Origin of the sequence: Bradyrhizobium sp. UFLA03-84 (genome assembly GCF_002289535.1) — a bacterium.
Lineage (GTDB): Bacteria > Pseudomonadota > Alphaproteobacteria > Rhizobiales > Xanthobacteraceae > Bradyrhizobium > Bradyrhizobium viridifuturi.
Map to the genome: position 1 here is coordinate 677,486 of NZ_NSJY01000005.1, position 57,671 is coordinate 735,156.

At 64.9% G+C, this 57,671-nt stretch carries 43 protein-coding genes (1 of these 43 cut by a window edge); 20 read left to right on the forward strand and 23 right to left on the reverse strand.

The features are described 5' to 3' along the window. The first annotated feature begins 205 nt into the window (after positions 1-205). From CK489_RS05995 to CK489_RS06010, 4 genes are all read left to right on the forward strand, one after another. A complete protein-coding gene (locus CK489_RS05995; protein WP_095731616.1) occupies positions 206-1,273 on the forward strand; it encodes an acyl-CoA dehydrogenase family protein in 1,068 nt (355 codons plus the stop codon). A 30-nt stretch (positions 1,274-1,303) separates the two neighbouring features. After that, on the forward strand, positions 1,304-2,464 hold the full coding sequence (locus CK489_RS06000) for an acyl-CoA dehydrogenase family protein (RefSeq protein WP_095731617.1): 1,161 nt from the start codon (positions 1,304-1,306) through the stop codon (positions 2,462-2,464). 17 nt (positions 2,465-2,481) lie between these two features. Next, positions 2,482-3,282: an enoyl-CoA hydratase/isomerase family protein gene (locus tag CK489_RS06005; protein ID WP_024582673.1), complete on the forward strand. Its 801-nt coding sequence runs from the start codon at positions 2,482-2,484 to the stop codon at positions 3,280-3,282. Between the two features lie 441 nt (positions 3,283-3,723). Next, entirely contained in the window at positions 3,724-5,220 is a 1,497-nt protein-coding gene (locus CK489_RS06010) for a peroxidase family protein (protein ID WP_095731618.1), read from the forward strand. 110 nt (positions 5,221-5,330) lie between these two features. On the opposite strand, the gene CK489_RS06015 is transcribed toward CK489_RS06010, so the two are convergent. The 5 genes from CK489_RS06015 to CK489_RS42590 all read right to left on the reverse strand — a co-directional run bounded on the left by CK489_RS06015 (position 5,331) and on the right by CK489_RS42590 (position 18,178). Further along, positions 5,331-7,439, reverse strand: a complete 2,109-nt coding sequence (locus CK489_RS06015; protein ID WP_095731933.1) for an acetate--CoA ligase family protein — start codon at positions 7,437-7,439, stop codon at positions 5,331-5,333. A gap of 158 nt (positions 7,440-7,597) precedes the next feature. Then, the gene (locus CK489_RS06020; RefSeq protein ID WP_095731619.1) at positions 7,598-8,353 is read right to left on the reverse strand and encodes a VOC family protein; all 756 of its coding nucleotides are present in this window, start codon (positions 8,351-8,353) and stop codon (positions 7,598-7,600) included. Positions 8,354-8,368: 15 nt separating this feature from the next. Continuing rightward, the gene (locus CK489_RS06025) at positions 8,369-9,163 is read right to left on the reverse strand and encodes an enoyl-CoA hydratase (RefSeq protein WP_095731620.1); all 795 of its coding nucleotides are present in this window, start codon (positions 9,161-9,163) and stop codon (positions 8,369-8,371) included. A gap of 138 nt (positions 9,164-9,301) precedes the next feature. Continuing rightward, complete coding sequence (locus tag CK489_RS06030; protein WP_095731621.1) at positions 9,302-10,507, reverse strand: ABC transporter substrate-binding protein; 1,206 nt, start codon at positions 10,505-10,507, stop codon at positions 9,302-9,304. 165 nt (positions 10,508-10,672) lie between these two features. Further along, a complete protein-coding gene (locus CK489_RS42590; RefSeq protein WP_198960843.1) occupies positions 10,673-18,178 on the reverse strand; it encodes an Ig-like domain-containing protein in 7,506 nt (2,501 codons plus the stop codon). A gap of 488 nt (positions 18,179-18,666) precedes the next feature. Between CK489_RS42590 and CK489_RS06050 the strand changes: the two genes are divergently transcribed. Next, complete coding sequence (locus tag CK489_RS06050; protein WP_095731624.1) at positions 18,667-19,410, forward strand: thermonuclease family protein; 744 nt, start codon at positions 18,667-18,669, stop codon at positions 19,408-19,410. A 53-nt stretch (positions 19,411-19,463) separates the two neighbouring features. Then, positions 19,464-20,957 (forward strand): M48 family metalloprotease, encoded by a 1,494-nt coding sequence (locus tag CK489_RS06055; RefSeq protein ID WP_050631687.1) that lies wholly within the window; start codon positions 19,464-19,466, stop codon positions 20,955-20,957. Between the two features lie 153 nt (positions 20,958-21,110). Here CK489_RS06055 and CK489_RS06060 read toward each other — a convergent pair whose 3' ends face one another. Beyond that, positions 21,111-21,512, reverse strand: coding sequence for a c-type cytochrome (locus CK489_RS06060; RefSeq protein WP_095731625.1), 402 nt, complete (start codon positions 21,510-21,512; stop codon positions 21,111-21,113). A 270-nt stretch (positions 21,513-21,782) separates the two neighbouring features. Here CK489_RS06060 and CK489_RS06065 point away from each other — a divergent pair, with 270 nt between their 5' ends. Further along, positions 21,783-22,547 carry a transporter gene (locus tag CK489_RS06065; protein WP_245350267.1) on the forward strand — a complete coding sequence of 255 codons (765 nt, stop codon included), beginning with the start codon at positions 21,783-21,785 and terminating at the stop codon, positions 22,545-22,547. A gap of 1 nt (position 22,548) precedes the next feature. On the opposite strand, the gene CK489_RS06070 is transcribed toward CK489_RS06065, so the two are convergent. Next, positions 22,549-23,838, reverse strand: a complete 1,290-nt coding sequence (locus CK489_RS06070; RefSeq protein ID WP_095731627.1) for an MFS transporter — start codon at positions 23,836-23,838, stop codon at positions 22,549-22,551. 243 nt (positions 23,839-24,081) lie between these two features. On the opposite strand from CK489_RS06070, the gene cyoA reads away from it, so the two are divergent. The 7 genes from cyoA to CK489_RS06105 are packed head-to-tail and all read left to right on the forward strand — an operon-like array spanning position 24,082 to position 31,008. Continuing rightward, the gene (cyoA, locus tag CK489_RS06075; protein ID WP_198960844.1) at positions 24,082-25,248 is read left to right on the forward strand and encodes a ubiquinol oxidase subunit II; all 1,167 of its coding nucleotides are present in this window, start codon (positions 24,082-24,084) and stop codon (positions 25,246-25,248) included. A gap of 10 nt (positions 25,249-25,258) precedes the next feature. Then, positions 25,259-27,262: a cytochrome o ubiquinol oxidase subunit I gene (cyoB, locus tag CK489_RS06080; RefSeq protein WP_095731628.1), complete on the forward strand. Its 2,004-nt coding sequence runs from the start codon at positions 25,259-25,261 to the stop codon at positions 27,260-27,262. Then, positions 27,259-27,894 (forward strand): cytochrome o ubiquinol oxidase subunit III, encoded by a 636-nt coding sequence (gene cyoC / locus CK489_RS06085; RefSeq protein WP_095731629.1) that lies wholly within the window; start codon positions 27,259-27,261, stop codon positions 27,892-27,894. Before cyoB ends, cyoC begins: the two co-directional genes overlap by 4 nt. Beyond that, complete coding sequence (gene cyoD, locus CK489_RS06090; protein WP_050631684.1) at positions 27,891-28,295, forward strand: cytochrome o ubiquinol oxidase subunit IV; 405 nt, start codon at positions 27,891-27,893, stop codon at positions 28,293-28,295. The genes cyoC and cyoD overlap by 4 nt, the downstream gene beginning before the upstream one ends. 44 nt (positions 28,296-28,339) lie before the next feature. After that, the gene (locus CK489_RS06095; protein WP_167350192.1) at positions 28,340-29,125 is read left to right on the forward strand and encodes an SURF1 family protein; all 786 of its coding nucleotides are present in this window, start codon (positions 28,340-28,342) and stop codon (positions 29,123-29,125) included. 25 nt (positions 29,126-29,150) lie between these two features. After that, a complete protein-coding gene (locus CK489_RS06100) occupies positions 29,151-30,482 on the forward strand; it encodes an ATP-binding protein (protein ID WP_245350286.1) in 1,332 nt (443 codons plus the stop codon). After that, positions 30,472-31,008: a response regulator transcription factor gene (locus CK489_RS06105; protein WP_050631682.1), complete on the forward strand. Its 537-nt coding sequence runs from the start codon at positions 30,472-30,474 to the stop codon at positions 31,006-31,008. Before CK489_RS06100 ends, CK489_RS06105 begins: the two co-directional genes overlap by 11 nt. 73 nt (positions 31,009-31,081) lie before the next feature. Here the strand turns inward: CK489_RS06105 and CK489_RS06110 are convergent, their stop codons facing one another. The 9 genes from CK489_RS06110 to CK489_RS06150 form a co-directional block, all read right to left on the reverse strand. Next, complete coding sequence (locus tag CK489_RS06110) at positions 31,082-31,480, reverse strand: nuclear transport factor 2 family protein (protein ID WP_158226411.1); 399 nt, start codon at positions 31,478-31,480, stop codon at positions 31,082-31,084. Positions 31,481-31,661: 181 nt separating this feature from the next. Continuing rightward, positions 31,662-31,877: a hypothetical protein gene (locus tag CK489_RS06115; protein WP_050631680.1), complete on the reverse strand. Its 216-nt coding sequence runs from the start codon at positions 31,875-31,877 to the stop codon at positions 31,662-31,664. A gap of 80 nt (positions 31,878-31,957) precedes the next feature. After that, positions 31,958-32,518 carry a hypothetical protein gene (locus CK489_RS40610; RefSeq protein WP_158226412.1) on the reverse strand — a complete coding sequence of 187 codons (561 nt, stop codon included), beginning with the start codon at positions 32,516-32,518 and terminating at the stop codon, positions 31,958-31,960. Between the two features lie 147 nt (positions 32,519-32,665). Further along, complete coding sequence (locus CK489_RS06125) at positions 32,666-33,916, reverse strand: MFS transporter (protein ID WP_095731935.1); 1,251 nt, start codon at positions 33,914-33,916, stop codon at positions 32,666-32,668. A 247-nt stretch (positions 33,917-34,163) separates the two neighbouring features. Continuing rightward, positions 34,164-34,955, reverse strand: a complete 792-nt coding sequence (locus CK489_RS06130; protein ID WP_162240543.1) for a CarD family transcriptional regulator — start codon at positions 34,953-34,955, stop codon at positions 34,164-34,166. Positions 34,956-35,377: 422 nt separating this feature from the next. Beyond that, positions 35,378-35,716 carry a ferredoxin FdxA gene (gene fdxA, locus CK489_RS06135; RefSeq protein ID WP_016844914.1) on the reverse strand — a complete coding sequence of 113 codons (339 nt, stop codon included), beginning with the start codon at positions 35,714-35,716 and terminating at the stop codon, positions 35,378-35,380. Between the two features lie 196 nt (positions 35,717-35,912). Next, positions 35,913-36,197 (reverse strand): S4 domain-containing protein, encoded by a 285-nt coding sequence (locus tag CK489_RS06140; protein WP_095731633.1) that lies wholly within the window; start codon positions 36,195-36,197, stop codon positions 35,913-35,915. A 20-nt stretch (positions 36,198-36,217) separates the two neighbouring features. Further along, entirely contained in the window at positions 36,218-39,772 is a 3,555-nt protein-coding gene (locus tag CK489_RS06145) for a helicase-related protein (protein ID WP_095731634.1), read from the reverse strand. 636 nt (positions 39,773-40,408) lie between these two features. Next, positions 40,409-41,239, reverse strand: a complete 831-nt coding sequence (locus CK489_RS06150; RefSeq protein WP_050631676.1) for a DUF3108 domain-containing protein — start codon at positions 41,237-41,239, stop codon at positions 40,409-40,411. Positions 41,240-41,662: 423 nt separating this feature from the next. On the opposite strand from CK489_RS06150, the gene rpmB reads away from it, so the two are divergent. Further along, on the forward strand, positions 41,663-41,971 hold the full coding sequence (rpmB, locus tag CK489_RS06155; protein ID WP_095731635.1) for a 50S ribosomal protein L28: 309 nt from the start codon (positions 41,663-41,665) through the stop codon (positions 41,969-41,971). A gap of 365 nt (positions 41,972-42,336) precedes the next feature. Here rpmB and CK489_RS06160 read toward each other — a convergent pair whose 3' ends face one another. Further along, complete coding sequence (locus CK489_RS06160; protein ID WP_095731636.1) at positions 42,337-42,765, reverse strand: HD domain-containing protein; 429 nt, start codon at positions 42,763-42,765, stop codon at positions 42,337-42,339. A gap of 1,267 nt (positions 42,766-44,032) precedes the next feature. Between CK489_RS06160 and CK489_RS06170 the strand changes: the two genes are divergently transcribed. Together CK489_RS06170 and CK489_RS06175 are read left to right on the forward strand one after the other, a co-directional pair. Next, positions 44,033-44,257, forward strand: a complete 225-nt coding sequence (locus CK489_RS06170; RefSeq protein WP_095731638.1) for a hypothetical protein — start codon at positions 44,033-44,035, stop codon at positions 44,255-44,257. 270 nt (positions 44,258-44,527) lie between these two features. Further along, complete coding sequence (locus tag CK489_RS06175; protein ID WP_095731639.1) at positions 44,528-45,733, forward strand: ABC transporter substrate-binding protein; 1,206 nt, start codon at positions 44,528-44,530, stop codon at positions 45,731-45,733. Between the two features lie 331 nt (positions 45,734-46,064). Here the strand turns inward: CK489_RS06175 and CK489_RS06180 are convergent, their stop codons facing one another. From CK489_RS06180 to CK489_RS06195, 4 genes are all read right to left on the reverse strand, one after another. After that, positions 46,065-47,027, reverse strand: a complete 963-nt coding sequence (locus CK489_RS06180) for an alpha/beta hydrolase (protein ID WP_095731640.1) — start codon at positions 47,025-47,027, stop codon at positions 46,065-46,067. A 9-nt stretch (positions 47,028-47,036) separates the two neighbouring features. Next, a complete protein-coding gene (locus tag CK489_RS06185) occupies positions 47,037-48,821 on the reverse strand; it encodes a flavin-containing monooxygenase (RefSeq protein ID WP_095731641.1) in 1,785 nt (594 codons plus the stop codon). A gap of 75 nt (positions 48,822-48,896) precedes the next feature. Further along, entirely contained in the window at positions 48,897-52,364 is a 3,468-nt protein-coding gene (locus tag CK489_RS06190) for an acyl-[ACP]--phospholipid O-acyltransferase (protein WP_095731642.1), read from the reverse strand. Between the two features lie 287 nt (positions 52,365-52,651). Continuing rightward, positions 52,652-52,897, reverse strand: a complete 246-nt coding sequence (locus tag CK489_RS06195; RefSeq protein ID WP_095731643.1) for a hypothetical protein — start codon at positions 52,895-52,897, stop codon at positions 52,652-52,654. Positions 52,898-52,949: 52 nt separating this feature from the next. Between CK489_RS06195 and CK489_RS06200 the strand changes: the two genes are divergently transcribed. After that, positions 52,950-53,570, forward strand: coding sequence for a TetR/AcrR family transcriptional regulator (locus CK489_RS06200; protein WP_198960867.1), 621 nt, complete (start codon positions 52,950-52,952; stop codon positions 53,568-53,570). 44 nt (positions 53,571-53,614) lie between these two features. On the opposite strand, the gene CK489_RS06205 is transcribed toward CK489_RS06200, so the two are convergent. Continuing rightward, the gene (locus CK489_RS06205) at positions 53,615-54,613 is read right to left on the reverse strand and encodes a winged helix-turn-helix domain-containing protein (protein ID WP_095731644.1); all 999 of its coding nucleotides are present in this window, start codon (positions 54,611-54,613) and stop codon (positions 53,615-53,617) included. A gap of 151 nt (positions 54,614-54,764) precedes the next feature. On the opposite strand from CK489_RS06205, the gene CK489_RS06210 reads away from it, so the two are divergent. Next, positions 54,765-55,943 (forward strand): ABC transporter substrate-binding protein, encoded by a 1,179-nt coding sequence (locus CK489_RS06210; protein ID WP_095731645.1) that lies wholly within the window; start codon positions 54,765-54,767, stop codon positions 55,941-55,943. A gap of 35 nt (positions 55,944-55,978) precedes the next feature. On the opposite strand, the gene CK489_RS06215 is transcribed toward CK489_RS06210, so the two are convergent. Beyond that, positions 55,979-56,398, reverse strand: a complete 420-nt coding sequence (locus CK489_RS06215; RefSeq protein WP_095731646.1) for a hypothetical protein — start codon at positions 56,396-56,398, stop codon at positions 55,979-55,981. 222 nt (positions 56,399-56,620) lie between these two features. Between CK489_RS06215 and CK489_RS06220 the strand changes: the two genes are divergently transcribed. Then, on the forward strand, positions 56,621-57,671 hold the 5' end (the start) of the coding sequence (locus CK489_RS06220) for a T6SS phospholipase effector Tle1-like catalytic domain-containing protein (RefSeq protein ID WP_095731647.1). 1,217 nt of this gene lie beyond the right edge of the window; 1,051 of the gene's 2,268 nt are visible here — the first part of the coding sequence; its start codon is at positions 56,621-56,623; its stop codon lies off the right edge, out of view.

Below are 57,671 nucleotides of genomic sequence, written 5' to 3' on the forward strand. Positions count from 1 at the left end.
AACCGCTTGGCATACAAACCGAAGCGCCCGAAAGTTCACTCTGCGGAATTCATGCGGTCGGTCCGGCTTCATGCCATCTGCGCAAGTGGCCCTGCGGGCAACGCTTGTCACGGCTATGGCTTTTCCGCATCATTGAGCGCAAGACAACACCGCAAGCAGGGCCTGCCTGACAGCGGGACCCAAGCCAATCAACACGAGGAACGCTGTGGCGGAGAGTGAAAACATCGTCGCCGAGACCGCGGAAAAGATTTTCGCCGATCTCGCGGATGCCCAGACCATCAATCACGACAAGAAGGGCGCATGGAAGGCGCCGCTGTGGCAGGCGTTGACCGAAGCCGGCCTTCCGCTGTCCTGGGTGCCCGACGATCTCGGCGGTTCCGGCGCCAGCCTCGCCGAAGGATTCAGCGTCCTCAACGTTGCCGGTCGGCATGCGATCGCTGTTCCGCTGGCCGAAACAATGCTGGCCGGCTGGCTGCTGACGCAGGGCAAGATCGCCTCGCCGGAGGGCGAGATGACGATTGTCCCTGCGAGCCCGAAGGACCGCGTCACGCTCAACGCCGACGGCTCGCTCACCGGCCGCGCCCGCGGCGTGCCGTTCGCAAAGGATGCGAAGCATTTTGCAGTGCTTGCAAGCGGCAAGGACGGCATCTCGATCGCGCTGGTCGATGCCGCGAAGTGTCGGATCGAATCCGGCATCGGGCTTGGCGGCGATCACAACGACACCGTCACGCTCGACAAGGTGCAGCCCGTCACCACCAAGCCGGCGCCGAAGGGCTTTGACCAGACCACGCTGATGCTGATGGGCGGCGTGGTGCGCAGCCTGCAGATCGCGGGCGCGCTGGAAGCGATGCTCGACATCTCCGTGCGCTATTCCAATGAGCGCGTCGCCTTCGAGAAGAAGATCTCCAAGTTCCAGGCCGTGCAGCACAACCTCGCCCGCCTCGCCGGCGAGAACGCCGCGGCGCTGGCTGCCGCGACCTCCGCGGCCGACACCATCGTCAACGCCAAGTCGCTGGACAATGACGCGGTATTCCTCGAGGCCGCGGCAGCAAAAATCCGCTGTTCGGAAGCGGCCGAGAAGGGCAGCGGCATCGCCCACCAGGTGCACGGCGCGATCGGCTTCACCATCGAGCACATCCTGCATCGCTATTCGCTGCGCGCGCTGGCATGGCGCGACGATTTCGGCTCGGAGAGCCACTGGGCGGTCGAGCTCGGCAAGCTCGTCGCCGACCGTGGCGCCGATGAATTGTGGCCGCTGGTGGCTTCGCGCTGAGATCAGGCAGAACAATCAGGACTGGACATCATGACTGCAGCCCTTCGTTTCGATCCGATCCGCCTTCCGGAAAAGTGCGAGCAGCTCCGTAAGGAAGTGCGCGCCTTCCTCGCCGAGGAAATCGCCGCCGGCACCTTCGATCCCCACGCGCCGAACCGCGAGGACAACGACGCGCCGGAATTCTCCCGCCGCGTCGGCGCCAAGGGCTGGCTCGGCATGACCTGGCCGAAGAAATATGGCGGCCAGGAGCGCTCATTCCTCGAGCGCTACGTGGTCACCGAGGAGATGCGGGTCGCGAACGCGCCGACCCGCCGCTTCTTCGTCGCCGACCGCCAGAGCGGGCCGGTGCTTTTGAAATACGCGCCCGAGCACATCAAGATGGACATCCTGCCGCGGATCTGCCGCGGCGAGGTCTGCTTTGCGATCGGCATGAGCGAGCCGAACTCCGGCTCCGATCTGTTCGCGGCGAAGACCCGCGCCACCAAGACCGACGGCGGCTATCTGATCAACGGCACCAAGATCTGGACCTCGTCGGCGCACATCGCCGACTACATGATCGCGATCTTCCGCACCTCGGCCCCGACCAAGGAAAACCGCCGCCACGGCCTGACCCAGTTCCTGGTCAAGATGAAGCAGCCGGGCATCCAGGTGAATCCGATCGGCCAGATCACCGGCCAGTTCGAGTTCAACGAGGTCGTATTCACCGACTACTTCGTGCCCGACGATCACGTGCTGGGCGAGGTCGACGGCGCCTGGAAGCAGGCGACGTCAGAGCTCGCCTATGAGCGCAGCGGCCCCGAGCGCTTCCTCGAGACCTACTACGTGCTCACCGAGCTGGTGCGCGCGGTCGGCAAGAATCCGGACACCCGCAGCGCCGAGGGCATCGGCCGCCTGGTGGCGCAGGTGCACACCATGCGCCGCATGTCGGTGTCGGTCGCCGGCATGCTGCAGGCCGGCAAGGAGCCGGTGGTGGAGGCCTCCATCGTCAAGGACATCGGCACGGTGTGGGAGCAGCAGCTGCCGCATCGCGTGCGTGATCTCGCGGCCTTCGTCGAAGAGACCGCGACCAACCGCGAGACGCTGGAAAAGCAGCTCGATTTTGCCATCAAGACCGCACCCAAGCTGACGATCCAGGGCGGCACCACCGAGGTGCTGCGCGGCATCATCGCCCGCGGGCTCGGTTTGCGCTAATTCAACGAGGACAGAACATGACCAAATACACTGATATCGGCGTCGAGACCCACGGCCATGTCGGCCTGATCGAGATCCGCAAGCCGCCGCTGAACTTCTTCGACGTCGCGCTAATCAACCAGATCGCCGACGCGCTGGAGGAGTTCGACAACAATATCGAGATCCGCGCCTCGGTGCTGGCCGCGCAGGGCAAGGCGTTCTGCGCCGGCGCCAATTTCGGCGACCCGGCTCGCCAGGAGCAGGAGGAGCGCGCCAAGAGCGATCCGGCCTCAAACCTGCCGATCAACCATCTCTACGTTCAGGCGGTCCGCATCTTCCGCAACAAGAAGCCGATCGTCGCGGCGATCCATGGCGCCGCGATCGGCGGCGGTCTCGGCCTTGCGGTCTCGGCCGACTTCCGCGTCGCCTGCCCCGAAGCCCGCTTCGCCGCGAACTTCACCAAGCTCGGCTTCCATCCGGGCTTCGGCCTGACCACGACGCTGCCGGAGCTGATCGGCAAGAACAATGCCGAGCTGATGTTCTACACCAGCCGCCGCGTCACCGGCGAAGAGGCCTATCGCTGGGGTCTCGCCAACGTGCTGGTGCCGCAGGACCAGGTGCGTGCGGAAGCGATGAAGCTCGCGCAGGAGATCGCCGAATGCTCGCCGCTCGGCCTGGTCTCGACCCGCGCCACCATGCGCGCCGGCCTCGCCGACCGCGTGCTCGCCGCGACCAACCACGAGTTGGAGGAGCAGACCAAGCTGCGCGCGACCGAGGACTTCAAGGAAGGCGTCAAGGCCACCGCCGAGCGCCGCGTCGCCAACTTCAAGGGGCGGTGAGACCGCTCTGCGCAGGGTGGGCAAAGCGAAGCTTGGCCACCATCACACGCACGAAGCAATGGTGGGCACGGCGCTACGTGTCTTTGCCCACCCTACATTCTCGCCATTGTTAGCACGGCTCTCTCAACACGTCGTCCCGGCGAAAGCCGGGACCCATAACCACTGAACTGGGTTGTGAGGGAAGCCGACGCCGCGTGTGCCCATTCCGCGGGCCGCGGCGTATGGGTCTGGGCTTTCGCCGGGACGACCCCGAGTTTATTTCAGCACCACCAGCGCATCGACGATCGTCGCGCTGACCAACCTGACCCAATTCGCTACACCCTCACGGGTGGTATTATGCATTCATACGACTCTTGAGAGATACTTCACATTCGAAGACCGCCACCGGTCATACACTCCGTCATTGGGCGCTCCGTATTCATCACAGCATGGAGCAACGCAATGACTGCCAAGCATTCCGTTCCCGTTCGCGGGCTGTCCACAACGGCCAGTTCGCCGCTTTTCCAGGGTCGCTTCGGTCGCATGTTCCGCATGGAGCCGGCGACCTTCGGAAAGACCGACACCGACGCGCAGAACGCGCTTGCCAAGCTTGCGAAAGCCATGACCTCGTCCGCCGACGATCCGAAAGACGGCCGCGACGACGAGGAGAGCGGGATTCCCGCGCTCTATACTTATTTCGGTCAGTTCATCGACCACGATCTGACATTCGACCCCAACAGCTCACTGCAAAAGCGCAACGACCCGGATGCGTTGACCGACTACCGGACGCCGGCATTCGACCTCGACTGCATCTACGGCCGCGGTCCGGACGACCAGCCCTATCTGTATGATGGCGGCAACGGCTTCCTGCTCGGCAATCCGATACACGGCGCCGACGACCCGGACGCCCATGACCTCCCGAGGAACGGAGCGTCAGTGAAACGGGCTCTGATCGGCGATCCACGCAACGACGAGAATTCGATCGTCTCGCAGTTGCAGGGTCTGTTCCATCGCTTTCACAATGCGATGCTGAAACGGCACCCCGATGCCGAATTCTCCGACCTCCAGCGGATCGTGCGGCACTACTATCAGTACATCGTGCTGTACGATTTCCTGCCGCGAATCGTCGACCATGGAGTGCTCGACCAGCTCAAGACCGGCGGACGGTATGACCAGTCGAAGCTGAAATTCTTCCACTGGAAGAACGAGCCCTTCATGCCGGTGGAGTTCTCCGTTGCGGCCTATCGGCTCGGCCATTCGATGATCCGGCCGGGATACCGTCTGAATGACAGCATCCTGCTTCCGATCTTTCCGAACGGCCAGAACAGGGAGGGGTTGACCGGCTTCCGCGAGATGAACCCGGCCTGGGCCATCGACTGGGGTCGCTTCATCGACATCGACACACGCGAGTATGACGGCGACGACGCCGTCAAGGCCAAGCGTCTGCAGTTCGCTTATCGAATCGATACTGCGCTGGTCAACCCGCTGGCGAACCTGCCGCCCGCGGTCGCCTCCAACCCGTCGGTGCTTGCGGAGCGCAATCTGCTGCGTGGCTGGCGGCTCGGCCTACCGTCGGGCCAGGACATCGCATACGCGATGGGCGTTCAGCCGCTCAACGACGAGGATATCCTGATCGGTCAGGGCGTGGACAAGCCCGACTCTCCGCTGCCCAGCATCCTCTCGGTGGCACCGGTATTCCGCAAGAATTGCCCGTTGTGGACTTACATTCTCGCCGAAGCAATGCACCACACAGTGAAGGTGAAAATTCCGGTCAAGTCGGATGTCGAGGTGACCACGCCGCGGCTCGGACCGGTCGGCGGACGTATCGTCGCAGAAGTCTTCGTCGGGCTGATGTTCGGTGACAACAGCTCGATCCTCAACATGAACAAGAACTGGTTCCCAGGATCCGGCCCCAATTTCGCGCTGAAAGACCTCGTCCGGATCGCTCTCGGAAAATAGCTCCGATTGCCGGGCAAGCCTGTTCGCAATCCTCCAGCCGCCGCGCATGCTGCGCGGCGGCATCGATGTTTCGCGCTGCCCAAGACTCTGATCGGCAGCGTCGTCTCTCGCTATTTCGGCACCACCAGCGCGTCGACGATCGTCACGCCCTGCCCCTCGGGATGCACCAGCACCGGATTGACCTCGATCTCGGCGATCTCGCTTCGGTGCTGCGCGGCCAGCACTGATATCTGCGAAATCAACCGCGCGAGCGTTGCGACATCCGCCTTTGGCGCGCCGCGGAAGCCATGCAGCAGCGGCGCGGCCTTCAGCGTCTCCAGCATCGTGGTTGCTTCCGCCGCGCTGACCGGCGCCGGACGGTAGATCACGTCCTTGAACAGTTCGGTCGTGATGCCGCCGAGCCCCACCATCACCATCGGTCCGAACGTCGCATCCGTCATGGTGCCGACGATGATCTCGACGCCCTTCCTTGCCATCGGCCCGATCAGCACGCCCTGGATCGCGGCGTCCGGCCGCGCCTTCTGCACGGTCTCCAGCATGTCGCGATAGGCGGTGAACGCGGCGCCCTTGGCTGCGATGTTGATACGGACACCGCCGACCTCGCTCTTATGCGCGATGTCAGGCGACTGGATTTTCATGACAAGTGGAAATCCGGCGCGCTCGATCGCCGCATCGAGCCCGTCGCGATCGGTCACCAGCACTTCTTCCGGCAACGCGATGCCGGCCGCGCGCAGCAGCGACTTGCTGTCATATTCGGAGAGCGTCTTCGCCTTCAGCTGCGCCGAGAGATCGTGCGCCGGTGACGTTGCCGCTATCTCCGGCGCTGACTTGAAGCCCGCATAGTCCGCCAGCCGCCGCATCGCGACGCCGACATGGGTGAGCCCCGACAGCACCACCACGCCAGACTTCGCCAGCTCCTGCCGTGCGAAGTGCGACGGCAACGTGTAGGAATAGAACACCACCGGCTTGCGCTGCGCCGAGATCATCGGCTTCAGCTCGGCCTCCTTGAACGGCATCCGCGTCTCGCTCGACAGCGACAGCACGACCAGCGTCGCGTCTACTTCATCTGACGCGTCGAACAGCTCGATGCTCTTCTGCAGGCCGCCGGAGGAGACGCCCTGCGCGGTCACGTCGACCGGATTGCCCGCCGCGCCATAGGACGGCATCCATTGCTTGATCTGGCTCTGGATTGTGGCCGAAAGCTCCGGCACGCGCAGGCCCTGCATCGACACCGTGTCGGCGCCCCAGATGCCGGCGCCGCCCGACACCGTCAGCACCGCGACGCGATCACCCTTCGGCAGCGGATTGGTTGCGAGAACGGCAGCTATCGTGACCGCCTCGTCGAGATCGTTGGAGACGATGAAACCGTATTTCGCGAACACCGCGTCATAGGCCGCCGACCAGCCGGCCATGCTCGCGGTGTGCGACGCCGCCGCTCGCTCTCCGGCGCCGGAGCGGCCGACCTTGGTGACGATGACCGGTTTCCTGAGCTCCGCCGCGCGCTTCGCCGCCGCGAGGAACTTGTCGACGTCGCGAATGCCCTCGATGAACAGCAGGATCACGTCGGTCGAGGCATCCTGCACCATGTAGTCGAGGAATTCGCCGGCGCCGAGATCGCTTTCATTGCCGGCGCTGACGACATAGCTCAGCGCGACGCCGAGCGCCTTGGCGCGATGATAGATCGCAAAGCCGATGCCGCCGCTCTGCGCGACGATGCCGATCCGCCGCCGGCTCGCGACCAGAACGGGCGCATCCGGCTTGACGTCGACGGTCGGGCTGAAGGTCGCGGCGACCTTCTGCATCTGGCTGTAGAATCCTTCCGCGTTCGGGCCACTGACCCGCATCCCGGTCCGCTTCGCCAGCGCCACGATCGCATCCTGCATCGCTGCGCTGTCGCCGCCTTCCTCGGCAAAGCCTGAGGAGATGATGACCGCATTCTTGACGCCGGCCGCGGCGCATTGCTCCAGCGCCGGCAGCACCGCGCGGGCGGGAATGACGATGACGGCAAGATCGATCGGCGCGCCGATCTCGGAGATCGACTTGAAGCATTTCAAGCCGTCGATCTCGTCATAGTTCGGATTGATCGGGTAGAGCGCGCCCGGAAAATCGTTCTTGCGCAGCATCGCGAGCAGCCGCCCGGGAATCTTCTCGTGGTCGCGCGAGGCGCCGATCAGCGCGATGCTCTTTGGGGCAAAGAAGGTATCGAGCGGATGCGGCATGGGGGGCGCCTCATTGTTGTTATTGCGCTCGACGATATTGGATGACAGCGGTCGGCTCAACCCGTCTCCTCGTCATTGCGAGCAAAGCGAAGCAATCCACCTCTCCGCTCGGGGGGCGATGGATTGCTTCGTCGCTTCGCTCCTCGCAATGACGATAGTTACGCCACCAGCTTGAACGTCACGCCGCAAAGCTGGAACTGATCGCCATCAACCGCGCAGCCCCTCGCCTTCGCGGCCTCCAGCACCTTGGCCTTGTCGGCGACCTTGAACGTCAAGCCGTTCATGATCTCGCTGCTGCCCTTGACGAAGCGGAAGGTGCTGTTCGGCAGCTTCACCACGATACCGTCGGCGGCAATGCCGACGATCTTTCCCCAATGCGCCGCCAACGCCTCGGGATCGGGGCTCTGCATCTCGACCTCGGTCAGCGCCAAAGTCGTGTCCTTGCGGATCGACTTCTGCCAGTCCGGGCCGGCCGGCGGATACGGCCCCAGGATGTCGTCGCTGCCATCGGTGTGGTTGAACTCGATGAAGGCCGCGCGGCAGTCGCGCGGATGCAGCTGCACGCCGTGATACGGCGCGTGCGTGATCACGTTCGCGGTCCGCACGCCCATCGCATTGGCTTTCGCGCCGCGCGCGTCGGGATCCTCGCAGCAGAAGATCGCCATGTAGCCGCCGCGACCGCCGGTCTTCTCGATGAAGCGACCGGCCGCGGTGCCCGGTCCCGGCTGGAACGGCGCGACCACTTCCAGCAGGATGGTATCGACCGGCAGTAGCGCGTTCTCCAGGCCGTATTTGGCGACATTACCGTCGCGGTAGCAGACGTCGAGGCCCATGATCGCGGAGATATCAGCGATCACGGGCTTCAGCTGCGGCGCCACCAGGCAGATCTGCCGCAGCCGCATGTATTCGGCCATGTGATTGGTCACGGCTTACTGACCCTGGAAGGTGGGCTTGCGCTTCTCGACGAAGGCCTTGGCCGCTTCCTTGTGGTCGGTGGTCTCGCCGGCGCGGGTGTGATGGATCGCCTCGCCGTCGAAGCAGGCCTCCAGCGTCATGGTCTCGGCATTGTTGATGTTGCGCTTGATGTAGCCGAGCGCCACCGACGGCCCCTGCGCCAGCGAACGTGCAAGCTCCAGCGTCTCGGCCTCGACGTCGGCATCGGGCACCACCTTGGAGACCATGCCGAGGTTATAGGCTTCCTGCGCCGACAGCACCGGCGACATCATATAGAGCTCGCGGGCCTTGGCGCTGCCGAGCATCTTGGTCAGAAAATACGTTCCGCCGTAGTCGCCGGAGAAGCCGACCTTGGCGAAGGCGGTCGTGATCTTGCAGGAGGCGCTGGCGACGCGGAGGTCACAGGACAGCGCGATCGAGAGCCCGGCGCCGGCCGCTGCGCCGTCAAGCTGCGCCACCACGGGCTTCGGCATCGTGTGCAGAATGCGCGAGACCTCCATGCCGCGGCGCAGGTTCGCCATCTTGGCCTCGAAAGGCAGCGGCGCGCGGCCTTCGGCCATCGACTTGACGTCGCCGCCGACGCAGAACGTGCCGCCGGCGCCCCGGATCAGCACCGCGCGCACCTCGGTATCGTCCTGCGCCCGCCGCGCCGCCTCGACAAGGCCGCGCGTCATGTCGGGATTGAGCGCATTGCGCCGATCCGGGCGATTCATGGTGATGGTAAGCAGGCCCTTGTCGAGGGATTGAAGAACCATCTGATTGTCGCTCATGGCGTTTTGCCTTTCGTTGTTATTGGTTGTTGCTCCGTCGTTCCGGGATGGTGCGCGAGCACCAGACCCGGAACCTCGAGATCCCGGGTTCGGCGCTGACGCATCGCCCCGGGATGACTGCATGACTTCGTCACTCCGTCACTTCTTCACCAGCGGGCAGCGCGACTCCGAGAGCGGCTGGAACGCCTGGTCGCCCGGCACGGTCGCGAGCAGCTTGTAGTCGTCCCAGCGTCCCTTCGATTCCGAGGGCTTCTTGACCTCGAACAGATACATGTCGTGCACCATGCGGCCGTCCTCGCGAATCCGGCCGTTCTTGGCGAACATGTCGTTGATCGGGGTCTCCTTCATCACCTTCATGACCGCGGCGGCATCCGTGGTGCCCGCGGCCTTCACCGCCTGCAGATAATGCATCACTGAGGAGTAGACGCCGGCCTGCGCCGAGGTCGGCACCCGCTTGGTGCGTTCCATGAAGCGTTTTGAGAACGCGCGGGTGTCGTCATTGAGGTCCCAGTAGAACGCCTCAGCGAGCAGAAGCCCCTGTGCGGTCTCGAGCCCGACGCTGTCGATGTCGGTCACGAAAGCGAGCAGCGGCGAAATCTTCTGGCCGCCCTTGGTGATGCCGAACTCGGCGCCCTGCTTGATCGCGTTGATGGTGTCGCCGCCGGCATTGGCGAGCCCGATCACCTTGGCCTTCGAGGCCTGCGCCTGTAGCAGGAAGGAGGAGAAGTCCGAGGTGTTGATCGGATGCCGCACGCTGCCGAGCACCTTGCCGCCCGACTTCACCACGACATTGCTGGTGTCCTTCTCCAGGTCCTGACCGAACGCATAGTCCGCGGTCAGGAAGAACCAAGTGTCGAGACCGGATTTCACCGCGGCAAGACCGGTCACATTGGCCTGCGCGAAGGTGTCGAACACATAGTGCACGGTATAGGCGCCACAGGCCTCGTTGGAGAGGCGGATCGAACCCGGGCCGTTGAACATGATGATCTTGCCGCGCGCCTTGGCGATCTCGCCGGCGGCAAGCGCGGTCGCGGAGGCCGCGACATCGAAAATCATCTCGACGCCCTGATTGTCGATCATGTCGCGGGCGATGTTGGCGGCAAGGTCGGCCTTGTTGAGATGGTCGCCGACCACGATCTCGATCTTGCGGCCGAGCACCGTGCCGCCGAAATCCTCCGCCGCCATCTTTGCCGCGGTTTCGCTGCCCGTACCGGTGATGTCGGCATAGAGGCTCGACATGTCGAGGATGCCGCCGAGCTTCAGCGGAGGCTTGTCCTGCGCCAGCGACGCATTCGCCGAGATCGCAAACACACAGGCCAACACGCCGGCCAAAACCCGTCTCATTCAGATCCTCCCCCTTGAGATGCGGACCTGCTTCCATCAGGTCCGTTTCGAGGGCCGGATCATGCCGCATGGCCTGCACTGCAGCAAGCTGCAGTGGCAGCAATCTGTTTTCCGTTGAGCGGAATGACGCGACGCGCCAGCCGACCGCCCGCAACCGCGATGCGATCAGAGATGAAAGTCGGAAACGGTCTGATAGGGCGTTCCCGCCGGCAGGCCGAGGAACAAATACTGCAGGCCATATTGTCCGGCGAACGCCGACGCCACGGTATCCATGATGACGTGACCGCCCAGATCCAGATGCAGCTCCGGCCGGGTGATCGGCCCGATCGTGTAGGCCGGCACGACGGTCTCGTTGATGTGCAGCGCATCGAAGGCGGCGGAGACGGCCGACAGCGACGCCGCATTGCCGGCCAGGTCGGTAACACCTGCGCCATTCGCGACGAAGCCGGTCACGGCCAGCGAGCCTGCGCGGTCGGTCGACGACACGATGTGATCGAACACCAGCTTCGAGGGATCGCCGAGCAGCGCCGTCGCGGCCGCGTCGTAAATTGCCTTGCCGCCATCGTTCAGCGTCAGGACCGGTGTGCCGCCACTGACGCGAACCGCCTCGTTGAAGCCGACAGTCAGTTGCACCAGCGAGCCGGTCGCGGCGACGCCGCCGGAAGGCGTCGCCGTGATGCCGGTGAGATGGGGCGCAGTGGTATCGAGGGTAAAGGTCAGGCTCGACGACGCGCTGACATTGCCGGCGACATCGACCTCCTGCACCGTCACGATGTGCACGCCGTCCGTGGTGAACACCGGCGCCGACGTCGAGAAACTCGATGCGCCGTCGGCCTTGAAGCGCAGCGTATCGGCCGGATCCGACCTGGTGTAGTCGATCAGCGCATTGCTGGTGATGTGGTCGGCACCCGAGAAGCCGGAGTCCTGGTGCAGCGCCAGCAGCGGCGCCGCGGGCGGCTTGGTGTCGCCGGTGAAATTGACCGCGTTGCTTGCAGCACCCGCATTGCCGGCGATGTCGGTGTAGCCGGACGCGGTTACGGACAGGTTGGCGGAGAGATGGTCGGTGACGTCGGCCGTGAACACCGCGGTGTAGATATCATGGCCGGTGTCGTTGACGCCGACATGGACGAGACTGCCGAGCAGGCCGCCATGGACGGCAATGTCGCCGAGCCCGAAGCCCGCGACCGCCTCGGAGAAGGTGAACGTCATCAGCGCCGTGTCGCCCGCGTGCAGAACCGTATGATCGGCGATCACGGAGACCGTCGGCGAGCGCGTGTCGCCGCCGATCGTGGCGGTATTGCCTGCCGCGCCGGCATTGCCGGCGTCGTCGGTGTAGCTCGAGGCCGTGACCTTGATCGAGCCCGCCAGCACATCGTTGATGTCGGGCGCGAAGGCCGCGGTGTAGACGTCCTGGCCCGCGCCGTTGAGCCCGACATGGACCAGATTGCTCAGCACGCCACCGGCGACGACGGTATCGCCGAGCGTGAAGCCTGCGACGTGCTCGGAGAAGGTGAAGGTGACGACCGAACTCTGGCCCGAAAGCAGCGTGCTCGGGCTCGCCGCGACCGACACCGTCGGAGCCTTGGTATCGCCGGTGAAACTGATGCTGTTGCTTGCCGCACCGGCGTTACCGGCGACGTCGGTGTAGCTCCACGCCGTGACCTGCACCGAGCCTGCCTCGGCATTGCTCTCGTCCGGCGTGAAGGTTGCGGTGTAGACGTCCTGGCCCGATGCGTTGACGCCGACATGGACCAGATTGCCCAGCGCGCCGCCATGCACGGTGACGTCGCCGAGCGCGAAGCTCGCAATCTGTTCGGAGAAGGTGAACGTGACCAGCGCAGTCTGCCCCGCCAGCAGTGCAGAACGATCCGCCGCGATCGACACCGTCGGCGCCAGCGTATCGCCGCCGATCGTGGCGACATTGCTCGCAGCGCCGGCATTTCCGGACACGTCCGTGTAGCTCGACGCATTGACCTTCACCGAGCCGGTCTCGGTGTCACTGACATCGGGCTGGAAGGTCGCGGTGTAGACGTCGTGGCCGGAGCCGTTGAGCCCGACATGCACGAGATTGCTCAAGACGCCGCCATGGACGGTGGTGCCGGCAAGGCTGAAGCCCGAAACGGCCTCCGAGAAGGTGAAGGTCGCGACTGAGACGTCGCCGGCCAACACCGTGTCCGGGTTGAGCGTGACCGACACCGTCGGCGCCCGGGTGTCGCCGGTGAAGTTGATCGTGTTGCTGACCGCGCCGGCATTGCCGGCCGTATCGCTGTAGCTGGATGCGTTGACCTGGACCGAGCCGGCCTCGGTGTTGGTCACGTCGGGGGTGAAGGTCGCGGTGTAGATATCCTGGCCGGAGCCATCGACGCCGACATGGACGAGGCTGCCCAGGGTGCCGCCACTGACGTTGACGCCGTCGAGGGCGAAGCCGGCGACGGCCTCGGAGAAGGTGAAGGTCACGACCGCGGTCTGACCGGCGAGCAGCGTGCCGTGGTCAGCCGAAACCGTCATGGTCGGCGCCCTGGTGTCGCCGGCGAAGTTGATCGTGTTGCTTGACGAGCCGGAATTGCCCGCGACGTCGGCATAGCTCGACGTGTTGACCTGCACCGAGCCCGCTTCAGTGTTAGTCACATCGGGCGTGAAGGTTGCCGCGTAGACGTCATGGCCGGAGCCATCGACGCCGACATGGGTCAGGTTGCCCAGCGTCCCGCCGTGGACCGTGGCATCGCCGAGCCCAAAGCCGGTGACGGCCTCCGAGAAGGTAAAGGTGACGAGCGCGCTATCGCCGGCGGTCAGCGCGGTGTGATCGGCCGAGACCGACACCGTCGGCGCCTTGGTGTCGCCAGTAAAGGTGATTGCGCTGCTCGCGGCGCCAGCATTGCCGGCAACGTCGGTATAACTGGATGCGTTGACCTGTACCGAGCCCGCCTCGGAGTTGGTCACGTCAGGCGTGAACGTCGCGGTGTAGATGTCCTGGTGCGCGGCGTTGACGCCGACATGGACAAGGTTGCTCAGCACACCGCCGCTCACGGTCGTATCAGCAAGCGCGAAGCCGGTGACTGCCTCGGAGAAGGTGAAGGTGACGGTGGAGGTTTGCCCGGCCAGCAGCGAGGCCGGGGTTGCGGTCACCGACACGGTCGGCGCGATCGCATCGATCACCAGATGCAGATCGGTCGCCGCATGGGTCACGTCGGCGTCCTGGCCGCCGGGATCCTTGATCGTGCCGCCATTGAGCGCAAGGCTCTGCACTTGCAGGTCGGACGTGCTGTCGCCGTCCTGCACGGTGTAGCTGAACACCAGCGTATGCGAGCCGCTGCCGCTGACATAGATCGCGGCCTTGCCGTCGTTGAGCAGCAGCTGCGGTGCACCGGTCACGCTCACGACGTTGCTGAAATCGACTGATATCGTGACGACCTTGCCGGCGTTCAGCGTCGTGAGGTGGCCGGTGGTGTCGGCCGTGACCGAGGCGATGCTCGCCTGCGACCTAAGCTCGAGATGCGGCGAGGCCGAGCCGTCGGACGCCAGCATCAGCGAGCCGAGCGAGGCGCCTGATCCGAAGCTCAGGGTCAGCGATGCGAGCGTCGTGCCGCCGCTGCTCTTCACCAGCAACACGCCATTCGCATAGGACAGCGTCGCCGTTGCGTCATAGGCGATGTTGCCGAAGTCGATGGTATCGCCGCCGGCAAAGCCGGTGATCGCCGTGCCGAACGAGGTGCCGGAGAATGCCGCGGCATCGAGCACGAGCTTCTCGGTAGAGCCGTCGGTGAAGGCGATCGCACCGCTGCCCGCCGCGCCGTTCGCGGCCAGCTCGAGGATGGAGCCAATGATGACGGTGCCGCCCGAATAGGTGTTGTGCGCGGACAGGATGAGCCGGCCGCCGCCGGTGACCTCGACATCGCCCGGCGTCGCGCCGTCGGAGATGACGCCGCTCTGGGTGACGGTCTCGCCGGCCGCAACATTGAACACCGGATCGCCGGCAACGGTGATGTTGCGGGTTTGGGTGAAGCCATCGGTGAAGCTGATGCCGGTGCCGTCGCCGAGCTTCAGCACATTGGTGACAGCGCCGAGATTGACGTTGGCGGAGATCGAGACCCGTGTGCCGGCGCCGCTGAGCGTGGTGTTGCCGGTGTAGCTGTTGTTGCCGCCGAGGATGACGGTGCCGCCGCCGCTGATCGCGAGCCCACCGACGCCCGCATTGGCGCCAGTGCCGCCATTGCCGCTCTGGTCCGCGATGTCGTTGCCGACCGTCAGCGTCTGGCCGCTGGCCGGCGTGAAGTTGAGATTGTTGTTGCCCTGGATGAAGATGCCGGAGCCGAAGCCCGAGCCGCTGGCCTGGCCGCTGCCATTGGTGCCACCGGCAACGGCGTTGAAGCCGGAATCGTCGGAGAGCGAGCCGCCCTTGATGGTCAGCGAGCCGCCTTCCTGAACGAAGACGGTACCGCCGGCGCCAAGGCCGCCGCCACCGCCCGGCGCGCCGTTGCCATTGGTGCCGCCATTGCCGCCACCAAAGCCGCCGATGCCGCCGATGCCGCCACCACCGCCGAAGCCGCCACTGCCACCATAGCCGCCACCGCCGCCGAAGCCGCCATTGCCACCCGCGCCGCCGCCGCCGCCGTAACCGCCGTTGCCGCCGTTAAGCGAATTTCCACCGCCGACGCCGCCGCCGGCCCCGTTCGCGCGGGTATTGATGCCGACTTCTCCCCCGGCGCCGCCGCCGCCGCCATTGGCACCACCTGCCCCGCCTGCTCCGTAGTTGTGGATGTACCCTCCCATATAGGGGAAGTCGTATCCATCGCTTCCTTTGCCGCCGCTGGCTGCGCCCGGCACAATGCCACCCGCACCGTTGGTGGTGATGTAGGAGTCGGAGCCTTGGGCACCGAGACCGATCCCGCCGCCGCCGCTGCTTCCGCCGCGGCCGCCCATCCCGCCGCCGCCGCCCAAGCCGTAGAAGCTGGTGATACTTCCAGTGCCGCCGCTGCCGCCATTGCCACCGATCGCGGCGCTGTTGTGGAAGGTGACATTGTCGATCGTCGCGCTACCGTTCGACGAGATGAACAGCGCGCCGCCGAGCCCGGCGCCGCCGCCGCCGCCACCACGGACGACACCACCGCCCGCCGCCACCGTGTTCTGGATGGTCAGGTTCTCGAGATTGACGTTGCCGGCATAGACGAAGAAGCCGCGCTGCGCGTTGAGGCCATCGATCGTGTAGGTGCCACCATGGCCGTCGCTGCCGTTGATGGTGACGCTCGACCCGCTTAGCAGGTTGAATGCGTACAGCTCCGATGTCAGGCTGAAATTCGCCGTGATGTTGATCGTGTAGTTGGCATTCTGCGCGGCGTTCTGGCCGCCGGAATCCATCTGCAGGATCGCGGCATTGAGATCGGCGACGCTGGCCACATTGAACACCCGCGTCGAGACGATCTGCACGATCGTGCCGCCATTCGCATCCTGCGTGAGCTGGAACCGGGTGCCGCCGTCGAGCCCGGTCACGGTCAGCGTGTCGGTCGTGGTGCCGTTCGAGATCGAGAGCGTGGTGCCGGACAGGCTGATGGTATTGAGCGAGGGATTCTGGGTGTTGTACGCCAGCCCGGTGAGATCGATCTTCTGGCCGGGATTGAAGTTCGAGATGCTGTTGGTGAACGCGTTGCCGGTCAGCGCGGCATCGTCGATCTTCAGCGTGCCGCCGAGGCCCGTCGTGAACGAAATGTTGCCGGCTCCGGCGGCGCCAGAGGTCGTAAGCCAGGCGGTGCCCGCATAGATCGTCGTGCTGCCATAGCTGTTGGCATGGCCGAGCACGAACGTGCCGCCACCGTCGATGCCGAGATTGCCGCCGCCGCTGATCAAGGCCGTGTCAGTGACGGTCGCGCCGGTCCCGACCGCAACAACCGAATTGCCGCCGACCACGATCGCATCGTCAAAGATTCCGCTGGTCGTCAACCCGAGGTGTCCGCCGCTCAGGTTGAGCGTCCCCGTCAGTCCCGCGAGTTGCCCCATCCCGAGTTGCAACGTGCCGGCGCCCGACAGCGTGAACGTGCCGGACCCGCTGATCGCGCCGGTGTCGGCGATCGTGCCGGACGAGATGTCGAAGGTGCCGCCATTGGCGGTGAGCTGAATATCGTGCGTGAAGGTGTAGCCGCCGGTCGTGGTCAGCATGCCGCCGTTGAGGATCAGCGCGCCGGGCGAGCCGCCGATATTATTGTCGGCCGTGATCGAGAGGATGTTGCCGCCATCGATCTGGGTGCCGCCGGCATAGGTGCTCGCACCCGTCAGCGTCAGCGTACCGCCGCCGGAGACCTGCAGCTTTCCGGTCGTGCCGGTGCCGCTGATGCCTTTCTCATCGGCGATGGTGTCGCTGATCGTCAGCGTCGTGACGGTCTGCAGGCCCTGCGAGAACGTCGGCACGGTGTGCGTCGGCGTGACGACCATCGTGCCCTGGATGAAGATGTCGCCGTAGGCCGAGCCGTTGCCGGCGCCGTTGGCGCCGGTGCCGCCGGTCTCGGTGGCACCGGACAGGGTGCCGCCGATGACGGTCAGCTTGCCGCCTTGCTGGACGAAGATGTCGCCGCCGGCACCAAGGCCGCCGCCACCGCCGCCTGCGAGTGAGCCGCTGCCCGCGCCGAAGCCACCGGTGCCGGGCGTGCCGTTCGAGCCGCCGCCGCCGCCGCCGAATCCGCCATCACCGCCGGTATGCGCGTATCCGCTGCCATTGCCGGATCCGCCGCCACCACCGGCGAAGCCACCATCGCCGCCGCTATAGATGCCGCCGCCGCCACCGCCACCGACGCCGCCCGCGCCGCCGAAGCCGGCTCCGGGAGTGCCGGTCGCCGAATTGGCGCCACCGATGCCGCCGCCGCCACCACCGACACCGCCGCCGCCACCACCGCCGCTCGCGCCGCCGCCGGCATGTGCGCCGTAGCCGATGCCACCGTAATTGTCGGCGCCCTGTCCACCGCCCGCCGCACCCTCGATTGTCGCCGGCGTGCCGCCTGCGTTTTGTGCGCCGGTCGAGGGATGCTGGCTGTCGGAGCCCGCCTCGCTGTAACCGCTGCCGCCATTGCCGTGGTAGCCGTAATAGTCCTGGCCGCCGAAACCGCCGCCACCTCCGCCGCCGCCATTGCCGCTGCCGCCATCGGCACCGATGCCGCCGCCACCGCCGCCGCCGCCAAGTGGATCGACCGCGCCGCCATTGCCGCCCTTGGCGGTGTTATTGCCGAAATTGACATTGTTCAGCGTGACGTCGGCGTTCTGCCCGACGAACAGGCCGCCGCCGAGGCCCGCGCCGCCGCCGCCACCACCGACCCCGCCATTGCCGCCGCTTGCAACCGCATTGATGATGGTGAGGTTCTTGAACGTCACCGTGCCTGAGGTGACGACAAATCCCTGATAACCGCGCGCGTCGATGACGTCGCTGTAGTCCTGGCCGCCGAGCTGATTGTTGTAGTCGGAGTTGCCGTCGAAGGTGAGCGTCGAGCCGTTCATCAAATTGATGGCTGGCAGATCGTCCAGCAGTTGCAGCGTGCGCGCACCGGACGAGAGCGAGAAGTTGATCACGTAATCGGTGTTGGCAGCAGCGAGGCCACCGCCGACGCTGATCGCCGAAATCGCGTTGTAGAGCTGGGTATAATCGTGGACGGGATCGCTGGTCGTCAGCGTCAGAACAACGGGATTCGACACAAGGACCTCGGCAATATGCATGAGCGACCGTGATCGGCCGCTATTTCAAAAAATTGCCGAATAGTTACCTTGCGCCGCAAGCCATTGGCAACAATAACGAATTCTCATTCCGCGCACGGAGTTGCGATGGTCAATCGGTAAGGTTGACGGGCGCGGAGACCGCGCTGCGCAGGCTCCCGAGGCAATCTTCGCCGCAATCGGCGATACAGGCGACGTGTTGGCTGCGTGGCGGGCACCCATCAATGTGAAACACGCAGCATGACGATGCGCGTAATGAGAAGCGGCGCGACAAAAATGTCGGCGACGAATCGCCGAATCACGCTCGGCTCCGTCGATGCGACCTCGCTTCGCCAGTGGCTCCGAAACGATCTTTCGGACAGACTGTTCGTGTTGGCGACCACGCTCCGAACGGCGTGCGCCGGAGCGACGGGTGCAGCATGACGCCTCCACGCGATAGAGCATCTCCTCACCGTCGGCGGACAGTGACGATGACGGTGTGCATGCTTGCGATCGCGCCATGCATCGGACGCGCCGAAGCGGCGGGATGCAATTTCGAGATTCAGGGCGAGGGTCGCATCGCCGCTGTCGTCGATGCACGCAGCCTGCGGCTGGACGACGGCCGCGAGGTCAGCCTCGCCGGGATCGAGGTGGCGGACCGGGCGAAGGCCGCCGCAGCGCTGGCAGCGCTATCCGTCGGCCGCGAGGTGACGCTGCGCGGACAGGACGACGCGCCGGACCGCTATGGCCGGCAACCGGCCTACGCTTTCCTCGAAGGCCGCGAGACGCCGGTCCAGACCGAGCTGCTGCGCCAGGGCCTCGCCCTGGTGTCGTCCGAGGCCGCCGACAAGGACTGCGCCGCGGTGCTGATGGCGGCGGAAAGCGAGGCGCGGACGGCTCGATCGGGAACCTGGGCGGAGGCCACGGTCATAAAAAACGCTGAAAGCCCGGACGATATTTTGGCCGGGATCGGGCGTTTTACAGTGGTCGAGGGCAGGGTTTTGTCCGTGCGCCAGGCGGGCGCGACGACCTACCTGAATTTCGGCCGAAACTGGACACGGGACTTTGCTCTGACTATTTCAAGGCGCATAGTCCCTGCGTTCGAGGCGGCCGGGCTTGCGCCCAAATCTCTGGAAAATCGCAGGATTCGTGTGCGAGGCTGGGTGGAAGCGCGACGTGGGCCGCGAATCGAATTGCTCCGGGTGGGGCAGATTGAAGTGCTCGACGGGAACTAGGGGCCTCTGGCCACAGCCCGGCCGATTCACGGGACAATTTGTGAGTTTTTGACGTGATTGAACGCGCTGGACGGCGTGAAGATGGAACTGGCCGCCGCCTTTCGGCAGCGCCTGTGCTCGTCTGCGCGGCCCTGACGCTGTCGGCCTGCGGCAATGTCGGCCGGTTCGAGCAGGTCACCCCGACCGCAGCGGCGGCGCCGGTGAAGCCGAACCGGGTGGTGCAGCAGACACCCAACAGCGAGCGCGAGCATGAGCGCATCCTGTCGTCCTATGGCGGCGCCTATGACGACCCCAAGCTCGAGGCCCTGATCAGCAAGACCGTCGAGCGGCTGGTCGCCGCCTCCGAACGGCCCGACCAGGCCTACAAGGTCACGATCCTCAATTCCGGCGCGGTCAACGCCTTCGCGCTGCCGACCGGCCAGCTCTACGTCACGCGCGGCCTGATCGCGCTCGCCAGCGACACCTCCGAGCTGTCTTCGGTGCTGAGCCACGAGATGGCGCATGTGCTGGCCAAGCACGCCGCGATGCGCGAGGACCAGGCGCGCCAGGCGGCGGTGGTGACGCGCGTCGTCACCGACATGAGCACCGACCCCGATCTCACGGCACTGGCGCTCGCCAAGACCAAGCTGACGATGGCGAGCTTCTCGCGGCAACAGGAGTTCGAGGCCGACGGCATCGGCGTAGGGATCGCCGCGCGCGCGCATTTCGATCCCTACGGCGCGTCGCGCTTCCTGACCGCGATGGAGCGCAACGCGGCGCTGAAGATCGGCAAGACCGCGCTCGATCCGCGCGCGCAGGACTTCACCTCGTCGCATCCGGCAACGCCGGAACGCATCTCCAACGCGCAGACCACCGCGCGGCAATATTCGTCGCCCGAGAACAACGAGCGCGACCGCGAGACCTATCTCGCCGCGATCGACAACATCGTCTATGGCGAGGACCCCAGCGAAGGCTTCGTGCGCGGCCGCAGGTTCCTGCATCCCAAGCTCGGCTTCACCTTCACCGCACCCGACAATTTCACGCTCGACAACACCGCGCAGGCGGTGATCGGCGTGCGCGAGGGCGGCAGCCAGGCGATGCGCTTCGACGTGGTGCGGGTGCCGGCCGAACAGTCGCTCGGCGACTACCTGAATTCCGGCTGGATGGAAGGCGTCGAGAAATCCTCCACCGAGGACCTCAACATCAACGGCTTTCCGGCCGCGTCAGCCACCGCGCATGGCGACCAGTGGCAGTTCAAGGTCTATGCGCTGCGCTTCGGCAGCGACGTCTACCGCTTCATCTTCGCCGCCAAGCAGAAATCCACCGAGAGCGAGCGCAACGCGCGCGAGACCGTCAATTCATTCCGTCGCCTGACCCTCGATGAGATCCAGGCGGCACGCCCGCTGCGCATCAAGGTCATCAACGTGCAGCCCGGCGATACCGTGGAATCGCTGTCGCACCGCATGGCCGGCGTCGATCATCCGGCCGAGCGTTTCCGTGTGCTCAACGGCCTCGACGCCCACGCCCAGGTCAAGCCGCGCGACCGCGTCAAGATCGTGGTGGATTGAGGACCGCGGTCTCTCCACTGTCGTCCCGGCGAACGCCGGGGCCCATAACCACAATTGTCGATTGACGGAAAACGCTGGGGCCACAGCGCGCTCAAACAACGCTGCCCTGTGGTTATGGGTCCCTGCTTCCGCAGGGACGACGTAGAGAGCGCCCTACTTCGCCTTCTCCTTGAGGAAGGCGATGATGTCGGCCCGATCCTTCGGATCCTGAACCTCGTAGAACATCTTGGTGCCCGGAACCATCGCATCGGGACCGGTGAGCCATTTATCGAGATTGGCCTCGGTCCACACGATCTTCGAGTTCTTCAGCGCCGGCGAGTAATTGTAGCCCGCGACCGAGCCGGCGAGGCGGCCGACGACACCCTTGTGCATCGGCCCGACGTCGTTCTTGTCGATCGAATGGCAATCGCCGCAGCCCTGGTACAGGGTGGCGCCGCGCGCGGCATCGCCTGCCGCCCGGGCGCTGTTCAGGGCGAGCAGGATCGCGATTGCCGCCATTGCGGCGGTCTTGGCATGCCGCGGCGCCAGCACGCCTGCGATCGAACGGATGGTCATTCCCGGGGGTCTCCTGTTGGTCACCCCATCAGGAGCAGCCTCACTGGCGATCTATTCCCGGGAATTCCGCTGGTTCGCAACTGCGGGCCGCATCGATCGCTGAGAACGGCCGTTGCCGCCGAAGTTTTTTTCGCCCGTTTGGAATATCGGCGTAACCCCGCCGATCTCGATTCGCAGCTGCCACCTCCGCAGCGGCGCCGGACTATTGGAGCATCCCCAGTGTTTCGAAATCGGCTCGGCGCCGTCGCTCGACTTGCCGGACTCGCGTGCATGCTTGCTGCGCTCACAGCCGCAGCAGCAGTCACCACCGCCGCGCGCGCGGACGGCTGCCCCAGGCCGAGCGACGAAATTGCGACCGACCGGCCCGACGTCACCAATTCAAGTATCGTCGTGCCGGTCGGGAGCCTGCAGAACGAGAACGGCGTCAACCTGACCGGCCGCGACGCCGGCCGCAGCATCGACGGCAGCAACAGCCGCTGGCGGCTCGGGATCGCGCCCTGCCTCGAAGTGCTGGTCGACCTGCCGACCTGGTTCGGCAGCGTGAAATCGCCCGGCGTCTCGGGCTTTTCCGACGTCGCGCCCGCCATCAAATGGCAGATCAGCCCGCTGCCGGGGAAGATCGACCTGTCGATCACCGCCGGCGTCGCGCTGCCGACCGGCGCGGCTGCGATCGCCGGGCGCGGCGCGCAGCCCTACATCCAGCTGCCATGGTCATGGGAGTTGCATGACGGCTGGGGCATCAGCGGCATGTTCACGGAATTCTTCCGCCCCGCCGAGCTGACCGGCCAGCACATGTCGGAAGCGACCTTCGTGATCGAGAAGAAGCTGACCGAGCGGATCAGCGTGTTCACCGAATATGTCGGCGACTATCCCGACGGCGCGCGGCCGACCCAGCTCATCAACTCCGGCGGCGCCTACCGGATCACACCGACCCAGCAGCTCGACCTCCACGTCGCGTTCGGGCTCAACCGCAACTCCCCGAACTACATCGTCGGCCTCGGCTATTCGTTCCGCGTCGACGGGCTGTTCCGGTAAATCAGCTTTCGGCTTCGCGCAGGCCGCTCAGCCACAGCGCCAGCAGCGTCCACACCGCGCCCGACAACAGATACGCGCCGGCCGAGATCAGGCCGAAATGCGTCGCCAGCAGCAGCGCAGCGAGCGGCGCGAAACCGGCGCCGAACAGCCAGGCGAAATCCGAGGTCAGCGCCGAGGCGGTGTAGCGATAGTTGCGCGCGAAGCTCGAGGCGATCGCGCCCGACGACTGGCCGAACGACAGGCCGAGCAGCACGAAGCCGAGCACCATGTACACCGTTTCGCCGAACGCACCGGCATCGAGCAGCTGCGGAGCAAAGCCGCTATAGACCGCGATCGCGACTGCCGAGCCCAGCAGCAGCGGCTTGCGTCCGACGCGGTCGGCGATCATGCCGGAGGCGATGATCGCTGCGACGCCGACCATGGCGCCGATCATCTCGATGATCAGGAAGCGCACCGGGCTTTCCTTGGTGAACAGGAACACCCAGGACAGCGGGAACACCGTGACCATGTGGAACAGGGCAAAGCTCGCCAGCGGCGCGAACGCGCCGAGCAGGATGTTGCGGCCCTCCTGCGCGACGGTCTCGCCGACCCGCGCCGGCTCCAGGTCGCGGCTTTCGAACAGCTCGGAATATTCATCGGTCGCCACCATGCGCAGCCGCGCGAACAGCGCCACCACGTTGATGGCGAAGGCGACGAAGAACGGATAGCGCCAGCCCCAATCGAAGAAATCATCCGCCGAGAGGTTGCCGGCGAAGAACGCGAACAGCGCGCTCGCCACGATCAGCCCGAGCGGCGCGCCAAGCTGCGGCACCATCGCGTACCAGCCGCGCTTGTTCGCCGGCGAATTCATCGCGAGTAGCGAGGCAAGGCCGTCCCAGGCGCCGCCCCAGGCGATGCCCTGCAGGACGCGCGCGGCGGCCAAGAGCCAGATCGCGGCCGCGCCAATCGTGTCGTAGCCGGGCAGGAAGGCGAGCGCGACCGTGGCAGTGCCGAGCAGGAACAGCGCGATGACGAGCTTGGCGCCCTTGCCGTGGCGGCGGTCGACCGCCATGAAGATGACGGTGCCGAGCGGCCGTGCGGCAAACGCCAGCGCGAAGATGCCGAATGAATAGAGCGTGCCGGTCAGCTCGTTGACGAACGGGAACACCAGCTTCGGGAACACGATCACCGAGGCGATCGCGTAGACGAAGAAATCGAAGAACTCCGAGGTGCGGCCGATGATGACGCCGATGGCGATTTCGCCGGGTTTCGCCTGACCGTGACCTGACGCGGTCGGGGTGCCGTGAGCCATTGCTGGGGCCTGTGCCATCGCCGGAGAACCGTCCTTTGGAGCATGCCACGGAAAAGTGGAACCGGTTTTCCGAACCGCATGCTCAAGCAAGAGATGAGGCCACGGGCAGACTTTGCCACGCGGTCCACCTCACCTTCTGAGCTTCTATCCCGCAGTGCAACATTGGACAAATTGTCCAATGTCAACTTTGCTGCATCGCAGCTACCCCTTGGCGGAACTCATAAAATTCAAGTGGGGTGAGCCGTGCGCGCCTTGAAACTATTGGCCTTATTGCCGTTCGCGGCGCTCCTTGGCGGGTGCGATTTCGTCGTCCTGGCGCCCGCCGGCGACATCGCCGTCCAACAGCGCGACCTCGTCGTGATCTCGACCGTCCTGATGCTGATCATCGTGCTTCCGGTGATGGCGCTGACCGTCTTGTTCGCCTGGCGCTACCGCCAGTCCAACACCCAGGCACCCTACGAGCCGGAGTGGGATCACTCCACCCAGCTCGAGCTCGTGATCTGGTCGGCGCCGCTGCTGATCATCATCTGCCTGGGCGCGCTGACCTGGATGGGCACCCATCTGCTCGATCCCTACCGCTCGCTCGGCCGCATCGCCGCCGACAAGCCGATCGAGAGCAAGGACGCCCCGCTCAATGTCGAGGTGGTCGCGCTCGACTGGAAGTGGCTGTTCATCTACCCGGACTACGGCGTCGCCGCCGTCAACGAGCTTGCAGCTCCGGTCGACCGCCCGATCCGCTTCCGCATCACGGCGTCTTCCGTGATGAACTCGTTCTACATCCCTGCGCTGGCCGGCCAGATCTACGCGATGCCCGGCATGGAGACCAAGCTGCACGCGGTCGCCAACAAGCCGGGCACCTTCCGCGGCTTCTCGGCCAATTACAGCGGCGCCGGCTTCTCCGGCATGCACTTCGATTTCAAGAGCCTGTCGAACGCCGATTTCGACAAGTGGATCGGCACCGCAAAGGCCAGCGCCAACATGCTCGGCCGCACCGATTATCTGCAGCTCGAGCGTCCGAGCGAGAACGATCCGGTCCGGCTGTATCGCTCGGTCGATCGCGATCTCTACAAGGCGATCCTCAACATGTGCGTCGAGCCCGGCAAGATGTGCATGAGCGAGATGATGGCGATCGACGCCAAGGGCGGCCTGGGGCGCGAAGGCCTCAACAATACGCTGCCGCTGACTTACGACAAATACGCCCGCCGCGGCGCGCCGCTCGGCACGGAGCCGACCTTCGTCGCCGGCATCTGCTCGATGGACGAGATCAAGGACGCGCCGTCGCGCGAGGTCACCGCGCCGCTCGACCTGACGCCGCTGCGCGGCTTCGGGCTGAAGCGCCCGCCGTTCTCGCCGGCGCATCCGTCATCGACATCTTTGCTGCTCGGCCAGCGTCCGAAATCAGAGTCCTGAGGAGGACCGCATGAATCCCGATCTCGTCAAGATGATCTTCGGCCGCCTCAATCTGGAAGCGCTGCCGCTGCATGAGCCGATCCTGGTCGGCACCTTCGCGGTGGTGGCGACCGGCGGCCTCGCGCTGTTCGCAATCGTCACCTACTTCCGGCTCTGGAGCTATCTGTGGCGCGAGTGGTTCACCACCGTGGACCACAAGCGCATCGGCATCATGTACATGATCCTCGGCATCGTGATGCTGCTGCGCGGCTTCGCGGACGCGCTGATGATGCGCCTGCAGCAGGCGATCGCGTTCAACGGCTCGGATGGTTACCTTCCGGCCCATCACTACGACCAGGTCTTCACCGCCCACGGCGTGATCATGATCTTCTTCGTGGCGATGCCGCTGGTCACCGGCCTGATGAACTACGTGGTGCCGCTACAGATCGGCGCCCGCGACGTCTCCTTCCCCTTCCTCAACAATTTCAGCTTCTGGATGACGGTCGGCGGCGCCGTGCTGGTGATGATGTCGCTGTTCGTCGGCGAATTCGCCCGCACCGGCTGGCTCGCCTACCCGCCGCTGTCGAACATCGGCTACAGTCCTGACGTCGGCGTCGACTACTACATATGGGGACTACAGGTCGCAGGCGTTGGCACCACGCTATCGGGCATCAATCTGATCTGCACCATCGTCAAGCTGCGCGCGCCGGGCATGACCATGATGAAGATGCCAGTTTTCACCTGGACCTCGCTCTGCACCAACGTCCTGATCGTCGCCTCCTTCCCGGTGCTGACCGCGGTGCTGGCGCTGCTGTCGCTGGATCGTTACGTCGGCACCAACTTCTTCACGAACGACTTCGGCGGCAACCCGATGATGTACGTGAACCTGATCTGGATCTGGGGCCACCCCGAGGTCTACATCCTGGTGCTGCCGGCGTTCGGCATCTTCTCCGAGGTGACCGCGACGTTCTCCGGCAAGCGGCTGTTCGGCTACACCTCGATGGTCTACGCCACAGTCGTCATCACCATCCTGTCCTACCTGGTCTGGCTGCACCACTTCTTCACGATGGGCTCCGGCGCCAGCGTCAACTCGTTCTTCGGCATCACCACCATGATCATCTCGATCCCGACGGGCGCGAAGATGTTCAACTGGCTGTTCACGATGTATCGCGGCCGCATCCGCTTCGAGCTGCCGATGATGTGGACGGTGGCGTTCATGCTGACCTTCGTGATCGGCGGCATGACCGGCGTGCTGCTCGCGGTGCCGCCGGCCGACTTCGTGCTGCATAACAGCCTGTTCCTGATCGCGCATTTCCATAACGTGATCATCGGCGGCGTGCTGTTCGGCCTGTTCGCCGGCATCAACTACTGGTTCCCAAAGGCGTTCGGCTTCAGGCTCGATCCGTTCTGGGGCAAGCTGTCGTTCTGGTTCTGGGTCTCGGGCTTCTACTTCGCCTTCATGCCGCTCTACGTGCTCGGCCTGATGGGCGTGACCCGCAGGCTCCGCGTGTTCGACGATCCGTCGCTGCAGATCTGGTTCGTCATCGCTGCCTTCGGCGCCTTCCTGATCCTGCTCGGCATCGGCGCGATGCTGGTGCAATTCGCAGTCAGCATTCTCAGGCGCGAGCAGCTGAAGGACACCACCGGCGACCCCTGGAACGCGCGGACGCTGGAATGGGCGACCTCGTCGCCGCCGCCGGACTACAACTTCGCCTTTACTCCGGTGGTCTACGACAACGACGCCTGGTGGGACATGAAGCGCCGCGGCTACAAGCGTCCGCTGACCGGGTTCAAGCCGATCCACATGCCGTCCAACACCGGCACCGGCATCATCCTCGCCGGCCTTGCAACCGTGATGGGCTTCGCCCTGATCTGGTACATCTGGTGGCTCGCCGCCGTCAGCTTCGTTGCGCTGCTCGCGGTCGCGATCGGCCACACCTTCAATTATCACCGCGACTTCCACATCCCGGCGGATGCGGTGGTGCGGACCGAAGATACGCGGACGCGTGTTCTCGCCGCGGGAGCCCAGACATGAGCGTAGCAACCACCCAGATCTCGGTCCAAGGCTCCGAGCCGGTCTTCCACGTCATCGACGAGCACGATCATCCGGAAGGCGCCAGCACCATGCTGGGCTTCTGGATCTACCTGATGAGCGACTGCCTCATCTTCGCGATGCTGTTCGCGACCTATGGCGTGCTCGGCGGCAACTATGCCGCCGGCCCGGCGCCGAAGGACCTGTTCGACCTCAAGCTGGTCGCGCTCAACACCACGATGCTGCTGCTCTCCTCGATCACCTATGGCTTCGCCATGCTGACGATGGAGAGGTCGAAGATCGGCCAGACCCAGCTCTGGCTCGCGATCACCGGGCTGTTCGGCCTCGCCTTCCTCGGTATCGAGCTCACCGAGTTCGCCCACATGATCCATGAGGGCGCGACGCCGCAGCGCAGTGCCTTCCTGTCGTCGTTCTTCACGCTGGTCGGCACCCACGGCCTGCACGTCACCTTCGGCCTGGTCTGGCTGGTGACGCTGATGGTGCAGACCGCGCGTTTCGGCCTCACCACGGCCAACCGGCGCCGCCTGATGTGCCTGTCGATGTTCTGGCACTTCCTCGACGTGGTCTGGATCGGCGTCTTCACCTTCGTCTATCTCCTGGGAATGCTGCGATGACATCAAATTCTCACGCCGACGCTCATACCCTCGAAGCCAATGCCGGCGGCCACGGCCATGACGACCATGGCGGCGCCGCCCACGGCTCGCTGAAGAGCTATCTGATCGGCTTCGGCCTCTCGGTCGTCCTCACGGCCATTCCGTTCTGGCTGGTGATGACCGGGACCATCGCCGACAAGGCGGTCACCGCGCTGATCGTGCTGGTGCTGGCGGCGGTGCAGATCGTGGTCCACATGGTCTACTTCCTGCACATGAACACCCGGTCGGAGAACGGCTGGACCATGATGGCGATGATCTTCACCGTGGTCATGGTGGTGATCGCGCTGACCGGCTCGCTGTGGGTCATGCATCATCTCAACATCAACATGATGCCGATGCACGACATGAGCCAGATGCCGTGACGAAGCGGTCTACCAGACCCTCGCTTGTGCTGCCCACGCTCGGCATGCTGGGCGTGGTGCTGCTGAGCGCGCTCGGCGTCTGGCAGATCGAACGCAGGGCCTGGAAGCTGGCGCTGATCGAGCGGGTCGAGCAGCGCATGCATGCCGCACCGGTCGCACCGCCGCCGCAAGCGTCATGGCCTGATGTCACGGCCGCGAGCGACGAATATCGCCGCGTCACGGTCGGCGGCACCTTCCTGAACGCCGACGAGACGCTGGTGCAGGCCGTGACGAACGAAGGCCCCGGCTTCTGGGTGCTGACGCCGCTGCGGATGGCTGACGGAACCACCGTGCTGGTCAATCGCGGCTTCGTTCCGCCCGACCAGCGCGATCCCGCGGAGCGCAGCGACGGCAACCCGCAGGGGTCGGTCAACGTGACCGGGCTGTTGCGGATGTCGGAGCCGAAGGGCGGCTTCCTGCGCAGCAACGATCCCGCAGCGGGCCGCTGGTATTCGCGCGACGTTGCCGCGATCGCCGCCACGCACGGATTGTCGCAGGTCGCTCCCTATTTCATCGACGCCGATGCGACGCCGAACCAGGGCGGCTACCCCCTCGGCGGGCTCACGATCGTGCGGTTTCCGAACAACCACCTGATTTACGCGCTGACATGGTTCGCGCTGGCCTTTATGCTGACCGGTACGCTCCTGCGCATCGTCAGCAGGAGCCGCGCCGGCGCTTCCGATCCAGGGTGGAGTTCAAGGCGCGCCGCCGTGCGCCGCCTGATCGGCGCAGCCCGCAATCTGTCTCGCGACACAGGCCCAGATGCTCGAGCGCACATCGGATCTGCATGAGGAGAATGCCGCGACCGGCACGGCCATGATGCCGCCCGCCGTGAGCGCGGCCGGCGGCATGCCGTACGATCTCGCAGCGCCCGCCGACATCGCGACCAACCGCAAGAACATGGCTCTGCTGGTCCAGCTGCGCTGGATCGCCGTGATCGGCCAGATCGTCACCATCGGCTTCGTGCAGTTCTGGATGGGCGTACCCCTCCCGCTGCTGCCTTTGGCGGCCGTGATCTCCGGCCTCGTGGCGCTCAATGTCGTCAGCCTGCTGTGGCTGCGCTACCGCGCCGACATCAACAACCGCGAGCTGCTGGTCGCGCTGGCGCTCGACGTGGCGGCGCTGACCGCCCTGCTCTATCTCAGCGGCGGCGCCACCAATCCCTTCACATCGCTCTATCTGCTGCAGGTGACGCTGGGCGCGGTGCTGCTCGATGCGCCCTCGACCTGGTCGCTGGTGGCGCTGGTCTGCATGAACTTCGCCTGGCTGACCAGCTATTACCGACCGCTGGAGCTGCCGCAGCAGGGCTTTGCCGACGCCTTCAACCTGTACATCGCCGGCACCTTCATCGGCCTCGTGCTCGACGCCGTGCTGCTCGTGGTGTTCATGACGCGGATCAACCGCAACCTGCGCGACCGCGACCTGCGCCTTGCGGCGCTGCGCCAGCACGCCGCCGAGCAGGACCACATCGTTCGGATCGGCTTGCTGGCCTCCGGCGCCGCGCATGAGCTCGGCACGCCACTCGCCTCGCTCTCGGTCATCCTGGGCGACTGGCGCCGGATGCCCGTGCTCGCCTCCGATCCCGATCTGTCGCAGGACCTCGGCGAGATGGAGATCTCGGTGCAGCGCTGCAAGTCGATCGTCACGGGTATCCTGCTGTCGGCCGGCGAGGCCCGCGGCGAAGGCTCCTCGCCGACCACGGTGGCGGCGTTCCTGACCGCGCTGGTCGAGGAATGGCGGACCACGCGGCCGTCCGCCACGCTGTATTTCCGCAACGCGTTCGGCACCGACCTTGCGATCGTCTCCGACATCGCGCTCAAGCAGGCGATCTTCAACGTGCTCGACAATGCCGCCGAGGTCTCGCGCGACTGGATCGAGCTGATGGCCGAGCGCAATGCCGACACGCTGCGCCTGTCGGTGACCGATCGCGGCCCGGGCTTCTCGCGCGAGATGCTGGCGCATATCGGCAAGCCGTATCAGTCCACCAAGGGCAGCCCCGGCAGCGGCCTCGGCCTGTTCCTGGTCGTCAATGTGGTGCGCAAGCTCGGCGGCGTGGTGACGGCGCGCAACCGGCCGGACATCGGCGCCGCGGTCAGGCTCGAGCTGCCGCTCTCGACGCTCGCGATCGGAGACCATCTTGACGGATGAACGCCAGCTTCTGATCGTCGAGGACGATTCGGGCTTTGCCCGCACGCTGAAGCGCTCGTTCGAGCGCCGCGGCTACGGTGTTGCGGTATCCACCTCGCTCGACGAGGTCCGCGTGCTGCTCGAGCAGCAATCGCCCGGCTATGCCGTCGTCGACCTGAAGCTGGCCGGCGGCGCCTCGGGCCTTGCCTGCGTCGAAGCGCTGCATGCCCATGACCCCGAAATGCTGATCGTCGTGCTGACCGGATTTGCCAGCATCGCGACCGCCGTCGAGGCGATCAAGCTTGGCGCTTGTCACTACCTCGCCAAGCCGTCGAACACCGACGACATCGAGGCCGCGTTCCAGAAGGCCGCCGGCAACGCCGCCATCGAGGTCGGTGCACGGCCGACCTCGATCAAGACGCTGGAATGGGAGCGCATCCACCAGACCCTGATCGAGACCGACTTCAACATCTCCGAAGCCGCCCGCCGCCTCGGCATGCACCGCCGCACGCTCGCACGCAAGCTCGAGAAGCAGCGGGTGAAGTGAGGCGACAGAGACGGATGAGGGAGAACGAGGCGCGCGGATCCACGCCTGATTGAACCTGCCGTCTCTTGCTCCGTCACGTCATCGCGGCAACATCCGCCGCAGTGTCGATGTATTCCTGAAAACGAACCGCCTTTCCTGCACGGTACTTGAAGACGTGGGCCCATTCGTTGGTCACGGTCTTGCCCGTCCTCTTTGCCCGCGCTGTGAGCGTACCCAGCACCACGACGGTGTCGCCCTGCTCAATCATCTCACGCGGCGCAAACTCGCTGAATTCCAGATTCTCGCCGACCTGGACGAAGAAGTTTGCAATCTGCTGCTTTCCCCTGAAGGTGCCGGCCCAAGGCAATTTGTCCTGGGGACCTGGCGTTATCCACGTGCAATCGTCGTCGATCAGATCCCTCATGAGCGCCGGAATGTCACCACGTTGAAACGCTTCATAACCCTTCCTGGTTGCCTCAACATTGGATGTCATCGGATTACTCCTCGCTGCAAATTGATGGGTCACATGAATGTCGATCAAATAGCGGCAGGGCGGCCAACATAGCATGCCGCGCTCCGATTGCCTTGGTCGTCCGCGAACACGGGCAACCCGGGGCGATTCTGGTCAGGATCGTTTACGTAGCTTCGAGCGCCGTTGCCGTCTCACCGAGACGCTACCGGCGGGCCAGAAAGACCCCTAGCAGGAATGCAATGGCAAGTGATTGAAGTGGGGCCGCCTTGGTCGCTTCACTCAGGTGATGCAGCCACCGATCTTGTTGCGGCAAGGGTTCGAATACGCTGTGCTCAGCCATCTGACGGATCGCTTCCGACGCCTGCTCGATGCGTTGCTCAGGGCTGGTCGTGGAAGCAATGGAGTTTTCGTTAGCCATCAGATGAACGGGCCTTCTATATCAACATCAACGTTCCCTGATCCCGAACTGTTCCTCGATTCCTTCACTTCGTGATGCGCTCAGTCATGTCCGAAGAAATTCGCGAACGGACGAGGCGGGGAATCATCATCTTCGGATGCCATGATCGGCACTTCGCGGCGTTCTGCCTGCTCCAGCAGCACCGGACCTTCGCGGCGCTGGTCTCCTTGCTCGATGCGTCGCTGTTGACGCTTCGCGTGCTCAGCCGCAATGCGCTTGGCCTTGCGTTCGGCGTAGCGCTGTCGCCGCTCCCTTTCCGCAACGTCTGATTTTCTGGCCTCCACCGCGTCCGCCTGCTTCTCGACAGGGGCTTGTGCATCCCTGAGCGGCTCCGGTTGCACCTGCGGCTGTGGTACCGGCGCTGTCTCCGGCGTGATCGGCTCCCGTTGGGCGACGGGTTGCGGCGCCGGCGCGGCCTCTGCCGTGGATGGCAGGACAACGCGTGCCGGTTCCGCAGGTGCCGGCGAGGACGCGCGCGTCCGGGCGCCGGCAGGCGCGTTGAACGCCGAATCTGCCATCAATAGCCCGCCGCCGAACCCGGCACCGAGGACGATGAAAGTCGTTGCGGCGCCTGCGAAGAAAATGCCTGTCCTTGATACCATCGTGCGCTCTCCTCCATTGTCGAGCGAACGCGCGAAAGGTACGGGCGTTCCGTTTCGAGGTAATGCGGCAATGAGCGCCGCTCGCCCCAGAGCCCGACGGTGCAGACAGCCTGGAACATCCGCCTGCCCGCCTTCGCGGTTCACGATCTATCGAAAGACTTCTGCTCGCGGGGAGCCTTGCCCCTCCCACGCTTTGAGCGCCCGGCGCGGCAGCAGCAGCGGGGTCAGGAGCATCAGCAGGCCGCTGAGCGCGATCGCGGCACGGACACCGGCGAGGCCCGCGAGCACGCCCCACAGCGCGGTGAACACCGCGATGGTCGAGCTGCTGGTGATGGTCCAGGCCGAGAGCACGCGCGCCGTGCGCTCCATCTCGATCTGGGCCAGACGATAGGCCGCGAACACCGGATTGAAGATGCCGATGCAGGTGACGAGACCGAACTGAAGCGCAAACACGACAGCGATGCCGGCTGCGCCATGCGGCATGAAGGCGAGCCCGAGCGACCAGCACGCTCGCAGCGTACCGGCTGCCAGCAACACATGGTGCTGCCCAAACCGCGCGACGAGAGAGGGCGCCAGCCGCGCGCCGATCAGGCCGCCGATGCAGGGCGCTCCGAACGCGAGCCCGTATTGCCAGGGCGCAAAGCCGAGATCACGCAGCATCAGCAGCGCGAGCAGCGGCGCCGTCGCCATGATCAGGCCGTTGACCAGCACGCTGTTGACGAACAGCAGGCGGAGCACGGGGTGCGCGAGGATGGCCCGCCATCCCTCGATCAGCTCGGCCGCGCGAAACGCCTGCGCCTGACGCTGGGCGGGCGCCGGCTCGCTGCCGCCGATCCGCCGGATCGCCGCCGCCGAGAGCAGGAAGCTGACCGCATTGGCGATCACGGTCACGACAGGGCCGAGCGCGCCGATCGCCGCGCCGCCGAGCGGCGGGCCGATCGCGGTCGCGGTCCAGGTCGTGGCTTCGAGCCGCCCGTTCGCGACCACCAGTTCATTTGGCTTGACCAGCGCCTTCAGGCAGGCGCCGCTCGCGGCGCGGAAGGCAATATCGGCTGCGGCCATGATGACGGCGACGATGACGAGTTGGGCGAAGCTCAGCCGTCCCAGCACGAATGCGATGGGAACGCTGATGGTCGCGGCGAAGCGGATCAGATCCATCGCGATCATCACCGGCCGCTTGCGGCGAAACTCGATCCACAGCCCGAGCGGCAGCGCCACCGCGGCCCCGGCCAAGAGGCCGACCGCCGCCAGCACCGAGACCGCCTCCGGCGGTGCATGGAGCACCAGGATCGCGAGCAGCGGGAGGGCGTCGAAGGCGATCCCGGTGCCGAACGTCGAGACTGCGAATGCGGTCCACAGCCAGTCGTAACCGCGCCCCAGCGACCGTCCTGCAAGCATGCCGCGCCCCTCGCCGGTTCCGCGATATCGCCGCCAGCGCACAGCAGCAGGTCATGAGTCGCAGCGATCAGCCAAGCTGCGATTGCGGTAGGGCGGCATGCGCTACGAGACGAGTGTTCGCTCTGCGCACTCGGATCGCCTCTCCCCGGTGTGGGAGCGAGGAGAACAATGCGAGATGCTCGGCCAACTCAAAAACAAAAAGCCCGGTCTTGCGACCGGGCTTTTGATTTCAATCCGTCGAACCCATTCAGGCGGCTTCGTCCTCGACGGCGGTGTCGTCGCCATCGTTGTCGAGATCCTCACCGTCGGCATCGCCCTCGGCGTCGCCTTCAGCGGACTCGGCCTTGGCGCCGCGGCGCGGGCTCTTGGCGAGCTGGCCTTCGATCTCCTTGATCGCCTCGGTCTCGGTCGAGTGCTGGACCACAGCGATCTCGCGCGACAGACGGTCGAGCGCCGCTTCGTACAGCTGGCGTTCGGAGTAGGACTGCTCGGGCTGCGATTCCGAACGATAGAGGTCGCGGACCACCTCGGCGATCGCGACGATGTCGCCCGAGTTGATCTTCGCTTCGTATTCCTGGGCGCGGCGCGACCACATGGTGCGCTTGACGCGGGCGCGGCCCTTCAGCGTCTCCAGCGCCTTCTTGACCAGCGCCGGCTCCGACAGCTTGCGCATGCCGACATTGGCGACCTTCGCCGTCGGGACGCGCAGCGTCATCTTGTCCTTCATGAAATTGATCACGAACAGCTCGAGCTTGGCGCCCGCGATCTCCTGCTCCTCGATCGCCAGGATCTGGCCGACGCCGTGAGCGGGATAGACGACGAATTCGTTGGCCTTGAAGCCCTGGCGCTGGGTCACGACCTTCTTCTCTTCCGGACGCGACGGGGCGGCCGGCTTGGCGGCAACCTTCGGAGCAGCGGCGGGGACGGCAGCCTTGGGGGCGGCCGGCTTCGGCGCAGCAGCAGCAGTCTTCGGGGCGACCTTCGCAGAGGGCTTCGCAGCTGCCGCTTTCGCGGCAGTCTTGGCAGTCTTTTCTGGCATCACGCTTCTTTTGTTCTTTGAGGACTTTGCAGCCGCCGCCTTCTTGGCCCCCTTCACGGACGCCTTGGCACGGCCCTTGGTTGCGCTGCGAGCAACGACAGCGGCTTTTTTCGTCGTCTTTGAAGCACTCTTTTTACGCGTTTTCTGTGACACAGCCTGCGCGCGGAAACTGCCACGCCCCTGTTCGATGTTTGCGGGAACCTCGAAGCCACAAGGTACGCATGGCAGGGGGTTCTTGGCCTGTAATGTGCTGAATATAGCACATTTTCCGCAAAAATCAATGGTTTACGCCCGATTCCGGGCATAACGCGGGCCGCTCAGGTCATATGTCCGTCATTAGGGTTAAATCGACGGCCCGAACGGACGGCCGCGACGGGCCGAAGCCCGCCCCTATCGGGGTAATCCCGAAGAGCGCAGGCGAATCAGTCACCGCTGCCCGGATTCGGAGAAAAATATTTCTCGAACTTGCCTTCCTTGCCCTCCCACTCCTTGGCGTCTTCGGGCGAGTCCTTTTTCTGGGTGATGTTCGGCCAGCTCTTGGCGTAGTCGCGATTGACCTCGAGCCACTTTTCCAGGCCCGGCTCGGTGTCCGGCTTGATGGCGTCCGCCGGGCATTCCGGCTCGCACACGCCGCAATCGATGCATTCGTCCGGATGGATGACCAGCATGTTCTCGCCCTCGTAGAAGCAATCGACGGGGCAGACCTCGACGCAGTCGGTATATTTGCACTTGATGCAGGCTTCAGTGACGACGTAGGTCATCCAAAACTCCGAAACGATCCATTTTTTCTGGGGTTGCGTAGCGCAGGAATACCGGAGCCGCAAGGGAAGCCGGCCCCGAAAAACACCTGCATCCTGGCGACCCTGCCAGCCGGTTTTGTTGGGAGCATGATCCTATCGCCAGTCCGGCCCCACACATCCGGATCATGCTCCGGTCGAAATAGCAGACGTGAGATAACTACTCCTTACCGGCTTGCAAATTGCCGGCCTGCAAATCCTCGTACAGCTCGCGCGCCGAACCGGCATCGCCACGCCGCTCGGCAAAGCCGATCACCTTGAGCACGCGGACGCTGTTGTCGAGCGCGACGGTGACGACATCGCCCACCTTCACCACATGGCCCGGCGATTTCTCGCGCGTGCCGTTGAGACGGACATGACCTGACGCGACGAGCTCAGCCGCGCTGGTGCGGGCCTTCACCACCCGCGCGTGCCACAGCCATTTGTCGAGCCGCTGTCGATCCAAGCTTCAGACCAGGGGTTGCACTATTCCTTGCGGCCGGCGAGCTGCTCCTTCAGGGCAGCGAGCTTGGCGAATGGCGAGTTCGGATCGATCGGCCGGTCGCGCTCACGCGGCGCGCTCGAGGCATAGGGCCGGTGCGACGGACCGCTCTCGCGCTTGTCGCGGCCGCCCTTGTCGCGGCCGAAATCGCGGCCGCCGCGGTCACGATCACCACGCTCGCCCTTGCGATCGCCGCCGCCGAACTTGTTGTCGCGACGACGCTCATTGTTGTCGCGATCGCGACCCTTGCCCTCGAAGCGCTCGCGGCGCTGACCGCGGTCCTCACGATTGTCGCGCGCCGGTGCGCCGTCGGCAGGAGCGGCTGCGGCCGCCGTCGCATCGGCCGGCGCGCCGGGACGCGGCGTGCGGAAATCCTGATGGCGGCGCGGACGGCGATGATGCTCGCGCTTCTCGCCCTCGCCGCCGCCTTCCGCGGCCTGTGCGCCCTCGGCGGGCTTGCCCTGGTGGCGGCCGCGGTTGCGATCGTGGCCGCGATGATGCGGACGGCGCTCGTCGGAGCGGCCGCCGGGACGCCAGACTTCGACCAGCTGCGGCTCGGCCGGCGTCTCCGCAGCCGCGGAAACGGCCTCGGCGGTGCCGGCTTCGGCGGATGCAGCATCGGCGCTCGCGGTCTCCGCCGGCGCTTCGGCGGCAGCCTCGGACGTCGCCTCCGCAGCGGCTTCCGCGGCAGGCGCAGGCTCGGCTACGGCTTCGGCAGCGGGCGCTTCGGGAGCGGGCTCTGCGGCGGCAGCGGCAGGCTCCGCGGCAACCTCCGCCACGGGCTCGGGCCTGGTCTCGATCACAACCGGCGCTGCTTCGCTGGACGCCACCTCGGCAAAGCCGACATCGGGCAGCAGCGCGGCGGATGGCGCGGGATCGCCGGACACCGCCTGATCGACAGCGGCTTCCGGCGCGTCGGCCGTGACGTTGGCAGCCGCATCGAGCGGCGCATCGGCGGCGGCGTCGGACGTCGTCTCGACCGGCGGCGCGTCGGCGGCAACCGTCTCGGTTGCCTCAGCGGGCAAAGTCTCGGCGGGCACGGTCTCGACCGGCGCGGCCTCGACGGGCTTCGGCGGCAGCGGCGGACGGCGGTCCATGCGATAACCGAGCGCGCGCAGGATCGAGGCAAAGTCCTCACCGGCGGAGCCGGTCAGCGAGGTCATCGCCTGGGTCACGACAAAGCCGCGGCCGTCGAACGCACCGGCGGGCTTCTCGCCCGGCGAGGTCTCGCGCCAGGCCAACGCCGGGCGGATCAGATCGGCGAGACGCTCCAGGATGTCGACGCGCACCGCGCGCTCACCGCACTGGCGATAGCCGAGCACGCGATAGCCGTCGCGCGGCAATGTCTTGTCGACCGGGAACGAGGTGCGGCCGCTGGAGGCCAGATGCTGCACGTTCGACAGCGCAGCCATGTCGACATTGCTCTGCTTCTCGGCCCACAGCAGCGAGGCCAGCGAGCGCGCCGCGGGCTTCAAGAGCTGCGGAAAATAGATGTGGTAGGCGCCGAAGCGCACGCCGTATTTGCGCAGCGCCGCGCGCGACGGCTGATCGAGATCCTTCATCTCGGCCGCGATCTTGGTGCGCTCCAGCACGCCGAGCGCCTCGACCAGCTGGAAGGCAATGCCGCGGGCGATGCCCTGCAGATCCTCGGCCTTGGACAATTCGAACAGCGGCCCGAGCAGCTTCTCGATATGCGTCTTGAGCCAGAGGTCGAGCCTCGTCTGCACGGCCTCGCGCGAGGCGCCGGTCAGCCGCTCGTCGGAAATGATCCGCAGCCGCGGATGCAGCGCGTCGTCGGCCGCGACCAGCTTGGCGACCGCATCGCCGGTCCAGCGGATGGTGCCGTCGGAGGTCAGCACGAACTGCTCGTCGGGCGCCGCACCCAGCTTCTCGGCCCGCGCATCGATCTCGCGCGCCAGCACCTGCTGGGCGGCGGCTTGCAGCGCCTTGGCGTCGCTGCCGGCCTCGGCCGCATCAGGTGCGAAGGTGAAACCATCGAGCCGGCCGATCGCATGGCCTTCCACGATCACTTCACCGGTCTTGCCAATTTCCGTATTCAAAACTGAGTTCTCCCGCAGGCGGCGCATCAATACACTGGTCCGCCTGTCAACGAAACGCTCCGTGAGCCGTTCATGCAGCGCATCGGACAATTTATTTTCGAGCTCGCGCGTGATCCCCTGCCAATGGTCCGGGTCGTAGAGCCAGTCCGGCCGGTTGGCAACGAAGGTCCAGGTCCGGATCTGCGCGATCCGGCCCGATAGCGTGTCGATATCGCCGTCGGTCCGGTTGGCCTGGTCGACCTGGGCGGCAAACCATGCGTCAGGGATACGCCCCTTTTGCATCAGGAAGCCATACAGCGTGGTCACGAGTTCGGCATGGGCGGCCGGCGACAGTTTCCGGTAGTCCGGAACCTGGCAGGCCTCCCACAGCCGCTCCACGGCCTTGGGCCCATGCGCCCATTCGCGCACCTCGGCATCGCGCGCGACGTGCTCGAGCACGCGCAGGTCCTCGGCGACAGGGGCCCGCGTCAGTGCCTCATGATTGGGCGACAGCGCCAGCGACACCTGCAACGCGCCGAGCGAGGCGAAATCGAGCTTGGCGTTGCGCCATTGCAGCATCTTGACGCTGTCGAAGGTGTGGTTCTGCAGCGCATTGACGAGCTCCGGCTCGAACGGCGCGCAGCGGCCCGTGGTGCCGAAGGTGCCGTTGCGCGTGGCGCGGCCGGCGCGGCCGGCGATCTGCGCGAATTCGGCCGGCGTCAGCCGGCGGAACTGGTAGCCGTCATATTTGCGGTCGGAGGCGAAGGCGACGTGATCGACGTCGAGATTGAGCCCCATGCCGACCGCGTCGGTGGCGACGAGATAGTCGACGTCGCCGTTCTGGAACATCGCGACCTGCGCATTGCGCGTGCGCGGCGACAGCGAGCCCAGCACCACGGCCGCGCCGCCATGCTGACGGCGGATCAATTCGGCGATCGCATAGACCTCATCGGCGGAGAACGCGACAATCGCTGTTCTGCGCGGCTGCCGCGTGATCTTGCGGTCGCCGGCGAATTCGAGCTGCGACAGCCTCGGCCGCGTGATGATCGATGCGCCCGGCAGCAGCCGCTCGATCATGGGGCGCATCGTCGCAGCGCCCAGCAGCAGCGTCTCGTCGCGGCCGCGGCGATTGAGGATGCGGTCGGTGAAGACATGCCCGCGCTCGAGATCGGCGGCGATCTGGATCTCGTCGACGGCGAGAAAGGACACGTCGAGATCGCGCGGCATCGCCTCGACGGTCGAGACCCAGAAGCGCGGCGCCTTCGGCTTGATCTTCTCCTCGCCGGTCACCAGCGCGACATTGTCGACGCCGGCGCGATCGACGATCTTGTTGTAGACCTCGCGCGCGAGCAGCCGCAGCGGCAGGCCGATCAAGCCGGACGAATGCGCCAGCATGCGCTCGATGGCCAGATGCGTCTTGCCGGTGTTGGTGGGGCCCAGCACCGCAGTGACGCCCGCACCGGGCACGCGGTCATTTCCGAACGAAGTTGAGAAGACCATTTTTCGCAGGTGTTTCTTGTTGCGGCAGCTGACGGTCAGCCGTCCTTGCGAGGAGCCACCGGGTCCGACCTGCGGTCGGCCCGATGATTAACTCCGCGACGAAGCAATCCAACCATCCGCGTGTGCCCGAAGCATGGATTGCTTCGCTTCGCTCGCAATGACGGAAAAACAATCGAGGGTATCATCTGGTCTGAATCTGTCTCACAATGCGACGCTTTCTGTGCCGCCTTTAAGCTTCGGAACGAGTCTAGAACGAATCGCGGCCGAATCGCTGACTCCATTCCAGGCTCGAAACGTTCACCGCAACATCTCGGGTAGGTTGATGGCGGCGGCACTAGATCAAGTTTGAGAGGGCTCCACAAGCCAGGGATATGCGGACTGAATTCCTTAAGTTCCAGGGGGCACCGAGTCGAATCAGAACCGGGCAAGAGTCAACTGGATTCCATGACGTTTGTTGCATTCCTTGCGCTCAAGAAGCCGCCGCACCCGTCATCCCCGCGCAAAGGGTCAGCCTTTGTCGCTGGAGGTGCGAGCGGAGCGAGCCTCGAAGGATGCACGCCTCCCAAGCCGGTGCCCGTCGCCCCTTCGAGACGCGCTACGCGCTCCTCAGGGTGACGGTCAGGCAGTGACGTAATCTTACTGCGTCTTCGCCACGCGCGGCGGCGCGGCTGTGGTGACGAACGAGGTTGCTTCCAGCATGGCCTGGCCGAGCGGGGTCGGGATCGTCATGCGGAACGGCACCAACAGGCGGGTGCCTGCGATCGGCACGAAGGCGATCTCGATGTTGCGCTGGGCGGCGAGGTATTTGATCACGGGTCGGTCCGGGATGTAGCCCGAGATCGGCACGAAATAGAGCGCGCAGACCAGCGCCGGGCCGTGATAGCCGCGCTCGGCCTTGACGATCTCGACGCGCTTGAAATCGAGCTTGAGGTCGTAGCGCATGCGGCCATCGAACACGCCGGCGCCGGTGCGGCAGACGTCCGGGCTCATCAATTCGGCATTGCCGGGCGCGCGCAGGAACGAGCCGGTCATCGGATCGAACGCGTTCTTCTTCTGCGCCTCGGTCACCGGCAGGCGGTCGGCATCGACAGGCGGCTCCGGCTCGATCGCGGATTCCTTGATGCCGCCATTGGCGAGCACCATCCGGATCGTCTCCGACTTCTTCGAGGTGGTGGTGGTCGCGGTGTAGGAGGAAGCCACGAGCGAACCGTTGACGACGCGGCCCTGCGAGGCGCCCGAGCCGGTGCCGCCGGAAAACGCCTTCAGCAGGCCCGCGGTGCCGCCCTGGGCGGCGGCCGAGAAGCTGTCGTCGCCGATCTCGATGGTCCAGCTGCCCTTGCCGACGGGGATACCGGCCAAGGTCGCCTCGTACTGGGCGTCGAGCCGTCCCTGCGCGCTGGCGCGCTCGGCGCAAAACAGCAGCAAGGCACCCGCGCACAGGCCGAGGAGCCGGCCGAGCGGGGGCAAAATGGCAATGGCGGTGGTCACTTAACCTACCTGACGGTCCTGCTATCGGCGCTCTGTTCGCTGTCCATCGGGACGTTCAATTCGGCCGGACAACGTGCGCATCTGTTATGGAACCAAGACTTGCAGCCGAATACGCCCTTTATATGGTTGCCGTTTCAGCCGTTAAGTGGCTGGAACGGCTTATGAACAAAGCGTTTTCAAGCGAAGTGGCCTTTTCCGGTTCGCGTGAAGAAAACGCGTCACAAAACAACGGCGTAGGAACCCCGGAAACCAGGCGTCGGAGGCAGAAAACCTTGACGCTCCGGTATTCTCCCCCTATACACCCGCGGTTCCTGGAAAATGGACGCGAATTCAAAACCCCCGCGCGGGCCGTGTGATTGCACGCCTGGCAGAGAGGCGGGGATGCAATAAGGATTTTGTAAGATGTCCCGGCGCTGCGAACTGACGGCCAAGGGCCCCCAGACGGGCCACAAGGTGAGCCACTCGAACATCAAGACCAAGCGGCGCTTCCTGCCGAACCTGGCCAACGTGACCTTCATCTCGGATGCGCTCGGCCGCAACGTGCGCCTGCGCGTCTCGACCAACGCGCTGAAGAGCGTCGACCACAATGGCGGCCTCGACGCCTACCTGCTCAAGGCCAAGGCCGACGTGCTCTCGCCCCGCGCCCTCGACCTGAAGCGCGCGATCGAGAAGAAGATCGGCAAGCCGGCGCCGGTGAAGAAGGCGAGCTGAGCGCGGTAAGACGCGAGAGCGGAATTCGCGAAGAGAGATTTGAAACGGCCGGGTCGATGACCCGGCCGTTTTTCTCTGTAGTTTGGTTCAAGCACCGCACTCGTTATCAAGAGTCCGGAAATGGATCTATCGATTAGAGCCAATTGCTGTGCCGGTTCGACCAGACAGATGTATCAAACAGTCCAGCGGGACTTTCGCTCAATGCCTCAAGAAACTGCTCTCGCTCCTGAGTCACTTCTTCCCCAAGTTCGGCACCAATTCGACGAAGCCTGGCAGAGGCCGAAGTCGCTCGATCTGTTCCAAAGTGAATCACTGACTGCAAAACTGAAACAAATACAGTCAAGCGCCTCCAAACTTCCTCATGGTCACTCGCGTTGACTGATAGGATCGGTCGGATTGATAACCCTAAATAGGACTGAGGGTGTTCGATCTCGCCTCATATGCAGCAGATCAGCTGCCCTTAAAATGATCGCGCAGTATTGGATAAACTCTTCTCTCGTGACCAACATGCCCATGTCGTGAAAGTAGATGGACAATGTAATCAGAAACCAATCGGCATCCGACATCATTTTCTTCGTCTCTTCGTCGACCAACCAATCAGCCAACTTGAGTACTTCATCAATATGAGAGATGTCGTGCTTGGAGTACTCTGCAAAGAATCCGTGCTTACCGATTTGCGACAGAAGTTCAGCCGTTGTTCTCTTGATCTCCGCCAAGCTTACGCCGAACCCCTCAAATGCCGTCGCCGCCTGTGCACGAACCTCTGGATATGAATTTAAGGAAATGTCGGACATTCGCTCCCAACCCTTTTCAACGTTAGATTTAATTCAATTTGACAACCTATACCCTCGGTTGTTCGACCATGAAAGAGTCGTTGCAGTAAGCGAGACTTGATCGTTGGTCGAATAGAGGCCCTCTCGCAGCGATGGCTAACTTCCATCGCTCTCCTCGCGGACGGCGAACGGCCCGCGCCGGATACGCTAGATCGGGCTCTGCCGATCGCAGGTATCCATCGGCGCCACGAGCAAAGAGCGCGCTTGCTAGCACTGCGGTGTGTCGGTTCATCCGACGGGGGCGCCATCATGCCTTCTACGCGGCGAGCAAATCCGGCCATACGCCGGAGTTCCAATTTCCTCAACTTTTCAATACGATGCGCCCTACCCGACCCACACCCCTCCCAATTCACGCGTACAAGCAACGCGTCCCGCCCCCTCTGAGAGGCGCGTATCGCGATGGTCATGGACGTTGGCTGCCGGATGCGGTGGACGCGAGAGGCGCGAGACGAGCGCAGCGCCTCGCGGATGGTGAAAGCGTGTGATTCTGAAGCCCTGGTGCTAGGTGCCCCCGCGAGATGCGAACGCGTCTCGCGAAAGCGGTGACAAGTAAGCCCAATCTCGCCGTATAAGCCGCCCCATCGGCGCGGGGAACGCCCGGATCGCCCGGCCGTACCTGTGGTTCAACCTCCAGAACTTTTTGTTGCTCGGGACCCACGCGCGGTGAGTGGCGAATAGCGAGTGAATTCTTCTTTCGCCAAATGCACACGAAGCAAAACAATCCATCGCAACAAACATGGGGAGATGGATTGCGTCGTCGCCTCGCTCCTCGCAAATGACGACGTCCGCGAAGGTTGTCGTGAGCCCGCTGCCATCTGCCGCCAATGACAGCGGTGTCATCCGTTGTCACTGCGCGAATCTATGTTGGTGCCTTCTAAGCGAGTGAAGAAACGTTTAACGAACGCGCCTTAACCAGCATAGAAACTCTATAAATAAAGGCAAAAGCGGCTTCTCGCGCGGACGTTAATCACAACATCACTGCGACCAATCACGAGCGCATGAGGCGCATGCAAAACGCCACGATCTCTTCCAGATATTAGTGTGCAAACAAGCGTGCCCGAGCGCTTCCGATTCGATGCAGGCCGAACGCCTCGATCGTCTCGAACAACCGCCGGGGACATCACGGCCGGTACAAGAGATTGTGAGGCATGTGCGCCGCACTCTTGGGAAGAAGCCCGGCCGTTCTTATGTCACGTCCAAAGATCGACCCCGATAAAGGAATTGATCAATGCAAGTTCGCGCAGCCGACACGCGCGGAAGACTGTGGCCTGCGATCGCAACTGCCGCCGTGGCGGTGCTGGCGACGGCCGCCCTCGTCATCCTCGAATTCCAGCCGCCGCGTAACGTGGCGACCGGCGAGCCCGGCATGATCACCGAGGCCGCCGCCAACCGCGCCGGCGCCACCGTGCTGCCGACCGATCCGGTGACGACCGGCAGCGTGCGTTATCGCTGAGGGCGCTATCTCTTCATCGTCGTCCCGGCGGAGGCCGGGATCCATTACCCCGGCTGTATGTTTGGTGCGATGCTGGGGCAACATTCCGTGTAGCGGCAAACATTAGTGGTTATGGGTCCCGGCTCCCGTGCGCAATTGCGCACTAGGCCGGGACGACGGCAATAGCCGCATTTTCGCATTCCTGCCCCGGCGTCTCATCGCAAGCCTGCCTCCCTCGACCTGCGTAAGCTCCCCCTCGCGAACAACAAAAAACGCACAGGGAGGCTCACGATGATCTGGAAGGCCATCACGGCAACGCTCGCGCTTGCGCTCGCGACACAGGTGCACGCCGCCGAGAAAAAGTACGGCACGGGCGCCAGCGACACCGAGATCAAGCTCGGACAGACCTCGCCATTCTCCGGCGCGGCGTCGGCCTACAGCGTGATCGCGAAGACCCAGGCCGCCTACTTCAGGATGATCAACGACCAGGGCGGCGTGAACGGGCGCAAGATCAATTTGATCACGCTCGACGACGGCTACTCGCCGCCGAAGACGGTGGAGCAGACCCGCAAGCTGGTGGAGCAGGAAGAGGTCGCCGCGATCCTCAATCCGCTGGGCACGCCGACCGGGCTTGCCGTGCGCAAATATCTCAACGACAAGAAAGTGCCGCAGCTGTTCGTCGGCGCCGGCGCCACACTGTGGGGCGACTACCAACATTATCCATGGTCGATCGGCTTCCAGCCGTCGTACCAGGCCGAGACCGCGGTCTATGCCAAATATGTGCTGACCAACAAGCCGGACGCGAAGATCGCGCTGTTCTACCAGAACGACGACGCCGGCAAGGATTACGGCAACGGCTTCAAGAAGGGGCTGGGGCCGGACAACACCGCCAAGATGGTGGTGGCGGAGACGACCTATGAATCGACCGACCCGACGGTCGACAGCCAGATCGTGAAGCTGAAAGCCTCCGGCGCCAACGTGCTGTTCATGCACGCGATCCCCAAGCAGGCGGCGCAGGCGATCAAGAAGATCGGCGAGATCGGCTGGAAGCCCGACATGTTCTTCCTCGCCGCGACCTCGACCTCGGTATCCTCGGTGCTGAAGCCGGCCGGCTTCGAATACTCCAAGGACATCATTTCATCCTACTCGCTGAAGGATCCGAACGATCCGCAGTGGAAGGCGGATCCGGACGTCATCGCCTGGCAGGACTTCATGAAGAAGTATTTTCCGGATGGCAATCTGCAGGACCAGTTGATCGTCTACGGCTATGTGGTGGCGGAGGCGACGGTGCAGGTGCTCAAGCAATGCGGCGACGACCTCACCCATGAGAACATCATGAAGCAGGCCGCCAACCTCGACATCGCGCTGCCGATGTTCCTGCCCGGCATCAAGGTGAAGACCTCGTCGACCGACTATTTCCCGGTCGGGGCGATGCGGCTGCAGAAGTTCAACGGCGAGACCTGGCAGCTGTTCGGCGACACCATCGGGAACGATTGAGCGGTGTTGCTGAGCGCGACTCCATCCACATCGTCGTCCCGGCGAAGGCCGGGACCCATAACCACAGGACGTGGGGATGGATTGAACTGGGGCCACAGCGTCGCGCCACAACTGCACCCTGTGGTTATGGGTCCCGGCTCGCGCTTCGCTTGGCCGGGACGACGGGAGAAGTGATTTCGGAATATTGGAAGAATGCCGGTGAGTTGCCCGACGCGTCAAGCCGCCTGGTCGAGCGCCGGCCACCGCCCTCGGCTCCTTTGCATGGGGTTGTTTTTCGATATTTTGGCGACGCACCTCCCGCGTGCGTGCCTGCAGGGGCGGGTAAGGGGAGTTACACCCCCTTCTCCAACAACACCCGGAAATCGGCCCGCGCGCGCTGCGCCTCGGCGCGGGCGGCGTCCGAGGCATCGCCGAGGCCGAAATAGCCGTGAATGAGGCCTTCGCCCGTGTGATAGGTCACAGGCACGCCGGCCGCCTGCAACGCCCTCGCATAAGCATGACCCTCATCGCGCAGCGGGTCGAACCAGGCCGTGGTGACGACCGCCGGCGCGGCACCCTTGAGGCTCGTCGCGCGCAGCGGCGAGACGCGCCAGTCGGTGCCCTGCGCGGAGTTCGCGAGATAATGCCCGCAGAACCACTCCATCACCGCCCGCGACAGGAAGTAGCCCTCGGCATTCTCGGCGCGCGACGGGAATTTCGCGTTCTCCGCGGGATCGGCGAAATTGCCGACCACGTCGGTGACGGGATAGACCAGCAACTGCCCGGCGAGCGCGATGCCGGCGTCGCGACAGGCGAGCGCCGAGGTCGCGGCAAGATTGCCGCCCGCGGAATCGCCGGCGACACCGACGCGGGAGAGATCACCGCCGAATTCGCTGATGCGCGCCACGACGTCGCGGACCGCGGCGAACGCATCCTCGAACGCGCCGGGAAAGCGCGTCTCCGGCGGGCGGCGGTAATCGACCGAGATCACCACTGCACCGGTCTCGATCACGAGGTTGCGGGCCTGGCGATCATGGGTCTCGAGATCGCCGGCGACCCAGCCGCCGCCATGGAAGAAGATCACGGTCGGCGCCGTGCCGCTTCCGTTGCGATAGAGCCGCGCGGCGAGCTTGCCGCCGGCGCCCTCGACCTCGATGTCGCCGGCAACATCGACCGGCGGCGGCGGCACCGCCTTGCGCGCCTCGGCCAGCGCGCGCAACGAATCGCGCGCGCTCTGCGGCGTCATGGTGGCGGGATCGCGCAGCGGCAGCAGCGGGATGATGTTGGCAATGATGGCATCGAGCGGGAGCGGCATGGGAGTCCTTCAGTGCTTGCAGTTCAAGTGCTTGGAAAGCGTGCCGGCCTCGATCGCGGCGATTTGCAGCGCGATGAAGCGGCTGTAGATGCGGGCCTGCGAGAACGCACCGCCGGTGAACCAGAGGCCGGGCTGCGGTGTGCGCGTCCACATGTTGCGCAGCTCCTGCGTCGCGTCGTCAAAGCCCCAGACGCGGCCGACGCGCCCGGCAACGTCGTCGCCGAACAGCTTGCCGACCAGATGGTCGGGTCCCTTGTAGCCCGTGGCGAGCACGAACAGCTCGGCAGCGAGCGCCGTGCCGTCGTTCAGCGCGAGGCCATCGGCGGTGAAATCAGCGATGTCGGCGGCCTGGATCAGGCGGATCTTGCCGTCGGCGATCAGCTCGGAGCAGCCGACGTTGAAATAGTAGCCGCCGCCGCGGGAGCGGAATTTCAGCGGCCAGCCGGTGCCGTCCTCGCCGAATTCGAGCCGGAAGCCGGCACGTTCGAGCCGCGACAGCAACGGCGCATCGAGCCGCTTCACCTCATCGGTGATGATCTTGTGCGCGACCTTCATGACCGGCAGCGGCACGCCGGAGTTGAGGATGTCGCGCACTTCGATCGGCGGACCGTCGCCGAGATAGGTCTTGTCGTAGAGCTGCGCCGGCTCGACATTGACCACCATGGTCGGGCTGCGCTGGACCATGGTGACGTCGGCGCCGGCAGCGTGCAGCTCCTGGCAGATGTCATGCGCGCTGGTGCCGGTGCCGAATACGACCACCGAGCGGCCTGCCCATTCGCGCCCCGCGGCGAATTGGCTGGAATGCAGCACCTTGCCCTTGAAGTGTTCGATGCCGGGAATGGTCGGGATGTTCGGCGTGCCGCTGACGCTGGTCGCGAGCACGATGTGCTTCGGATGCAGCGTGTGCAGTCTATCGCTCCGTTGCAGCGTCACCGTCCAGCGTTGCGTGGCATCGTCATAGCGCGCGCCGTCGAACGAGGTCTCGGTCCAGAAGTCGAGCTCCATGATGTCGACGTAGCTTTCCAGCCAATTCGCGATCTTGTCCTTCGGGATGTAGTCCGGAAAGGTCGGCGGGAACGGCAGGTAGCGGAACAGGTTGACCGGCGTCTTGTTGTGCAGCTTGAGCCCGCGGTAGCGCAGCCGCCAATTGTCGCCGATGCGACGCTCGCGATCGACGATCAACGCGTCGAGCCCGATCCGCTTGCACTCGACCGCGACCGCGATGCCGGCATGGCCGCCGCCGACGATCAGCACGTCGGGCTCGCGGTCGGCATAAGCGCGCGAGGCATGGCGCTGCTCGAGCCAGTCAGGTGCGGCGAAATCGCGCGCATGGGATTGTTCGGCGGCGTGCCCGGCGCGCGCATCGCAGATGCGGTTGAAGTCGAGCATGGTGGAGAAGGTCCACGCCGCGGAATTTCCATCGGCGTCCGGAAGCAGGCGGATCGCGCCGGTGCCCGGCCCATTCGACGTGTCGAAGGTGAATACGGCCTCGATCACCTCGCGCCCGGCCACCACGGTCCGGCGAGGTATCAAGGCATGGTCGTCGAGACGAAATCCCCGCGCGCTGACAGCGGCAACGCGTTCTAGCAGCTCGGCAACGACGCTCTGCTGCCCGCTGAACGTCGCAAAATGCCAGGAAATGCCGAAGATATTGCGCCAGTGGCTCTCGGGCGCGAACAATGCGGTGAGAGCATTAGCGGAGCGGCTGGCGAGCGCCGCATCGAGCGCGCCGATCCATTGCTCGGCAGCGAATTCAGGCGCGTCCTCGGTCGCCGGGTTCAGTTTGTCCAGCATGATCGTGCTTTCTCGGGAGCAGTTGCCGTCTATCTGACAACATGCTCCCGGAAAGCACAACCATCATGCCAGCACTCATGCAACGTGTTGCTGACGCGGCTCCGGTTCGGCCTTGGCCGCATCGGTATTCTCATCCACCTGCGGCGCGGGCACAGGCGCCGCAGCGGCGAGTTCCTTGGCCAATGCGGTGGCACCGACATAGTCGGTCTTGCCGGTGCCGAGCAGCGGCACCTTGTCGACGACGCGGATGTCGGCGGGCACCGCGAGCTCCGAGGCGCCGACGCTCTTGGCCTGGCGCTGCATCGCGGATCGGTCGGCATCCTTCTGCGTGGTGAGCAGCACGATGCGTTCGCCCTTGCGCTGATCGGGCAGCGTCACCGCAACCGACATCGCCTGCGGCCACAGCGCCGATGCCATCGCCTCCACTGCGGAGAGCGAGACCATTTCGCCCGCGATCTTGGCGAAGCGCTTGGCGCGGCCCTTGATCGCGATGAAGCCCTGCGCATCGACCGTGACGATGTCGCCAGTGTCGTGCCAACCATCGGGCAGCGGCTCCAGCACGCCGGGATTCTCGGCACGGAGATAGCCGATCATCACGTTCGGCCCCTTCACCGAAAGGCGGCCGCCCTCCTCGATGCCGGGGACCGGATCGAGGCGGTACTGCATCAGCGGCGAGATTCGGCCGACGGTGCCCTGGCGGTTGGCCATCGGCGTGTTCATCGCCAGCACCGGCGCGGTCTCAGTGACGCCGTAGCCTTCGAGGATGCGGATGCCGTAGCGCTCCATGTAGACCTGCCGGGTGCGCTCCTTCACCGCTTCCGCACCGGCGATGACGAGCCGCAAGGTGCGGAAATCATAGGCATGTGCCGAGCGGGCGTAGCCGGTGAGGAAGGTGTCGGTGCCGAACAGGATGGTGGCGCCGGTCTGGTAGATCAGTTCGGGCACGATCCGGTAATGCAGCGGCGACGGATACATGAAGATCGGAATGCCGCCGAGGAGCGGCATCATCATGCCGCCGGTCAGACCGAACGAGTGGAACACCGGCAGGACGTTGAACACCTTGTCGTTGGCGTTGGCGTCGACCCGCGCCAGCGCCTGCGCCGCGTTGGCGAGGATGTTGCGGTGGGACAGCACGACGCCCTTCGGCGTGCCCTCCGAGCCCGAGGTGAACAGGACAACCGCGGGATCGTTGGCGTTGCGGACGACGCGCGGCGCGATGCCGGCGCGGAAGCCTGCGATCTTGTCAGTGAGGCTGATGCCGCCACGCAAATCTTCGAGATAGATCACGCGGGCCTGGCCGGCCATCGCCGCGATCAGCTTGTCGAGCTTGCCCTTCTCGATGAAGGCCTGCGAGGTCAGCACGGTCTTGACCTGCGCCGCCTTCATCGCGGCCAGCACATTGACCGGACCGGCCGAGAAGTTGAGCATCGCCGGCACGCGGCCGATGGTCTGCAGCGCCATGAACACGACGGCGACGCCGGCCGAGTTCGGCAGCAGCACGCCGACATTCTCGCCCACCGAAGTCCCCTGCTCGAGCTTGCGGCTCAGCACCTGCGCGCCGAGGATCAGCTTGCGATAGGTCAGCTTGGTGCCGAGCGCGTCCTCAATGATCGGCTTGCCGGTGTCGCGGTCGCGATAGGCATGGCCGAGGCCCTCGAACAGCGTCTGGTCGAGCATCGCGTTCTGGACCATGGCATCGATCATGACGTCCTGCAGCGCGGCACCGGCGGCGTTGCGACGCGCCTTGCCCCTCAGCGCCTGGTCGACCGGCAGCTTCACCGGCGGCAGGATCGAGATCGTCACCTTGGGGAACCAGGAGCGCTTGATCTCGCCGTTCTTGAGATAGCTGAGATGCGAGCGCTGCGCGCCCTCGATGCGGACCGGGACGACCACCGCATCGGCCTTGTCGGCGATCATCGCGGTGCCGTCATAGACCTTCATCAGCGAACCGGAGACCGTGATGCGGCCTTCCGGGAAGATCACGACCGGCTCGCCGGCGGCGACCAGCTTGATCAGATCGCGCGCAGCCAGCGGCTTCGACGGGTCCATCGTGTAGTGCCTGATCATCTTCAGGAACGGCTTGGCCCACCACGCCTTGGCGATGCCGGTGTCGACGGCGAAGCTAGCGTCGATCGGCAGCATGGCATGCAGCAACGGACCGTCGACCAGGCTGACGTGATTGGGCGCGATCAGCATCCGGGTGCCGGCGGGCGGCAGGTTCTCCATGCCGCGCACCTCGAGGCGGAACAGCGCGCGGAACAGCAGCGCGCCGAAATCGCGCACGCCCTCCTTGCCCCACTTGGTCAGCACGAACCAGACGGTGCCGAAGCTCGCGATCGCAAGGCCGAAGAAGATCCAGGCGATCGGCAGACCGGTAGCCTGCAGCGCGCCGACGAACACCGCGCCGGCGACCATGAAGCCCGCCTGCAGGATGTTGCCGGCGGCGATGATGCGGGCGCGCTCGGACGGCGCGGTCCAGGCTTGCACGGCGGCAAATGACGGCACCACGAACAGGCCGCCGCCGAAGGCGAACAGGAAGAAGTCGGCCAGCATCCGGAAGCCGCCTAACGAGGCCGCGAATGCAGCTGCGGTCACATCCTTGCCGAGCGAAGTGGTGCCGATCGCCCAAGCGAGGTCGAGGCCGATCACGCCCATCACGATGGCGCCGATCGGCACCAGCGCGAGGTTCGGCCGGACATGGCTGAGCTGCGCAGCGAACAGCGAGCCGGCGGCGATGCCGATCGCGAACACGGCGAGGCACAGCGTGACCACGCCCTCGGTGCCGCCGACGCCTTCCTTGATCAGGGCGGGCAACAGCGACAGCACGATCGCGCCGACCATCCAGAACCAGGACACGATCACCATACCGTCCCACAGCCGCGGCTCGGCATAGAGCGACTTCAACAGGCGCACCGTCGAGGTCCAGGGATTCCTGGTGATCAGCAGATCGGGCGCGGAGGGCTGGGTCAGCGGAATGCGCGATGCAAATCCCCACGACAGCACCGACAGGCCGACCACGGCGGCGCAGATCCAGCCCATGTGGCTGGCGCCGGCGACGAACAGCCCGCCCGCGATGGTGCCGATCAGGATCGCCATGAAGGTCGCGCCCTCGACCAGCGCGTTGCCGGTCGCGAGTTCGGAAACCGAGAGCTGATCAGGAAGCACAGCGTACTTCACCGGGCCGAACAGCGCGGCGACGATGCCGAACAGCGCCAGCGCGATGAACAGCAGCGGAATCGAATGGGTGAAGAAGCCGGCGGCAGCAAAAGCCGCGGCGAAGATCTCGAAGAACTTCAGCCGGCGGGCGACGATCGATTTGACGTAGCGGTCGGCGAGCTCACCGCCGAGTGCCGACAGCACGAAGAACGGGAAGATGAACACCGCGCCCGCGAGCTGGACCAATGCCGGCCCCTGCTCGTTGGCGACGCCATACAGCAGCATGATGACCAACGCGTTCTTCAGCACGTTGTCGTTCAATGCCGAGCAGAACTGCGACCAGAACAGCGGCGCGAAGCGGCGGGACGTCATCAATTCCTTGATCATGACCGGTTCCTTGGGTTAGCGCGCACGGCGCTGGCAGGTCTGCGAATGCGTGGGGCAGAGAATGGTGGGCGTGGTGACAATGACGGAGATGCCGCAGCCTTTAGTCTTTTCCGCAATGGTTCGGTTCGAACCGGCGCACATCCACACGCGCCGGGCCGTGGGGACATTGCCCGCCATAGGTGTACGAGACCTTATCCAGACCTGGGGTTGATGGATCTCGAGATCGGCGCGCGGGGACATGGTGAGTGCTTTGTTGTGGTTTCGGCGACAATTGCGAGGTGAGCGCTTCAGGTCAGTTCACTCAAGCCGCCGAACGGCGACCAGCGGCAGTTGCGCGACTTGCAGCGGCCGCCACGCTGTGCCGCCGGGCGCTGGGCGCGCCGCTGCTCCAGGACGCCTGCGACGTCGCAGGCGCGGGCGATCCGCTCGATCGGCGCGGTCGCCAGTGAGAAGATGGCACGGCCAAAGCCCGTCACGAGCTCGATCGCGTCATCGACGAAGGTGGTGGTCAATTGAAGTGCTAGGGTCCGCATGTGAGTGGCCTCCTATGCCAACTTGAGCAACGCTCAAATTAGTAGCCTGAAAATGAACATTGTTCAAGAAAAATCGCGACGGGACCGGAAAAAACTTCAGCGGCGAGCTCTGCTGATCGAGATCGCGCGCCGCTATATCGCAGCTAAAGGATTGAGATCATTGAAGGTTCGTGATGTCGCCGAGGCCGCCGGCTGCTCCATCGGTAGCGTCTATAACGAGTTCGGCGACTTCGACGGCCTGATCCTGACCGTGAACCGGGAGACCGTTCAGGCCCTGACCGCCCGGCTCAAGGCCGTCCCGGCCGAGGATCCCCTGCGCCAGCTGCACGGGCTCGCGGACGCCTATCTCGGCTTCGCCACTGAGCACGCCAATCTGCTGCGTTCGCTGTTCGAGCACCGGATGGAGGACGACCGGCCGTTTCCGGAAGATATCCTCGCGATGGTGATGGACGCGTTCGCGCTGATGCATGCGCCGCTGGTGCGGCTGTTGCCCGATCGCGATCCGAACGACGTCGCACTGCTGTCGCGGATGATGTTCTCCGCGGTCCACGGCATCATCTCGCTGGGCCTCGAGGAACGCATGGTCGCGGTGCCGCCGGAGCAACTGCGCGAACGGCTCGCGCAGTTCGTCGACACGCATCTCGCCGGATTGGGCATCACGCGCGGGGCGTAGCAGCGGCCAACGATCTGCGTGGCGACCAGCATCGCGAACAGGGATCAAGTCTGATTGTGTGCGACGCGGCCTGGTCGGGCGAGAGTCCAGAGCGGTTCGAGGAACACGACACTGGTCCCTCCCTCACGAAAGACGAGCTTGAACTCGATCCGTCCGTCCCCGGTGATGGAAGCGGAATGCGCTCCCGCATTGCCGTCATATCGCAGGATGCCATCCGAGACTTGCCCGGTAAAACCGCCGGAGAAGCCCGGTCCGGGTGTGCGGCTGTGCGGCATCGCCGGTCCGTTCACGAGATAGCCGGTCGCAACACCGTCCCGGTCGACACTGGTGACAATCATCATGAACTGGCGGTGCGAGTTGATCCATCCCTCGTCACTCGCCCACACGCCGAGAAAGCGCCGGACATTGTCCGGTACGTCGCCTGCCGGCGCGCGAATGCGAAAGGCGGGAAGCGGCAGTTGCTTCTCGACGGCCAATGCGGCGATCCGCTCGACATCCTGATCTGGCACGATGCCGTGATCGCTGGGCGCAAGCCAGTTCACCAACTCCGCCAGAGGATTCCGCATGCGATCGGCAATCAGCGGAGCGGTTGCCAAAGCCGCGAAGGCGATCACGGACAGGCCCGAGACCAGCAACCATCGGGGAAGCGCCGCCAGACGTGCTGCAACGCCCCGGGAAGTTGACGCCGGACGCGGGACGCTGCGCAGTTCATGGTCGTCCGACGGCGGAACGGGCTCGGCATCGAGCCGGTATCCCCGGCGTGATACCGTCTTGATGATGCGGTGTTCGTCGTCCCGCAACTTCAGGCGCAGTTCGCGGATGCATTGGACGAGCGAATCGTCGGAGACCGCGACGTTACCCCAGACCGCCTCGTGCAGATCCTGCTTGGACACCAGCCGCCCCGCGTTGCTGACGAGATGGCGGAGGACCGCAAATGATTTCGGCCTGAGATCTAGCTCGACGCCATCCACGCGAACGACGCCGCGGGCGAGATCGAACACAAATGAATCAAATATCAAAACGGAATCAGTCGCCGGGTCCATAGAGGTCACTCCATGCCCACAGACGGCACCAATCCGGGAAATTTAGCAGGAAATTCGTCGTTCTGTCACTTCTTGATCAGGACTTCCGCGCGGCGGAGCCGATAGTCGAAAGCCGGCTCGGCGTCATCTCCGGGCACGCGGGAGGTTGGCCATGTCGAGGACGCGCTTTGCCGTGTTGGCCGGGGTCGTTCTGGCGCTTGCAGCGGTGCAGCCGGGACCGACCCGGGCACAGGACGTCGTGAAAATCGGGCTGGTGATGCCGTTAACAGGCGTGCTGGGGCCGGTCGGCAAACAGGCGGTTGCCGGGGCGCGGCTCTACATGGCGCAGCACGGCGACATGGTCGCCGGTCGCAAGATCGAATTGATCGTCCGGGACGATGCCAGCGTGCCCGACAATGCCAAGCGCATCGCGCAGGAGCTGATCGTCAACGACAAAGCCGAGATCCTCGGCGGCGGGCTGACGCCGAGCGTGCTGGCGCTCGCCCCGCTGGTCACCGAGAGCAAGACGGCAACCGTCGTCATGGTATCGGGCACGTCGATCGTGACCGAACGGTCGCCCTACTTCGTGCGCACCAGTTGGACGCATGCGCAGCAGGCCAGCGTGCTGGCGGATTGGGCGGCCAGAAACGGATCGAAGCGCGCCACCATCATCGCGTCCGACTGGGCACCCGGGCGTGAAGCCGCCGGGGTATTTTCGGCGAGCTTCGCCGCGGCGGGTGGAGCGATCGTCGAAGCGATGAAAGTGCCGCTGGCCAACCCCGACTTCGCGCCGTTCCTGCAGCGAGCGCGGGACGGCAATCCCGACACCCTGTTCATTTTCGTCCCGACCAGCCAGGCCGGCATCCTGGCCAAGCAGTTTGTCGAGCGCGGGCTCGACAAGAGCGGGATCAAGCTGATCGGCCCCGGCGACATCGCCGACGACGAGGACCTGCCGGGGATGAGCGACGCCATGATCGGCACGATCACGGCGGGGTTCTACTCCGCGGCGCATCCCTCCGATCTGAACCGCGACTATGTCGCGTCGTTTCGCAAGGCCAACGCCAATGTCCGCCCAAACTTCATCAGCGTCAGCGCCTATGACGGCATGCATCTGATCTACCAGGCGCTGAAGGCGACCGGCGGCAAGACCAATGGCGACGCGCTGATCGAAGCCATGAAGGGCATGGCCTGGGAAAGCCCGCGCGGCCCGATGTCGATCGACCCTGTGACGCGGGACGTGGTCCACGACATCTACATTCGCCGGGTCGAGAAGGTCGGCGGCGAGCTCTACAGCGTCGAGCACGAGACCTTCAAGGCGGTCAAGGACCCCGCCAAGATCGCGAATAAATGAGCCAGGCACAGTAGGTCCGGCACTGCTCCGCCGTCTTAGACCCGGGTGCGGGCGATCGTGCCGGCGACGATCTGCATGGCGACGCCGAGCACCCAGCCGGCCATGATCGCCGCGGTCCAGGCGATATCCGGCTCGCTGCGCAGCACCACGACACCGACCGAGAAGAACGCGACCATGGTCGCGAGGAAGGTGCCGATCGCGCTGAGCAGCTCCGCGGCGTCGATCTTGCGCGTCGAAGCGGTGTCCTTCGGGTGGAAGAGCTTTGGCGGCGTGTCGATGCCGAGATAGAAGCCGATCGCGCCGCCCAGCATCATGATCAGCAGGAACGCCTGCGACGTCAGTGCCGACACGCTCGAGCCGACATGGACGGCAACGAACAGACCGCTCGCGGCTCCCGCCAGGGCCAGGCCGAAGCGCTCCAGGACATGGGCAAATTTTCTGACGCGGCTGCGCATCGCTATGCCTCATCAATGAATTGCGCCGTCGGTCAAGCTAGGCCTTTTCGGCACGTTGCGAAAGTCGTCACGTCTCAAATGGCCGCGACCTCGTGACACTTTTGTGCGCCAGTTCACACCTATCACGGCACGGAATGATTATTGATCGATCCAAGGTAGCAATCAATCCGGCTGCTGCTACGCTGCGCCATCGGCTTCATTCATTTCAGCGGGCCTCCTTCGATGCCGAGTCCGAAGATCATTATCCTGTCCGACGGCACCGGTAACGCCGCCTCCAGCGTCTGGCGTACCAATGTCTGGCGGATATTCCAGTCGCTCGATTTGCAGGGCAACATGCAGGCCGCCAAGTATGATGACGGCGTCGGCACCTCGTCCTTTGTCCCGCTTGCGCTGCTCGGCGGCGCCTTCGGCTACGGGCTCAAGCGCAATATCCTCGACACCTACAAGTTCATCTGCCGCAACTACGACCACCAGAACGGCTCGCAGATCTACCTGTTCGGATTCAGCCGCGGTGCCTTCACCGTGCGCACGCTCGCCGCACTCATCCTGGATCAGGGACTGATCGTCGCGGACACCGAGGCCGAACTGCACGATGGCGCCGTGAAGGCCTATCGCGCCTATCGGGCTGCCGGGTACCACTCGATCTGGCGCATCGAGGTGCTGTTCCGCGCGCTGCGCGACTACATCCTCGTGCCGGTGCTGGACCGTCTTCAGGGCAACAAGCCCTATGCAGGGATCGCCCGGAAGCAGGTGCCATCGATCGAGTTCGTCGGCATCTGGGACACCGTCGCAGCCTACGGCTTGCCGATCGACGAGATGACGCGCGGCATCTCGAACTGGGTGTGGCCGCTCGAACTGCCGAACCGGATTCTCAGCCCGCGGGTCAAGTGGGCACGACACGCGCTGGCGCTCGACGACGAGCGTACGACCTTTCATCCGGTGCTCTGGACCGAGCAGGAGCCGGGACAGCCCGCACCGGCGGTGCCGGCGACCATCGATGGCGAGCGCCTCGTCCAGGTGTGGTTCGTCGGCATGCATGCCAATGTCGGCGGCGGCTATCCGGACGATGCCATCGCGTACGTGCCGCTGGCCTGGCTGGTCGACGAGGCCGTCAAGCGCGGGCTCGTGTTCAAGAGCGCGCCGATCGCCGATCCCGATGCGATCAAGGTGATCAGGTCCTCGGAGGACAAGGATGGCCGGCTCTACGATTCGCGCGCCGGCCTCGGCGCCTATTACCGGTATGGGCCCCGCAAGGTCGCTGACCTCTGCAACG

Excerpts from the sequence above, each read along its gene's own strand:
- CK489_RS06005 (WP_024582673.1), top strand. The coding sequence starts at position 2,482 with ATGACCAAATACACTGATATCGGCGTCGAGACCCACGGCCATGTCGGC.
- CK489_RS06015 (WP_095731933.1), bottom strand. The coding sequence starts at position 7,439 with ATGCCGCATCCGCTCGATACCTTCTTTGCCCCAAAGAGCATCGCGCTG.
- CK489_RS06195 (WP_095731643.1), bottom strand. The coding sequence starts at position 52,897 with ATGCGGACCCTAGCACTTCAATTGACCACCACCTTCGTCGATGACGCG.
- CK489_RS06070 (WP_095731627.1), bottom strand. The coding sequence starts at position 23,838 with ATGGCTCACGGCACCCCGACCGCGTCAGGTCACGGTCAGGCGAAACCC.
- CK489_RS40610 (WP_158226412.1), bottom strand. The coding sequence starts at position 32,518 with ATGGTATCAAGGACAGGCATTTTCTTCGCAGGCGCCGCAACGACTTTC.
- CK489_RS06185 (WP_095731641.1), bottom strand. The coding sequence starts at position 48,821 with ATGCTGGACAAACTGAACCCGGCGACCGAGGACGCGCCTGAATTCGCT.
- CK489_RS06060 (WP_095731625.1), bottom strand. The coding sequence starts at position 21,512 with ATGACCATCCGTTCGATCGCAGGCGTGCTGGCGCCGCGGCATGCCAAG.
- CK489_RS06100 (WP_245350286.1), top strand. The coding sequence starts at position 29,151 with ATGATGCCGCCCGCCGTGAGCGCGGCCGGCGGCATGCCGTACGATCTC.
- CK489_RS06205 (WP_095731644.1), bottom strand. The coding sequence starts at position 54,613 with ATGGACCCGGCGACTGATTCCGTTTTGATATTTGATTCATTTGTGTTC.
- CK489_RS06160 (WP_095731636.1), bottom strand. The coding sequence starts at position 42,765 with ATGTCCGACATTTCCTTAAATTCATATCCAGAGGTTCGTGCACAGGCG.
- CK489_RS06050 (WP_095731624.1), top strand. The coding sequence starts at position 18,667 with ATGACGGTGTGCATGCTTGCGATCGCGCCATGCATCGGACGCGCCGAA.
- cyoC (WP_095731629.1), top strand. The coding sequence starts at position 27,259 with ATGAGCGTAGCAACCACCCAGATCTCGGTCCAAGGCTCCGAGCCGGTC.
- fdxA (WP_016844914.1), bottom strand. The coding sequence starts at position 35,716 with ATGACCTACGTCGTCACTGAAGCCTGCATCAAGTGCAAATATACCGAC.
- CK489_RS06170 (WP_095731638.1), top strand. The coding sequence starts at position 44,033 with ATGCAAGTTCGCGCAGCCGACACGCGCGGAAGACTGTGGCCTGCGATC.
- CK489_RS06010 (WP_095731618.1), top strand. The coding sequence starts at position 3,724 with ATGACTGCCAAGCATTCCGTTCCCGTTCGCGGGCTGTCCACAACGGCC.
- CK489_RS06020 (WP_095731619.1), bottom strand. The coding sequence starts at position 8,353 with ATGGCCGAATACATGCGGCTGCGGCAGATCTGCCTGGTGGCGCCGCAG.
- CK489_RS06175 (WP_095731639.1), top strand. The coding sequence starts at position 44,528 with ATGATCTGGAAGGCCATCACGGCAACGCTCGCGCTTGCGCTCGCGACA.
- CK489_RS06065 (WP_245350267.1), top strand. The coding sequence starts at position 21,783 with ATGCTTGCTGCGCTCACAGCCGCAGCAGCAGTCACCACCGCCGCGCGC.
- cyoB (WP_095731628.1), top strand. The coding sequence starts at position 25,259 with ATGAATCCCGATCTCGTCAAGATGATCTTCGGCCGCCTCAATCTGGAA.
- CK489_RS06210 (WP_095731645.1), top strand. The coding sequence starts at position 54,765 with ATGTCGAGGACGCGCTTTGCCGTGTTGGCCGGGGTCGTTCTGGCGCTT.
- CK489_RS06190 (WP_095731642.1), bottom strand. The coding sequence starts at position 52,364 with ATGATCAAGGAATTGATGACGTCCCGCCGCTTCGCGCCGCTGTTCTGG.
- CK489_RS06215 (WP_095731646.1), bottom strand. The coding sequence starts at position 56,398 with ATGCGCAGCCGCGTCAGAAAATTTGCCCATGTCCTGGAGCGCTTCGGC.
- CK489_RS06000 (WP_095731617.1), top strand. The coding sequence starts at position 1,304 with ATGACTGCAGCCCTTCGTTTCGATCCGATCCGCCTTCCGGAAAAGTGC.
- rpmB (WP_095731635.1), top strand. The coding sequence starts at position 41,663 with ATGTCCCGGCGCTGCGAACTGACGGCCAAGGGCCCCCAGACGGGCCAC.
- CK489_RS06125 (WP_095731935.1), bottom strand. The coding sequence starts at position 33,916 with ATGCTTGCAGGACGGTCGCTGGGGCGCGGTTACGACTGGCTGTGGACC.
- CK489_RS06180 (WP_095731640.1), bottom strand. The coding sequence starts at position 47,027 with ATGCCGCTCCCGCTCGATGCCATCATTGCCAACATCATCCCGCTGCTG.
- CK489_RS06115 (WP_050631680.1), bottom strand. The coding sequence starts at position 31,877 with ATGGCTAACGAAAACTCCATTGCTTCCACGACCAGCCCTGAGCAACGC.
- cyoD (WP_050631684.1), top strand. The coding sequence starts at position 27,891 with ATGACATCAAATTCTCACGCCGACGCTCATACCCTCGAAGCCAATGCC.
- CK489_RS06030 (WP_095731621.1), bottom strand. The coding sequence starts at position 10,507 with ATGAGACGGGTTTTGGCCGGCGTGTTGGCCTGTGTGTTTGCGATCTCG.
- CK489_RS06130 (WP_162240543.1), bottom strand. The coding sequence starts at position 34,955 with ATGCCAGAAAAGACTGCCAAGACTGCCGCGAAAGCGGCAGCTGCGAAG.
- CK489_RS06145 (WP_095731634.1), bottom strand. The coding sequence starts at position 39,772 with ATGGTCTTCTCAACTTCGTTCGGAAATGACCGCGTGCCCGGTGCGGGC.
- CK489_RS06110 (WP_158226411.1), bottom strand. The coding sequence starts at position 31,480 with ATGACATCCAATGTTGAGGCAACCAGGAAGGGTTATGAAGCGTTTCAA.
- CK489_RS06095 (WP_167350192.1), top strand. The coding sequence starts at position 28,340 with ATGCTGGGCGTGGTGCTGCTGAGCGCGCTCGGCGTCTGGCAGATCGAA.
- CK489_RS06200 (WP_198960867.1), top strand. The coding sequence starts at position 52,950 with ATGAACATTGTTCAAGAAAAATCGCGACGGGACCGGAAAAAACTTCAG.
- CK489_RS06025 (WP_095731620.1), bottom strand. The coding sequence starts at position 9,163 with ATGAGCGACAATCAGATGGTTCTTCAATCCCTCGACAAGGGCCTGCTT.